At 67.5% G+C, this 55,346-nt stretch carries 53 protein-coding genes (2 of these 53 only partly in view); 25 read left to right on the forward strand and 28 right to left on the reverse strand.

The window, feature by feature from the left end; translation table 11 throughout:
• A protein-coding gene (locus tag AAC067_RS11935; RefSeq protein WP_339932791.1) for a prolyl oligopeptidase family serine peptidase crosses the window boundary here: on the forward strand, window positions 1–1,524 show its 3' portion. 669 nt of this gene lie to the left of the window's left edge; only the last 1,524 of its 2,193 coding nucleotides appear in the window; its start codon lies off the left edge, out of view; it ends in the stop codon at window positions 1,522–1,524.
• Between the two features lie 131 nt (window positions 1,525–1,655).
• Complete coding sequence (locus AAC067_RS11940; RefSeq protein WP_339932793.1) at window positions 1,656–2,453, forward strand: DUF1223 domain-containing protein; 798 nt, start codon at window positions 1,656–1,658, stop codon at window positions 2,451–2,453.
• Here the strand turns inward: AAC067_RS11940 and AAC067_RS11945 are convergent.
• Both AAC067_RS11945 and glpK read right to left on the reverse strand, forming a co-directional pair.
• Window positions 2,450–3,529, reverse strand: a complete 1,080-nt coding sequence (locus AAC067_RS11945; RefSeq protein ID WP_339932795.1) for a phosphotransferase — start codon at window positions 3,527–3,529, stop codon at window positions 2,450–2,452. The genes AAC067_RS11940 and AAC067_RS11945 overlap by 4 nt on opposite strands.
• A complete protein-coding gene (gene glpK, locus AAC067_RS11950) occupies window positions 3,526–5,019 on the reverse strand; it encodes a glycerol kinase GlpK (RefSeq protein WP_339932797.1) in 1,494 nt (497 codons plus the stop codon). Before glpK ends, AAC067_RS11945 begins: the two co-directional genes overlap by 4 nt.
• Before the next feature lie 67 nt (window positions 5,020–5,086).
• On the opposite strand from glpK, the gene AAC067_RS11955 reads away from it, so the two are divergent.
• The 3 genes from AAC067_RS11955 to AAC067_RS11965 all read left to right on the forward strand — a co-directional run bounded on the left by AAC067_RS11955 (window position 5,087) and on the right by AAC067_RS11965 (window position 6,952).
• Window positions 5,087–6,097, forward strand: a complete 1,011-nt coding sequence (locus AAC067_RS11955) for a threonine/serine dehydratase (protein ID WP_339932799.1) — start codon at window positions 5,087–5,089, stop codon at window positions 6,095–6,097.
• Entirely contained in the window at window positions 6,094–6,576 is a 483-nt protein-coding gene (locus AAC067_RS11960; protein WP_339932801.1) for a MaoC family dehydratase, read from the forward strand. Before AAC067_RS11955 ends, AAC067_RS11960 begins: the two co-directional genes overlap by 4 nt.
• A 91-nt stretch (window positions 6,577–6,667) precedes the next feature.
• A complete protein-coding gene (locus AAC067_RS11965; RefSeq protein ID WP_339932803.1) occupies window positions 6,668–6,952 on the forward strand; it encodes a GIY-YIG nuclease family protein in 285 nt (94 codons plus the stop codon).
• A 71-nt stretch (window positions 6,953–7,023) separates the two neighbouring features.
• Here the strand turns inward: AAC067_RS11965 and AAC067_RS11970 are convergent, their stop codons facing one another.
• Entirely contained in the window at window positions 7,024–7,962 is a 939-nt protein-coding gene (locus AAC067_RS11970; RefSeq protein WP_339932805.1) for a Gfo/Idh/MocA family oxidoreductase, read from the reverse strand.
• Between the two features lie 5 nt (window positions 7,963–7,967).
• On the reverse strand, window positions 7,968–9,128 hold the full coding sequence (locus AAC067_RS11975) for a DegT/DnrJ/EryC1/StrS aminotransferase family protein (RefSeq protein ID WP_339932807.1): 1,161 nt from the start codon (window positions 9,126–9,128) through the stop codon (window positions 7,968–7,970).
• A 186-nt stretch (window positions 9,129–9,314) separates the two neighbouring features.
• On the opposite strand from AAC067_RS11975, the gene AAC067_RS11980 reads away from it, so the two are divergent.
• Together AAC067_RS11980 and AAC067_RS11985 are read left to right on the forward strand one after the other, a co-directional pair.
• Window positions 9,315–9,863, forward strand: coding sequence for an HAD family hydrolase (locus AAC067_RS11980; protein ID WP_339932809.1), 549 nt, complete (start codon window positions 9,315–9,317; stop codon window positions 9,861–9,863).
• Window positions 9,864–9,919: 56 nt separating this feature from the next.
• Entirely contained in the window at window positions 9,920–10,792 is an 873-nt protein-coding gene (locus tag AAC067_RS11985) for an alpha/beta hydrolase (protein ID WP_339932811.1), read from the forward strand.
• Between the two features lie 12 nt (window positions 10,793–10,804).
• Here the strand turns inward: AAC067_RS11985 and AAC067_RS11990 are convergent, their stop codons facing one another.
• The gene (locus AAC067_RS11990; RefSeq protein WP_339932813.1) at window positions 10,805–11,029 is read right to left on the reverse strand and encodes an alkylphosphonate utilization protein; all 225 of its coding nucleotides are present in this window, start codon (window positions 11,027–11,029) and stop codon (window positions 10,805–10,807) included.
• 64 nt (window positions 11,030–11,093) lie between these two features.
• Window positions 11,094–13,142 carry an NAD(+) synthase gene (locus AAC067_RS11995; RefSeq protein WP_339932815.1) on the reverse strand — a complete coding sequence of 683 codons (2,049 nt, stop codon included), beginning with the start codon at window positions 13,140–13,142 and terminating at the stop codon, window positions 11,094–11,096.
• Window positions 13,143–13,586: 444 nt separating this feature from the next.
• On the opposite strand from AAC067_RS11995, the gene ftsY reads away from it, so the two are divergent.
• From ftsY to AAC067_RS12010, 3 genes are all read left to right on the forward strand, one after another.
• A complete protein-coding gene (gene ftsY / locus AAC067_RS12000) occupies window positions 13,587–14,522 on the forward strand; it encodes a signal recognition particle-docking protein FtsY (protein ID WP_339932817.1) in 936 nt (311 codons plus the stop codon).
• Between the two features lie 2 nt (window positions 14,523–14,524).
• Window positions 14,525–15,133 carry an inner membrane-spanning protein YciB gene (locus AAC067_RS12005; RefSeq protein ID WP_339932819.1) on the forward strand — a complete coding sequence of 203 codons (609 nt, stop codon included), beginning with the start codon at window positions 14,525–14,527 and terminating at the stop codon, window positions 15,131–15,133.
• An 80-nt stretch (window positions 15,134–15,213) separates the two neighbouring features.
• Window positions 15,214–15,813 carry a MarR family transcriptional regulator gene (locus tag AAC067_RS12010; protein ID WP_339932821.1) on the forward strand — a complete coding sequence of 200 codons (600 nt, stop codon included), beginning with the start codon at window positions 15,214–15,216 and terminating at the stop codon, window positions 15,811–15,813.
• Between the two features lie 19 nt (window positions 15,814–15,832).
• On the opposite strand, the gene AAC067_RS12015 is transcribed toward AAC067_RS12010, so the two are convergent.
• From AAC067_RS12015 to ccmA, 6 genes are all read right to left on the reverse strand, one after another.
• Window positions 15,833–16,099: a hypothetical protein gene (locus AAC067_RS12015; protein WP_339932823.1), complete on the reverse strand. Its 267-nt coding sequence runs from the start codon at window positions 16,097–16,099 to the stop codon at window positions 15,833–15,835.
• Window positions 16,100–16,159: 60 nt separating this feature from the next.
• Window positions 16,160–16,726 carry a DsbE family thiol:disulfide interchange protein gene (locus tag AAC067_RS12020; RefSeq protein ID WP_339932825.1) on the reverse strand — a complete coding sequence of 189 codons (567 nt, stop codon included), beginning with the start codon at window positions 16,724–16,726 and terminating at the stop codon, window positions 16,160–16,162.
• The gene (gene ccmD, locus AAC067_RS12025; protein WP_339932827.1) at window positions 16,723–16,899 is read right to left on the reverse strand and encodes a heme exporter protein CcmD; all 177 of its coding nucleotides are present in this window, start codon (window positions 16,897–16,899) and stop codon (window positions 16,723–16,725) included. The genes AAC067_RS12020 and ccmD overlap by 4 nt, the downstream gene beginning before the upstream one ends.
• 1 nt (window position 16,900) lies before the next feature.
• A complete protein-coding gene (locus AAC067_RS12030; RefSeq protein ID WP_339932829.1) occupies window positions 16,901–17,623 on the reverse strand; it encodes a heme ABC transporter permease in 723 nt (240 codons plus the stop codon).
• Between the two features lie 76 nt (window positions 17,624–17,699).
• Window positions 17,700–18,377, reverse strand: coding sequence for a heme exporter protein CcmB (gene ccmB / locus AAC067_RS12035; RefSeq protein ID WP_339932831.1), 678 nt, complete (start codon window positions 18,375–18,377; stop codon window positions 17,700–17,702).
• On the reverse strand, window positions 18,374–18,997 hold the full coding sequence (ccmA, locus tag AAC067_RS12040; protein WP_339932833.1) for a heme ABC exporter ATP-binding protein CcmA: 624 nt from the start codon (window positions 18,995–18,997) through the stop codon (window positions 18,374–18,376). Before ccmA ends, ccmB begins: the two co-directional genes overlap by 4 nt.
• A 221-nt stretch (window positions 18,998–19,218) precedes the next feature.
• Here ccmA and acnA point away from each other — a divergent pair, with 221 nt between their 5' ends.
• Window positions 19,219–21,915 (forward strand): aconitate hydratase AcnA, encoded by a 2,697-nt coding sequence (gene acnA, locus AAC067_RS12045; RefSeq protein ID WP_339932835.1) that lies wholly within the window; start codon window positions 19,219–19,221, stop codon window positions 21,913–21,915.
• A gap of 71 nt (window positions 21,916–21,986) precedes the next feature.
• Here acnA and AAC067_RS12050 read toward each other — a convergent pair whose 3' ends face one another.
• Together AAC067_RS12050 and katG are read right to left on the reverse strand one after the other, a co-directional pair.
• Window positions 21,987–22,886, reverse strand: a complete 900-nt coding sequence (locus AAC067_RS12050; RefSeq protein ID WP_339933193.1) for a LysR substrate-binding domain-containing protein — start codon at window positions 22,884–22,886, stop codon at window positions 21,987–21,989.
• A gap of 107 nt (window positions 22,887–22,993) precedes the next feature.
• Window positions 22,994–25,228 carry a catalase/peroxidase HPI gene (gene katG / locus AAC067_RS12055; protein ID WP_339932837.1) on the reverse strand — a complete coding sequence of 745 codons (2,235 nt, stop codon included), beginning with the start codon at window positions 25,226–25,228 and terminating at the stop codon, window positions 22,994–22,996.
• Between the two features lie 145 nt (window positions 25,229–25,373).
• Here katG and AAC067_RS12060 point away from each other — a divergent pair, with 145 nt between their 5' ends.
• Both AAC067_RS12060 and AAC067_RS12065 read left to right on the forward strand, forming a co-directional pair.
• Complete coding sequence (locus AAC067_RS12060; RefSeq protein ID WP_339932839.1) at window positions 25,374–26,033, forward strand: peroxiredoxin; 660 nt, start codon at window positions 25,374–25,376, stop codon at window positions 26,031–26,033.
• A 196-nt stretch (window positions 26,034–26,229) separates the two neighbouring features.
• On the forward strand, window positions 26,230–26,763 hold the full coding sequence (locus AAC067_RS12065; protein ID WP_339932841.1) for a carboxymuconolactone decarboxylase family protein: 534 nt from the start codon (window positions 26,230–26,232) through the stop codon (window positions 26,761–26,763).
• On the opposite strand, the gene AAC067_RS12070 is transcribed toward AAC067_RS12065, so the two are convergent.
• Window positions 26,760–27,533, reverse strand: a complete 774-nt coding sequence (locus AAC067_RS12070; protein ID WP_339932843.1) for a LytTR family DNA-binding domain-containing protein — start codon at window positions 27,531–27,533, stop codon at window positions 26,760–26,762. The genes AAC067_RS12065 and AAC067_RS12070 overlap by 4 nt on opposite strands.
• Window positions 27,534–27,652: 119 nt before the next feature.
• Between AAC067_RS12070 and AAC067_RS12075 the strand changes: the two genes are divergently transcribed.
• Window positions 27,653–28,285: a DUF2306 domain-containing protein gene (locus AAC067_RS12075; RefSeq protein ID WP_339932845.1), complete on the forward strand. Its 633-nt coding sequence runs from the start codon at window positions 27,653–27,655 to the stop codon at window positions 28,283–28,285.
• 30 nt (window positions 28,286–28,315) lie between these two features.
• Here AAC067_RS12075 and AAC067_RS12080 read toward each other — a convergent pair whose 3' ends face one another.
• Complete coding sequence (locus AAC067_RS12080) at window positions 28,316–29,179, reverse strand: aspartate/glutamate racemase family protein (protein ID WP_339932847.1); 864 nt, start codon at window positions 29,177–29,179, stop codon at window positions 28,316–28,318.
• Between the two features lie 125 nt (window positions 29,180–29,304).
• Between AAC067_RS12080 and AAC067_RS12085 the strand changes: the two genes are divergently transcribed.
• The gene (locus AAC067_RS12085; RefSeq protein ID WP_339932849.1) at window positions 29,305–31,473 is read left to right on the forward strand and encodes a M3 family metallopeptidase; all 2,169 of its coding nucleotides are present in this window, start codon (window positions 29,305–29,307) and stop codon (window positions 31,471–31,473) included.
• 83 nt (window positions 31,474–31,556) lie between these two features.
• On the opposite strand, the gene ppc is transcribed toward AAC067_RS12085, so the two are convergent.
• Window positions 31,557–34,253 carry a phosphoenolpyruvate carboxylase gene (gene ppc / locus AAC067_RS12090; RefSeq protein ID WP_339932851.1) on the reverse strand — a complete coding sequence of 899 codons (2,697 nt, stop codon included), beginning with the start codon at window positions 34,251–34,253 and terminating at the stop codon, window positions 31,557–31,559.
• 343 nt (window positions 34,254–34,596) lie between these two features.
• Between ppc and ffh the strand changes: the two genes are divergently transcribed.
• The 3 genes from ffh (at window position 34,597) to rimM (ending at window position 37,422) form a co-directional block, all read left to right on the forward strand.
• Complete coding sequence (ffh, locus tag AAC067_RS12095) at window positions 34,597–36,120, forward strand: signal recognition particle protein (RefSeq protein ID WP_339932853.1); 1,524 nt, start codon at window positions 34,597–34,599, stop codon at window positions 36,118–36,120.
• 27 nt (window positions 36,121–36,147) lie between these two features.
• A complete protein-coding gene (gene rpsP, locus AAC067_RS12100; RefSeq protein ID WP_339932855.1) occupies window positions 36,148–36,783 on the forward strand; it encodes a 30S ribosomal protein S16 in 636 nt (211 codons plus the stop codon).
• A 111-nt stretch (window positions 36,784–36,894) separates the two neighbouring features.
• Window positions 36,895–37,422 (forward strand): ribosome maturation factor RimM, encoded by a 528-nt coding sequence (rimM, locus tag AAC067_RS12105; RefSeq protein WP_339932857.1) that lies wholly within the window; start codon window positions 36,895–36,897, stop codon window positions 37,420–37,422.
• Here rimM and AAC067_RS12110 read toward each other — a convergent pair.
• The 6 genes from AAC067_RS12110 to AAC067_RS12135 form a co-directional block, all read right to left on the reverse strand.
• A complete protein-coding gene (locus AAC067_RS12110; RefSeq protein WP_339932859.1) occupies window positions 37,419–38,351 on the reverse strand; it encodes a YHYH protein in 933 nt (310 codons plus the stop codon). The genes rimM and AAC067_RS12110 overlap by 4 nt on opposite strands.
• A gap of 78 nt (window positions 38,352–38,429) precedes the next feature.
• Window positions 38,430–39,227, reverse strand: a complete 798-nt coding sequence (locus AAC067_RS12115; RefSeq protein WP_339933195.1) for an enoyl-ACP reductase — start codon at window positions 39,225–39,227, stop codon at window positions 38,430–38,432.
• A gap of 83 nt (window positions 39,228–39,310) precedes the next feature.
• Window positions 39,311–40,573 carry a cation:proton antiporter gene (locus AAC067_RS12120; RefSeq protein WP_339932861.1) on the reverse strand — a complete coding sequence of 421 codons (1,263 nt, stop codon included), beginning with the start codon at window positions 40,571–40,573 and terminating at the stop codon, window positions 39,311–39,313.
• 51 nt (window positions 40,574–40,624) lie between these two features.
• Window positions 40,625–41,854 (reverse strand): beta-ketoacyl-ACP synthase I, encoded by a 1,230-nt coding sequence (gene fabB, locus AAC067_RS12125; RefSeq protein ID WP_339932863.1) that lies wholly within the window; start codon window positions 41,852–41,854, stop codon window positions 40,625–40,627.
• 58 nt (window positions 41,855–41,912) lie between these two features.
• Window positions 41,913–42,455, reverse strand: coding sequence for a 3-hydroxyacyl-[acyl-carrier-protein] dehydratase FabA (gene fabA, locus AAC067_RS12130; RefSeq protein ID WP_339932865.1), 543 nt, complete (start codon window positions 42,453–42,455; stop codon window positions 41,913–41,915).
• Between the two features lie 88 nt (window positions 42,456–42,543).
• Window positions 42,544–43,131 carry an SH3 domain-containing protein gene (locus tag AAC067_RS12135; RefSeq protein WP_339932867.1) on the reverse strand — a complete coding sequence of 196 codons (588 nt, stop codon included), beginning with the start codon at window positions 43,129–43,131 and terminating at the stop codon, window positions 42,544–42,546.
• A gap of 75 nt (window positions 43,132–43,206) precedes the next feature.
• Here AAC067_RS12135 and AAC067_RS12140 point away from each other — a divergent pair, with 75 nt between their 5' ends.
• Window positions 43,207–44,193, forward strand: a complete 987-nt coding sequence (locus tag AAC067_RS12140; protein WP_339932869.1) for a D-glycerate dehydrogenase — start codon at window positions 43,207–43,209, stop codon at window positions 44,191–44,193.
• Window positions 44,194–44,250: 57 nt separating this feature from the next.
• On the opposite strand, the gene moeB is transcribed toward AAC067_RS12140, so the two are convergent.
• A complete protein-coding gene (gene moeB, locus AAC067_RS12145; protein WP_339932871.1) occupies window positions 44,251–44,991 on the reverse strand; it encodes a molybdopterin-synthase adenylyltransferase MoeB in 741 nt (246 codons plus the stop codon).
• A 39-nt stretch (window positions 44,992–45,030) separates the two neighbouring features.
• Window positions 45,031–45,420, reverse strand: coding sequence for a BLUF domain-containing protein (locus AAC067_RS12150; RefSeq protein ID WP_339932873.1), 390 nt, complete (start codon window positions 45,418–45,420; stop codon window positions 45,031–45,033).
• Between the two features lie 142 nt (window positions 45,421–45,562).
• Between AAC067_RS12150 and hslV the strand changes: the two genes are divergently transcribed.
• Both hslV and hslU read left to right on the forward strand, forming a co-directional pair.
• A complete protein-coding gene (hslV, locus tag AAC067_RS12155) occupies window positions 45,563–46,135 on the forward strand; it encodes an ATP-dependent protease subunit HslV (RefSeq protein WP_339933197.1) in 573 nt (190 codons plus the stop codon).
• A complete protein-coding gene (hslU, locus tag AAC067_RS12160; protein ID WP_339932875.1) occupies window positions 46,132–47,433 on the forward strand; it encodes an ATP-dependent protease ATPase subunit HslU in 1,302 nt (433 codons plus the stop codon). The genes hslV and hslU overlap by 4 nt, the downstream gene beginning before the upstream one ends.
• A gap of 4 nt (window positions 47,434–47,437) precedes the next feature.
• Here the strand turns inward: hslU and AAC067_RS12165 are convergent, their stop codons facing one another.
• Window positions 47,438–48,022 (reverse strand): manganese efflux pump MntP family protein, encoded by a 585-nt coding sequence (locus AAC067_RS12165; protein ID WP_339932876.1) that lies wholly within the window; start codon window positions 48,020–48,022, stop codon window positions 47,438–47,440.
• A gap of 285 nt (window positions 48,023–48,307) precedes the next feature.
• On the opposite strand from AAC067_RS12165, the gene rlmN reads away from it, so the two are divergent.
• The 3 genes from rlmN (at window position 48,308) to AAC067_RS12180 (ending at window position 50,888) form a co-directional block, all read left to right on the forward strand.
• Window positions 48,308–49,492, forward strand: coding sequence for a 23S rRNA (adenine(2503)-C(2))-methyltransferase RlmN (gene rlmN / locus AAC067_RS12170; RefSeq protein ID WP_339932878.1), 1,185 nt, complete (start codon window positions 48,308–48,310; stop codon window positions 49,490–49,492).
• Window positions 49,493–49,606: 114 nt separating this feature from the next.
• Window positions 49,607–50,050 (forward strand): DUF350 domain-containing protein, encoded by a 444-nt coding sequence (locus tag AAC067_RS12175; RefSeq protein WP_339932880.1) that lies wholly within the window; start codon window positions 49,607–49,609, stop codon window positions 50,048–50,050.
• A 7-nt stretch (window positions 50,051–50,057) separates the two neighbouring features.
• Window positions 50,058–50,888 (forward strand): serine protease, encoded by an 831-nt coding sequence (locus tag AAC067_RS12180; protein WP_339932882.1) that lies wholly within the window; start codon window positions 50,058–50,060, stop codon window positions 50,886–50,888.
• Between the two features lie 45 nt (window positions 50,889–50,933).
• Here the strand turns inward: AAC067_RS12180 and AAC067_RS12185 are convergent, their stop codons facing one another.
• Window positions 50,934–53,786 carry a pitrilysin family protein gene (locus AAC067_RS12185; RefSeq protein WP_339932884.1) on the reverse strand — a complete coding sequence of 951 codons (2,853 nt, stop codon included), beginning with the start codon at window positions 53,784–53,786 and terminating at the stop codon, window positions 50,934–50,936.
• Window positions 53,787–53,884: 98 nt separating this feature from the next.
• Window positions 53,885–54,781 (reverse strand): isoaspartyl peptidase/L-asparaginase, encoded by an 897-nt coding sequence (locus AAC067_RS12190; RefSeq protein ID WP_339932886.1) that lies wholly within the window; start codon window positions 54,779–54,781, stop codon window positions 53,885–53,887.
• 192 nt (window positions 54,782–54,973) lie between these two features.
• On the opposite strand from AAC067_RS12190, the gene AAC067_RS12195 reads away from it, so the two are divergent.
• On the forward strand, window positions 54,974–55,346 hold the start of the coding sequence (locus AAC067_RS12195; protein WP_339932888.1) for an NADPH:quinone oxidoreductase family protein. Its footprint extends 629 nt past the window's final position; the window shows 373 of its 1,002 coding nt (coding positions 1–373); its start codon is at window positions 54,974–54,976; the stop codon falls past the right edge of the window.

Raw genomic sequence — 55,346 nt, forward strand, 5'->3', positions numbered from 1 at the left:
GTGGCCACCGATTTCGGGCCCGGCACCCTGACCGAGAGCGGCTATCCCTTCATCATCAAGACGCTGACGCGCGGTCAGGCGTTGGCCCAGGCGACCGAGGTCTATCGCGGCGAACAGGGTGACGGCGGCTATGGCGTCAGCGCCAGCGTTCTGCGGGACGGCCGGGGCGCGGTCCTGGCGGTGTTGTTCAACCGGCCGCTCGACACCTTCAGCAGCGAGACCGTTCAGTGGCTGGACGGCCGCGCGGTCAGGCTGAGCCTGCCGGCCAAGGTCAATGTGCAAGGCGCGATCCGCGATCAACTGATCTTCAGCGTCGACCAGACCTGGTCCCAGGCCGGTGAGACCTTCAACGCCGGCAGCCTGCTGTCTGCGCCGCTGGCCGGGCTGCGCGACGGACAGGGGCGTGCCGAGGCCATCTTCGTGCCGGGCAATCGTCAGTCAGTCGAGGAGGTGGCAGTGTTCGATAACCGCGTCGTCGCCACCGTCTATGACAACGTCCGGGGACGGATGATGCGGTTTCTCGATACCCGGGGTCGGGGCTGGCTGAAGGCCGACCTCGAGGTGCCGGACAATGTCGCGGTACATCTGGGCGACTCCAGCCGGGGATCGGATCGTCAGTTCTACAGCTTTGAAGGCTTCCTGACGCCGGCCACCCTGAACCTGCTGGACATGCGCGTCGGCACCGCCGGCCGGAGCGAACAGATCGCCGCGGCCCCCGCCCGCTTCGATGCATCGCGTGACGTGGTCGAACAGTTCGAGGCCACGTCATCCGACGGCACGAAGATCCCCTATTTCGTCGTCCGTCCGCGTGATCTGGTCATGGACGGCCACGCCCCGACGATCATGTACGGCTATGGCGGCTTCCAAGTGTCCAAGCCGCCGGCCTATATCCCGGAAATGGGCAAGCTGTGGCTCGAAAAGGGCGGGGTCTATGTCAACGCCAACATCCGCGGCGGCGGCGAGTTCGGACCCGACTGGCATCAGGCGGCACTGAACGAGAACCGCCAGCTGGCCTTTGACGACTTCGCCGCCGTGGCCCGTGATCTGGAAACCCGCGGCATCACCTCGCCGCGCCGTCTGGGCATCTATGGCCGCTCGAACGGCGGGGTCCTGACCTCGGTGATGGTCACCCAGCATCCGGAGCTGATCAATGCGGCGGTGATCGAGAGCCCGCTGATCGACATGCTGCGCTATCACGAGCTTCCGGCCGGGGCCTCGTGGATCGGCGAATACGGCGATCCCCGCATCCCGGAGGAGGCCGCCTGGATCGCCGGATATTCAGCCTATCAGCAGCTGCGTCCGGAGATGGACTATCCCCGCGTCTACATCACCACCAACACCCGCGACGACCGGGTCCATCCGGGTCATGCGCGCAAATTCGCCGCGCGTCTGGGCGATCAGGGCCACGACCACCTCTATTATGAGGAAACCTCGGGCGGCCACTCCAACGACGCCGACCCGGTGGCCAACGCCCGGCGCTGGGCCCGCCACTATGTCTATCTGGCGCAACAGCTGATGGACTAGAGCGAAATCGGTTGGGTTGGACGCAGTCCAGCCCGGCTCAGATTTCGCTCCAGTTTAACGCTGGACCATTTTTTGGATTCGGGTCGATTCGACCCGAAACAAAAATGGTCTAGCCCGCCCCTCACGGGAAAATGAGCGGCGGGATCGTGCCAGCGGTGGTTAAGCTGTCGGCCATGAACCTGAGGGGCTTTATCTTTGGTATGGCGACGGCGGTCGCGGGGCTGATGGCGGCGGGCGCAACCCTGCCGCCCGACCCCCAGCCGACCGATGCCCGGCCGGTGTCGCGGGCGGTTCGGACCACACCCGTGGTGCTGGAGCTGTTCACGGCCCAGGGCTGCGCCGGCTGTTCCGACGCCGACCGGATGGTCGAGGATGCCGCCGACACCCCGGGGGTGATCGTCCTGACCTATGGCGTCGACTACTGGGACTATCTGGGTTGGGCCGACACCTTTGCCCGGCCCGAGTTTGCCGCGCGCCAGCATGCCTATCGCCAGGCCCTGCGGCTGCGGTCGGTGTCGACTCCCCAGGTGGTGATCGACGGCTATCGTCAGGTGTCGGGGGCCCGTTCACCCGAATTGCAGACCGCCATCGACGAGGAATCGGTTCGTCGCGACTTCCCGCCCGAGATCGAATTCCGCGCCGCCGGTGATCGGGTCGGCATCGGCTCGGGTCGTCCGCCCGAGGGCGGAGCCGAGGTCGTGGTCGTGACCTATACCCCCGGCCTGCAGAGCGTGCAGATCGATCGTGGCGACAACCGCGGCCAGACCGTGCGTCAGCTCAATGTCGTGCGCGGCGTGACCCGTCTGGGTAACTGGACCGGGCGCTCGACCCTGTTCGCCCTGCCGCCGAAGCTGGACGACGGCGATGAGGTGGTGGTCTTGCTGCAGGCGCGCGCCGACCATCGCATCCTGACCGCCGCGCAGCGCTAGGCTCCGGCCTTTTTCGCAAACCCCCAGGCCGCGTCGGCCAGAGGCTGGACCTGGGCTGCCATGGTGCGGGCATGGCTGCTGGCGGCGGTGCCGTCGCGCACCCGCCCGGCAATGCCCTGACAGATGGCCGCCAGACGGAACAGATTATAGGCGAACAGCCAGTCCAGGTTCTTCGGTCCGGCCACCCCGGCGGCGGCGGCATAGCGTTCGACGGTTTCCTCGATCGAGGGAATGCCCAGCGCCTCCAGATCGGCCCCGCCTAGACCGTTGCGCAGGGTGGCGGGAATGACCCAGCCGATCAGCAGATAGGAGAAGTCGGCCATCGGATCGCCCAGCGTCGACAACTCCCAGTCCAGCACGGCCCGGACCTCGGATTTTTTCGCATCGAGGATCAGGTTGTCGAGACGGAAGTCGCCGTGGACGATGCGGGTTGGGCCGTCGGCGGGCAGGCTTTCCGGCAGGAAGGCGATCAGCCGGTCCATGGCCGGGTTGGGTTCGGTCTCGGAGGCCCGGTACTGTTTGGTCCAGCGCCCGACCTGACGCATGAAATAATTGCCCGGCTTGCCGTAGTTGCCCAGGCTGATCGATGCCGGATCGAACCGGTGCAGGGCGGCCAGGGTGTCGGTCTGGGCCTCATAGATGGCGCGGCGTTCGACCGGCTGCAGACCCGGCAGTTTCAGGTCCCAGAATACCCGGCCCTCGACCTTGTCCATCACATAGAACATCGAGCCGATCACCGCGTCGTCGGTGCACAGGGCATGGGGCCGGGCTACCGGATAGCCGTGCTTGTGCAGGGCCGAGATCACGGTGAACTCGCGATCCACGGCATGGGCCGACTGCAGCAGCACACCGGGCGGCTTGCGGCGCAGCACATAGGTGGCCGAGGGGGTGGCCAGCTCATAGGTCGGATTGGACTGGCCGCCTTTGAACTGGCGGATGGTCAGGGGGCCGGCATAGCCGTCGATATTCCTGACCAGCCAGGCCCCCAGCGCGGCTTCGTCGAGCGCGTGGCGCGGATCGACCGCGCGGGTGCCCGAAAAGGCGGTCTGGGGGTCGTTCAGGTCGGTGTCGGTCATTGTGCGGCGATGATGGCGGCCCGGACCGCGCTTTGCCAGCCTTTGATCAGCCGCGTCCGTTCGTCGGGGTCCATCGTCGGGGTCCAGACGGTCGGGGCCTCGGTCGCCGAGGGGTTCAGGTCGTCGATCAGACCGATGCCGAGCGCCGCCAGTCGGGCCGCACCGACGGCGGTCATCTCCTGAAAGGCCGGGCGCTCGACGATGACATCGCAGATGTCGGCGACGAACTGCATGGCGAAGCCGTTGGCGGTGACGCCGCCGTCGACCCGCAGCACGGCCAGCGGTGGGGCCCCGTCGGCGGCCAGCGCATCGAGCAGGTCGCGGGTCTGGTAGGCCAGGGCCTCCAGCGCCGCGCGGACGAAATGGGCCGGGCCGGAGTCGCGGGTCAGGCCGGTGATCGTGCCGCGGGCGTCGGGTTCCCACCACGGGGCCCCCAGGCCGGTGAAGCCGGGCACCAGATAGACGCCGCCGTTGTCGGGCAACGACCGGGCCATGGCCTCGGACTGGGCCGAGTCGGACAGCAGGCCGACCCCGTCGCGCAGCCACTGGATCGCCGACCCGGCCGAGAAGATTGACCCCTCCAGCGCCCAGGCGGCGGTGTCGCCGATCTGATAGCCGAGCGTGCCCAGCAGGCGCCGGGTCGAGATCACCGGCGCGGCCCCGACATTGGCGACCAGAAAGGCCCCGGTGCCATAGGTGATCTTGGCGTCGCCCGGGTTCATCGCGCCATGGGCCACCAGCGCCGCCTGCTGATCCCCGGCTGCACCATGAATGGGCAGGGCCACGCCCAGCAGGGCCGGATCGCAGTCGCCGAAATGATCGCTGCAGCCGAGGATCTGCGGCAGGGCCTGACGGGGGACGTCGAACAGGGCGCACAGGTCATCGCGCCATTGGCGCGTCTCGAGATCCATCAGGCTGGTGCGGCTGGCATTGGTGGCGTCGGTGACGTGGCGGGCTCCGCCGGTCAGTTTCCAGATCAGCCAACTCTCGATCGTGCCCAGCTTGACCTCACCCCGCGCCGCTCGCTCGCGCGCGCCCGGCACGGTATCCAGCAGCCAGGCGAATTTGGTGGCCGAGAAATAGGGATCGAGGATCAGGCCGGTCGCCGCCTGGACCATCGGCTCATGACCTTCGGCCGTCAGCCGGGCGGTGACGTCGGCGGTGCGGCGGTCCTGCCAGACGATGGCCCTGTGCAGCGGCTCCCCGGTGGCCGTGTCCCACAGCACCGAGGTCTCGCGCTGGTTGGTGATGCCGATGGCGGCGAAGCGGTCGATGCCGCCGGCCTCGGCGATGACGGCACGACAGGTCCGCAGGGTCGCGTGCCAGATCTCGGCCGCATCATGCTCAACCCAGCCCGAGTGCGGGAAATGCTGGGCCAGCTCGATCTGGCTGACGGCCACGGGGCTGAACCCGCCCTGCGGCGAGACGGCGAAGGCGATGGCGCGGGTCGAGGTCGTGCCCTGGTCGATGGCGAGGATCAGGCGGTCCATGAATTCCCTTCGCGGTGGTTCAGCATTCCACCTTACGCAGAGCCGGCGTCTCGGGTTAAGTGGCCGGATGCGTATCGCCTCCTTTGCCGGCGTCCAAGACGCCGCCCGCCAGATCGCCCGCGTCGCGGTCCGCACGCCGCTGATCGAGAGCGCTGCGCTGAACGCCCGGCTGGGCGGGCGGGTGCTGATCAAGGCCGAGACCCTGCAGGTCACCGGCGCCTTCAAATTCCGCGGGGCGTATAATCGCATCAGCCGGCTGACCGACGAGGAGCGGAAGCACGGCGTCGTCGCCTTCTCGTCCGGCAACCATGCCCAGGCGGTGGCCGCGGCGGCGCGGATGATGGGCACCCATGCGATCATCGTCATGCCTGCCGACAGTCCGAAGGTGAAGCTCGACGGGGTTATCGCCCACGGCGGCGAGGTGCGGACCTATGATCGCTACACCGAAAGCCGCGAAGCCATCGGTGAGGCCATCGCCGCCGAACACGGCAGTGTGCTGGTGCCGCCGTTCGACGATCCGCTGATCATCGAGGGCCAGGGCACGGTGGCGCTGGAACTGCTGGAGCAGGCCAAGGCCATCGGGGCGGCACCGATCGATCATCTGCTGTGCGGGATGTCGGGCGGGGGGCTGATGGCCGGCATCAACCTGACCCTGGCGGCGACCGCGTCCCATACCCAGGTCTTCGGCGTCGAGCCGCAGGCCTATGACGATACCCGGCGGTCCTTGATCGCGGGCGAGCGGCGTGGCCACCCGCCGGTGACCCGGCCGTCGATCTGCGATGCCCTGATGTCGCCGCAGCCGGGGGTGCTGACCTTTCCGATCAATCGCCGGATGACCGACGTGCTGACGGTCAGCGATGCCGAGGTGGCGGCGGCGGTCGCGTATGCCTTCCGGGTGCTGAAGCTGGTGGTCGAGCCGGGCGGGGCGGTATCGCTGGCGGCGCTGCTGGCCGGGAAACTGCTGGCCAAGGACCGGATCACGGCCATCATTCTGTCGGGGGGCAATGTCGATCCGGCCCTGTTCAGCGCCATCATTGAAGACCGCTACGCACCGGAAACCTGGGGGACCGCATCATGAGCCGCACCGAACGCAAGGGCGTGCCGACGCCGCCCGCCGCCCTCGCAGACCTGGTCGGGAGCGAGGTCGGGGTCAGCCGCTGGATCACCGTCGACCAGGCCCGCATTGATGCCTTCGCCGAGATTACCGAAGACCGGCAATTCATCCATATCGACCCGGTCGCGGCCGCCAAGACCCCGTTCGGCGGTACCATCGCCCACGGCTTCCTGACCCTGAGCCTGCTGTCGGCCATGACTTTCGACGCCGTGCCGCCGCTGGAAAACGTGACCATGGGCATCAACTACGGCTTCGACAAATTGCGCTTCCTCGCCCCGGTCCCGGCCGGATCGCAGGTGCGGGGACGATTCAAGCTGCTGTCCGCCGAGGACAGGGGCGGCGGCCGCTGGCTGCTGAAACACGAGGTCACGGTCGAGATCGACGGCAGCGACAAGCCGGCCCTGGTCGCGGAGTGGCTGGGGATGCAGGTGGTGGGGGGCTAGGCTTGAATGCAACCCTGATTTGTGTGAAATAACTCCGCTCATCCCGGCGAAAGCCGGGACCCAGTGCTTTCGTTACGAACGGAGGTTCCGGTTGGCCTTCTTCACCTACATCATCGCTAGCCGCCGGAACGGGACCCTCTACACGGGTTCAACCGATTGCCTGATCAAGCGCCTCATCGAGCATCGTGAGAAGCGCCGGGACGGGTTTTCCGCCAAGTATGGCGTGGCCGTCCTGGTCTGGTTCGAGGTCCATGACTCTCGCCATGCCGCCTTCCGCCGCGAGCGCCAGATCAAGGAATGGAAGCGCGCGTGGAAGCTGGAACTGATCGAGCGTCAGAATCCGGGCTGGGATGATCTGTTCGACACACTAACCTGACAGGTCTGCGCTTCAGCGAAAGAACTGGGTCCCGGCTTTCGCCGGGATGAGCGGATGGATTGGGGGTAACGTCACCCCTCCCCCAGACACCTCAGCGCCACTTCCAGATTGCGCAGCCCGTCCTCGCCGGTCACTGCCGGGGCCTCGCCGGTGCGGATGGCGTGGGCGAAGGCTTCGAGCTCCTTCTTCAGCGGCTCGGCGGGCCAGCTGTTGACGGCGCGGGTCTGGTAGGAGCCGTCGGCCTGCTGGCCGAAATATTCGGTGACCTGACGGGTGATCAGGTCGGCGACCACGAATTTGTTGGCCGTGGCGACCTGCAGGGTGCGCACCTTGTAGGGGGTGACCCAGTTGGTGGTGATGTGGGCGATGGTCCCGTTCTCGAGCCGGAACTGCAGCAGGGCCGTGTCTTCGCGATCAGCCTTGGTGCGGGCCAGTTGCGGCTGGACCTCGGTGATCTCGGAATCCGTCAGATGGCGGATGATGTCGATGTCGTGCACCGCCAGGTCGATGACCACCCCGACCTCGCCCATGCGCGGGGGGAAGGGGCCGACGCGGGTGATCTGGATCGAGATGATGTCGTCACCGTCGATGGCGCGCTTGACCGCGTCGACCGCCGGATTGAAGCGTTCGACCTGTCCGACCATCAGCACCCGGTCGTTCGCCTTGGCCGCATCGATCATGCGCTGGGCGTCGGCGACGGTGGCGGCGATCGGCTTTTCGACCAGCACATGCACCCCGGCTTCCAGCAGCGCCACGCCCAGCTCGGCATGGTGCCGGTTCGGCGTGGCGACGACAGCGGCGTCGAGCCCGGCGGCGACGAAGTCTTCGGCGGTGGTGAAGGCGCGGGCCTCATACAGCTTGGCGACACCCTCGGCCGTGGCCGCGTCCGGATCGAACACGGCGGTCAGGTCGAAGTCGCGGACATCTGACAGCACACGGGCGTGGTTGCGCCCCATGACACCGGCACCGGCGACGCCGGCCTTGAGCGGGGGGAGCGAGGAGAAGGTCATGTGGTTCAGCCCTTGTAGCTGGCGACGGCGGCGATGATCCGGTCCTGGGTCGCTTCGTCGAGGTCGGCGTGCATCGGCAGGCTGATGACCCGCTCCTTGAGCCGTTCGGTGACCGGCAAACCCTGGGGGCCGCGCGGATACATGTCATAGGCCGGCTGCAGGTGCAGCGGGATCGGATAGTAGACGGCGGTGGGCACGCCCTGGGTCTTGAGGTGGGCCGCCAGACCGTCACGGTCGTCATGCTCGATCGTGTACTGGGCCCAGTTCGAAACATTGCCTTTCGGCACGTCGGGCACGGCCGCGACATGGGCACGCAGCCCGTCGTTGTAACGGGCGGCGACGCGGTTGCGCATGCCGATTTCGTCGCCGAACACCTTGAGCTTCTCGATCAGAACCGCGGCCTGGATGGTGTCGAGACGAGAGTTCAGCCCGACACGCATGTTCAGATATTTGGGGTCGTGCTCGAAGGTCTTGCCCTCCAGATCGCGGGCGACGGCCTTGCCGTGCACGCGCAGGGAATCGATCAGCTGGGCCAGATCGTCGTCATTGGTCAGCACCGCCCCGCCGTCGCCGTAGCAGCCCAGCGGCTTGGCCGGGAAGAAGCTGGTGGTGGTGATGTCGGCCCACTTCAGCGGATGGTCGCCGTCGATCGTGCAGCCGAAGCCCTGGGCCGAGTCGGCGATCAGCTTGAGGCCGTATTTGTCGCAGACCGCCTTGATGGCCGGATAGTCGGCGGGCTGGCCGAACAGGTCGACGGCGATGACCACGCGCGGCTTCAGCCGGCCTTCCTTGATCGTGGCCTCGATAGCGGCCTCGAGGTGGCCGGGGTCCATATTGTAGGTCGTCGCGTCAACATCGACGAAGACCGGCTCGGCGTCGAACCACGGCACCACTTCGGCGGTGGCGGCGAAGGTGAAGCTGGGCACGAACACCGCGTCGCCGCGGCCCACGCCCCAGGCCATCAGCGGCAGGGCCAGGGCGTCGGTACCGTTGGCGCAGCCCAGCGCGTGTTTCGCGCCGCCGAAGGCCGCGAGATCAGCCTCGAACTGACGCACCTGCGGCCCCATGACCCAGGCCCCGCCGACCACGGCCTCCTGAACGGCGGCCTCGATCCGGCCGTCGAGACGAAGGCGTTGGGCCTGCAGGTCGATGAAGGCGATGGTCATGACTGAAATTCTCTCATCAGGCGGCGGCGTGCTCCGGCTTGTAGCGGCACGGGTCGGGGGGCCAAGGTTGGGCGCCTCCTACCAAACCGTCCCCACCGGGGACAAACGCTACAGGGTCACTTCACGTTGCGGGTTGCAACGCGACCATGCCGTGGCCTAAGCGACGGGGTAAGGGTGGAATGCATAGTGACGACCAGAACGACCAGCGCAACCGGCCAGACAGCGGGCGGCAGCGTACCTGCCGTGTTTCTCGATCGCGACGGCGTGTTGATCGAGGACACCGGCTATCCGCATCTCGAATCCGATCTCATCCCGATCCCCGGGGCGGACGGGGCCGTGCGACGGCTGAACGCACTCGGTTATCTGGTGGTGGTGGTGACCAACCAGTCCGGCGTGGCGCGCGGTATGTTCACCGAGGCCCAGATGCACGCCTTTAATGATCTGATCGTGCGGCGGCTGGCGGCCAAGGGAGCCCGGATCGGTGCGGTCTATGCCTGCCCCTTTCACAAGGAGGCGCGTGACGAACGCTATTTCCACGCCGATCATCCCGATCGCAAACCCAACCCCGGCATGATCACCCGCGCCATCGCCGAACACGGCATCGACCCGGCGCGCTCGTTTCTGATCGGCGATCGGCCGTCCGACCTCGAAGCGGCCAAGCGCGCCGGCCTGCCCGGCTTCCTGTTCGAGGGCGGTGATCTGGACGAATTTGTCCACGACCTTCTCGGCGGTTGATCGCAATTCCGGTGGCGATGAAATAGGCTGGACAGCCCCGACCCGGAGAATTTGTCATGGCGGAATACGCTGAACGTCGCTGGACCTCGTCGGACGGGCTGACCCTGTTCGCGCGCGACTACGGCGGTGCCGCCGGCGCGGCGCGGCTGCCGGTGATCGCCATCCACGGCCTGACCCGCAACAGTGCTGATTTCGACACCATCGCCCCGCTGATCGCTCAGAGCGGTCGACGCGTGCTGGCCGTCGATGTGCGCGGCCGGGGACGGTCGGACCGGGCCCCGGACCCGATGACCTATTCGCCCGAGGTCTATGCGCGGGATATTCTGGCCCTGATGGATCAGGCCGGAATCGACAGGGCGGTCTTCCTCGGCACCTCGATGGGCGGGTTGATCACCATGGCGATCGCCGCCATCCGTGCGCGGACGATCGCGGCGGCCATCATCAATGACGTCGGGCCCGAGGTGTCGCCTGTCGGCCTCGCCCGGATCGCCGCCTATATGGGCCAGGCGGTCGAGATTTCGACCTGGGCCGAGGCGGCCGACTATGTGAAGGGGCTGAACGCCGCGGCCCTGCCCCACTATACGGACGCCGACTGGGCCGCCTTCGCCCGGCGCACCTTCCGGGACGGCACGGAAGGCACGCCGGTGCCGGACTATGATCCCGATATCGCCGTGCCGATCCGGGCTGCCGGGGCCAAGGCCATGGTGCCCAATCTGTGGCCCTTCTTCCGCCGGCTGACCCGCGGGCGGCCGATCCTGCTGGTGCATGGCGAGACCTCGGACCTGCTCAGTCCCGAGATCGTCGACAAGATGCGCAAGGCCGCGCGCAAGATGGCCTATGTCCAGGTGCCGGGCGTCGGTCACGCGCCGATGCTGGATGAGCCCGAGGCCCGGGCGGCGATCTTCGAATTCCTCGCGGGCGTCAAATAGACCGTCGTACCATCATGCCTTCTTGACGAATTCGGTGCGCAGGACGAGGCCGCGAACCTTGTCGACATTGGCCTCGATCTCGTCCTCGTCACCGGTCAGCCGGATGTTCTTGACCAGGGTGCCGCGCTTCAGCGTGACCCCGCCCGAACCCTTGACCTTGAGGTCCTTGATCAGGGTGACGCTGTCCCCGTCGGCGAGGATGTTGCCGTTGGAATCCCGGGTCGGGGTGTCGGTCATGGCGGGTCTCGGTGTGCAGCGGTGAAGGAAGGGAACGGGGTCGGGTCGCGCCGGGGTGGTTGTCTCAGGACTCCGGCACATTGGCCTCGAGGTCGTCCAGCCAGACGCGGGCATTGCCGTCGGACGGGGCGCGCCAGTCGCCGCGCGGCGACAGGGAGCCGCCGGTCACCACCTTGGGCCCGTTCGGCAGGGCCGAACGTTTGAACTGGCTGGTCTGGAAGAAGCGCACGAGGAATTTGCGCAGCCAGCCCTTGATGGTGGTCAGGTCATAGGCGACGCGCTCGGCCTCGGGCGTATGCACGGGCCAGTCGCCGGTCGACGTATCCTTCCAGGCCTGATGCGCCAGCCAGGCGACCTTGGACGGCCGGAAGCCGTAGCGGGTCACGTGAAACAGGAAGAAGTCGTTCAGCGCATAGGGGCCGACCGTGTCCTCGGTCGACTGGATCTTGCCGTCGGCTCCGGCCGGCACCAGTTCAGGCGAGATCACGGTGGCCAGCACGGAATGCAGGGCGGGCGTCGCGTCAGCGCCGACCAGATCGCCGTCGGCAACCCAGCGGATCAGGTGGCGGATCAGCGTCTTCGCCACCCCGCCGTTGACGTTGTAGTGGCTCATATGATCGCCGACGCCATAGGTGCACCAGCCCAGCGCCAGTTCCGACAGGTCGCCGGTGCCGAGCACGAAGGCCGCGTGGCGATTGGCCAGTCGGAACAGATAATCGGTGCGCAGCCCGGCCTGGACGTTCTCGAAAGTGATGTCGTGCACGGGCTGACCGTCCGCATACGGATGACCGATGTCGGCCAGCATCCGCTCGGCGGCCGGGCGGATGTCGATCTCCTCGCCGGTGACGCCCAGCGCCCGCATCAGGGCCCAGGCGCTGGCCTTCGTCCCGTCCGAGGTCGCGAAGCCGGGCAGGGTGAAGGCGAGGATGCCGGTGCGCGGCAGGTCCAGCCGGTCGAAGGCGCGACAGGCGACCAGCAGGGCCTGGGTCGAATCCAGCCCGCCCGAGACCCCGATCACCAGCCGCTCGGCCCCGGTGGCGGTCATCCGCCGCATCAGGCCCTGCACCTGGATGTTGAAGGCCTCGTAGCAGTCGCGGTCCAGCCGGGCCGGGTCGTCCGGCACGAACGGGAAGCGGTCGAGCGGCCGCAACAGGGTGTCGACCCCGTCATGACCCGGGGCGCTGAACGGCACGACGGTGGCGGCCTCGCCCTCCAGCCGGGCACAGTCGGCGAAGGTGCCGTTGCGCAGCCGGTCCAGACCGATCCGTTCGACGTCGACATCGGCCACCGTCAGATGGGATTCCAGCGAAAAACGCGGTCCCTCTGCCAGTTTCGCGCCCAGTTCGTGGATGGTCGCCTGGCCGTCCCAGGCCAGGTCGGTGGTGCTCTCGCCCCAGCCCGAGGCGGCGAAGACATAGGCCGACAGGGTGCGCACCGACTGGCTGGCGCACAGGACCGCGCGCTCGTCGGCCTTGCCGATGACGATGTTGGAGGCCGACAGGTTGCAGAGGATGCGCGCCCCGGCGAGGGCGGCCCGGGTCGAGGGCGGCAGCGGGGCCCAGAAATCCTCGCAGATCTCGACCGCGAAGACGAAGCCGGGACGGTCGTCGGCCTCAAAGATCAGCCCGGGCGCGAAATCGACACTCTCGCCGTTCAGGACCAACACATCCTCGGCCCGACCGGCGGCCGGCGAGAACCAGCGTTTCTCATAATATTCGCGGTAGTTGGGCAGGTAGGATTTCGGCACCACGCCCAGCACCTGACCATTGGCCAGCACCGCGGCGCAGTTGAACAGGGCGTCGCCGTTGCGCAGCGGAGCCCCGACGACCGCGACCACGCCGGCCTCTCCCGCGACCTCGGCCAGATGTCCGATCTGGCGTTCGACCTCGACCAGCAGGGCGTCCTGCATCAGCAGGTCGTCGATCGCATAGCCGCTGAGCGACAGTTCGGGGAAGACCAGCAGATCGACGCCCTCGGCCCCGGCCTGACGGATCAGGGCGGCATGTTCGGCGGCGTTGGCGACCGGATCGGCGATATGGACCACCGGCGTGGCGGCGGCGACGCGGACGAAGCCGTGGGTGGCGGCAGAGTGGAAGGCGTGGGCTTCAGGCATCGATGGTTCCGCCGACAGGTCAGCCCCTTCTATCAGCCGGAAGCTAACGACCGCAAAACCCGTTCTCTGCTTTCGTCATCCCGGACAAGCGCAGCGCGATCCGGGACCCAGCGGCGCGCGAGAGCGCGACCCTGTCGCGGACACGACCCCGCGCCGCATCGCGCCAGACCGGCAAAACCTCGCACAGATCTTCCCGATCCGCGAAAAAACCTCCAACGAAAACCAGTCGCTACAAAAAAGTCGGGCCAATCGACCGACCCCCCGTCCCAGACCCCTTACAATGCCGCCCGATCATCAACCGGGGTCCGACGCTCCGGGTCAGCCCCCGGTCAATGTGGACTCAGTGGACTCAGTGGACTGTGTTTTTTTCGAAGGGACACCCCGCCCCCCCTCAATTGTCCGCGTTCGCGTGACGCGGCCCCCGGTGTCGGCTAAGCGGACAGGATGACTGACACGCCGAAAAAGGGCTGGCTCTCGCGGCTGAGCGAGGGGCTGGGCCGATCCTCGAAACAGATGACCGAACAGGTCGTCGCGACCTTCATCCGCGAGCCGCTCAGTGAGGCGGCGCTGGAGCAGCTGGAAGAGCATCTGATCGAGAGCGATCTGGGCCCCGCCGCCTCGGCGCGGATCGTCGAGCGCTTTCGCGACCTGCGCTTCGGCAAGGGCTCCGACGAACGCGAGGTCAAGGAGGCCCTGGCCGAGGCGGTCGCCGCCGAACTGTTGCCGCGTCAGGCCGCCTATGAGCCGCTGAACGGTCCCAAGCCCTTCGTCACCCTGTTCGTCGGGGTCAACGGCTCGGGCAAGACCACCACCCTGGGCAAGATCGCCGCCGATCTGACCGGTCAGGGGGCCAAGGTCATGATCGTCGCCTGCGACACCTTCCGTGCCGCTGCCCGCGAGCAGCTCAAGGTCTGGGCCGATCGCGCCGGGGCCGATTTCGAGAGCCGCCGCGACGGGGCCGATCCCGCCGGTCTGGCCTTCGACGCCTATACCAGGGCCAAGGCCGAGGGCTATGACGTGGTCCTGATCGACACCGCCGGGCGGCTGCAGAACAAGTCGGCCCTGATGGACGAACTGCTCAAGATCGTGCGGGTGCTGAAGAAGATCGATGCCGACGCCCCGCATGAGACCCTGCTGGTGCTGGACGCCACCGTGGGACGCAATGCCCTGGCCCAGGAACAGATCTTCGGCCGAACCGCTTATGTGTCGGGTCTGGTGATGACCAAGCTGGACGGCACCGCCCGCGGCGGCGTGCTGGTGCCCGTGGCCCAGGCGTCGGACGCGCCGATCAAGCTGATCGGGGTCGGCGAGGGCATCGAGGATTTGCAGCCGTTCGACGCCCGCGCCTTTTCGCGCTCGCTTGTCGGGCTTGAGGACTGAGAATGACTGACACGACCACCCCCGCGCCGAAATCCGGCCAGTGGATCCGCCAGGCCGTCGACTTCGGGGCCCTGCTGGCCTTTGCCGTCGCCTATTTCGTCACCCGCGACATGATCAAGGCCACCTGGGTGCTGGTCATCGCCTCGACCCTCGCGCTGGCGACCGGCTATTTCGTCGAGAAGCGTTTCGCGCCGCTGCCGTTGATCACCGGCCTGTTCGCCCTGGTGTTTGGCACCATGACGATCGTCTTCCACGACGAGAGCCTGATCAAGATCAAGCTGACGGTCCAGAACGCCCTGCTGGCGGTGGTGCTGTTGGGCTCGCTGCCGTTGAACAAGTCGCCGTTCAAATATCTGCTGGGTGACGCCATCCGGGTGACCGACAAGGCCTGGCGGACGCTGACCCTGCGCTATGGCCTGTATTTCGCGACGGTGGCGGTGACCAATGAGGTCATCTGGCGCACCCAGTCCGACGGCACCTGGGTGCAGTTCCGGGTCGGGCTGTTTATACTCGCGATCGTGTTCGGCCTGCTGCAGGTCCCCTTCATCATGAAGAATCTGCTGCCGACGGGCGAGGAGCCGGGACCCATCTCGCCCGATCCGGGTATCTGAGGCGAATCCACCGGCGATCCGTCGTCAAACCGTAAAGCGCGGCTGATAGCGCTACGGAACAGGCTGAAAGGATGCGGTTGATGGTCAAGTCCGGAAAACAGACGCGACGCAACGGGCAGCTGGCGGTTTCACCCAGCCATCTGATCCACCGTGCGCTGCAGCTGGCACTCGACCTCTATGCCGCCGAGACCGGTGCCGACGGCCTGACCCAGCGCCAGTTCGCGGTGCTGGAGGCGGTGTCGCAGAAGTCGGGTCTGACCCAGACCGATCTGGTGCGGGCGACCGGAATCGATCGGTCGACCCTGGCCGATCTGGTGGCGCGGATGACGACCAAGGGCCTGCTGGAGCGCGAGCGTTCGGCGATCGATGCCCGGGCCATGGCCGTGCGGCTGTCAGAAGCGGGTGCGGCGGCCCTGGACGCGGCCCGACCCCGGGTCGAGGCGGCCGACAAACGCATCATGGCCCTGCTGCCCAAGGGCAAGCGCGACGGCTTCCTTGCCCTGCTGTCGGATCTGGCCTCGGCCGCCGACGCGGTCCCGGACAAGGCCCAGGCCGAGGCGCGCGCCGCCAAGAAGGCCCTGAAAGAGGCCCGCAAGGCCGAACGGGCGGCGAAAAAGGCGGCCAAGCCAGCCAGGTCGGACAAGCCGGCCAAGGGCAAGAAGGCCTCGGTCGCGGCCTGACGGGCCGACGGAGTCGGGCCTAGACGCGAATATCCAGCAGGGAACCGGGCCGGCTCGGCCGATCGGGCGATGGCTCGGAACGGGTGGCGCTGGCCGTGACGGTCGGCGCGATGGTCGAAGCGGCCGGGGCTGCGGCAGCGGTTCGCGCCGGAGCGGCCGTCGCCTGCACCTGACCCATGGCCGCGCGGAAGAAGGCGGCGCGGGCCGCATCCGCAGCGGCTCCGCCCGCAGGGGTCAGGCCGGTGCCGGGCATGGCGGCGGGCATGTCGGGTCGAATCGCGGTCATGCGAGGACGGTTAACCAATCCTGTCGAAAAAGGGTTAACGCGGCCGTCGGGTGCGGTGGATCAGCGGCGCGTGGCTGTGGGCAGGGGGCGCGGCGGGGCCTGCATCGCGCCGACCAGACGGTCGACGTCGGCCTGATCGATCAGCGGCCCGGAATGTTTGGCCACGACCGTGCCCATGGCGTCGACGGCGAAGGTCTCGGGCACGCCGGAGACGCCCAGGTCCAGACCAGCCCGCCCGTCGCGGTCGACCAGCACCTTGGCGAAGGGATCGCCGAACTGATCGAGGAATTGGCGCGTCTTTACCGGGTCGTCCTTGTAAGCGACGCCGACCAAGGCCACGCCCCGCGCCTTCAGCGCCAGCAGCGTCGGGTTCTCGACCTGACACGGGGCGCACCACGAGGCGAAGACATTGACGATCATCGGCCGACCGACCCCGGCCGTCTTCAGATCGAGATAGCCTGGTCCGGCGCTGTCGCCGGTCAGTATCGGCAGGACGGTCTCGGGAATCGGCTGGCCGACCAGGGCGTCGGGCTTGAAGGCCGGGTCCCGCTTCAGCGACCAGCCGATGAACAGGGCGGCCAGGGCGGCGACCACCGCCAGCGGGATCAGCGACAGCCAGCGGTTCATGCGGCGGGCCCGGTCGGGTCGGTGGAGGCGGCCGCCTCCAGCGCCGCCAGATCCCGCGACCAGCGCCGCGCAGCGCGTATGGCGCGGACCACCAGCCCGCCCAGCACCAGGGCGCTGAGGCCCCAGGCGGGCCAGACGAAGGCGGCATAGGCACCCATGTCGAGGTCAAGCATCTCAGGCCTCCACGGCGGCGCGGGCGCGCAGGGTCAGGACCCGGCGGCGCGTGACTTCGGTGCGGATGGCGGTCAGCCACAGGGCCCCGAACAGGGCGGCATAGGCGGCCATCATCGTCAGCAGCGGCACCAGAAACACCTCGCTCAGCGATGGTCCGCCCATGCGCAGCAGCGAGGCCGGCTGGTGCAGGGTGTTCCACCAGTCGACCGAGAATTTGACGATCGGCAGGTTGATCAGCCCGACCAGACCCAGCACGGCGGCGGCGCGACCGGCCTTCACCTCGTCGTCGATCGAGGCCCGCAGGGCGATATAACCGAGGTAGAACAGGAACAGGATCAGCACCGACATCAGCCGGGCGTCGCCCCAGGCCCACCAGGCCCCCCACATCGGCTTGCCCCACAGCGAACCGGTGACCAGCGCGAGGGCGGTGAAGGCCGCGCCCGGCACGGCGGCGGCGCGGGCGGCGGCGTCGGCCAGCGGATGGCGGAACACCAGGGCGAAGAAGCTGGAGATGCCCAGCGCCGCATAGGCCATCAGGCCGAGGGTGGCGGCCGGAACATGGACGAACATGATCCGAACGGTGTCGCCCTGCTGATAGTCTTCGGGCGCGGCGAAGGACAGCCATGTGCCGACGGCCAGCAGCACGGCGGCCAGCGCCCACAGACCCGGCGTCAACGGGCGGGTGAAGCGCATGAAGCGCTCGGGATTGGCGAGACCGAACATGGGGCCTCCTTAGCGACCAAACGCGGCGCGCGCCACATGGCCGGGCGCGACGGACTGTGCCGGGCCGTTCCGCACGTCAGCTCTGCGCGTTGCGGATGGCGGCGGCCCCGGCAATGGGGCCGATGACCATGGCGAACAGGGCATAGGCGGCCAGCAGGGCCAGGGCCGGAGCCGGGTCCATGCCGCTGGCGGCCCGCTCCAGCGCCCCGGCTCCGAACACCACCGGCGGGATGAACAGCGGCAGCACGACGATGGCAATCAGCAGACCGCCGCGCCGGGTGCCCAGCGCCAGGGCGGCCCCCAGCGCGCCGGTGAAGGCGAAGCCCAGACCGCCGATCGCCGCGGCCAGGGCCGTTATCGGCATGAGTTCGGACGACAGGCCCAGGGTCAGGGCCGCGACCGGGGCGGTCAGGGCCAGCGGCAGGCCGGTCGCCAGCCACTGGCTGAAGGCCTTGACCGCGAACACCGCTTCCAGCGGCAGCGGGCCGGTGGTCAGCAGATCCAACGCCCCGTCCTCGAGATCGCGTTCGAACAGCCGCTCCAGCGACAGCATCGAGGCCAGGGCCAGGGCCAGCCAGGCGATGGCGGAAGCGATCGGCTTCAGCCCGACCGGATCGCCGCCGGCGGCCAGCGGCACCAGCACGGTCAAACAGGCAAAGAAGCCGCAGGCCAGCAACGGTCCGCCGCCACCACCCCAGGCCAGGGACAGTTCGCGCCGGAACAGTACGGCCATGGCGGTGCGGAACGGGCTCATCGTCCCGCTCCCAGATCGAGGGCGCGGGCCGGGATCGGCAGGGGGTCGTGGACGGCGGCCACGATCAGGCCACCCCCCTGAAGGTGGCGCGCCATCATCGCGCCGACGGTGGCGCGCCAGCGGGCGTCGAGCGGGCTGAGCGGCTCGTCCAGCAGCCACAGCGACCGCGGCGAGCCGATCAGTCGGGCCAGCGCCAGCCGCCGACGCTGTCCGGCGGAGAGCTTGCGCACCTCCAGATCGAGCAGGGGGGCGAGGCCCAGGGTCTCGATCGCCTCGGCGATGCCCCTGTGGCTGTGGCCCAGCCACTGCGACTGGAACATCAGTTCATCCCGGGCGGTGCGCGCGGTCTTGAGTCCGTCGAGATGGCCCAGCAGATGCAGGCCATGGGCGCGGGCCTCGGGCGGGTCGATGGGGTCGCCGTCTGCGTTGAGGAAGACCACGGCACCGGCTTCGGGGCGGATGAAACCGGCGACGGCGCGCAGCAGGCTGGTCTTGCCCGCGCCATTGGCTCCGGTCAGGGCCACGGCCTCGCCGGCGGCCAGGTTCAGGTCGAGGCTGCGGAACAGTATCCGCTCGCCGCGCGCCAGGGTCAGGCCGGTGGCCGTCAGGGTGTTGATCATGCGGCCTCCCTTCGCGGACGCCGCGACACGGGCAGATTGAGACCCATTCTCAATCTCCACAACGCCGTCATGGGTACATGGACGACGGCGTCGCCACGCACTATATCCGGCTTTGCCGCAGCAGGCTTTCGCCGCGCGCGGCGGGGACCTGTGTGCCCCGTCGTCTGTCGCGCGATCGCGCAACCGGATGTCCGGGCGGCTTTGACCAGAGGAAGCTCTCCATGCCGTCAGTTGACAGCCTAACCACCCGCCGGGACATGACCGTCGGGCGCAAGAAATACGCCTATTACAGCCTTCCGGCCGCCGAGGAAGCCGGCCTGACCGGGATTTCCCGCCTGCCGCGCTCGATGAAGGTGCTGCTCGAGAACCTGTTGCGCAACGAGGACGGGGTTTCCGTCACCGAGGCCGACCTCAAGGCCGTGGCCGCCTGGATCGACAACAAGGGCTCGGTCGAGCACGAGATCGCCTTCCGTCCGGCGCGCGTGCTGATGCAGGACTTCACCGGCGTTCCTGCCGTGGTCGACCTGGCCGCCATGCGCGACGCCATGACCGCCCTCGCCGCCGATCCGTCGCGGATCAACCCGCTGACGCCGGTCGATCTGGTCATCGACCATTCGGTCATGGTCGATCATTTCGGCACCGCCGGTGCCTTCGCCAAGAACGTCGAGCGTGAATACGAGCGCAACATCGAGCGTTACAAGTTCCTGCGCTGGGGCTCTTCGGCCTTCAACAATTTCCGCGTCGTGCCTCCCGGCACCGGCATCTGCCACCAGGTCAATCTTGAGCATCTGGCCCAGACCGTCTGGACCGTGGCCGAGGGCAAGGCGACCGTCGCCTATCCCGACACGGTAGTCGGCACCGACAGCCACACGACCATGATCAACGGTCTGGCTGTTCTGGGCTGGGGCGTCGGCGGCATCGAGGCCGAGGCGGCTATGCTGGGCCAGCCGATCCCGATGCTGATCCCCGAGGTCATCGGCTTCCGTCTCGACGGTCGTCTGCCCGAGGGGGCTACGGCCACCGACCTGGTGCTGACCGTGACCCAGATGCTGCGCAAGAAGGGCGTGGTCGGTAAATTCGTCGAGTTCTTCGGCCCGGGCGTCACCGCCCTGACCATCGAGGACCAGGCCACCATCGCCAACATGTCCCCGGAATACGGGGCCACCTGCGGCTTCTTCCCGGTGTCCCAGGCGACCATCGACTATCTGACCGCCACCGGCCGGGACAAGGCCCGCGTCGCCCTGGTCAAGGCCTATGCCGAGGCCCAGGGACTGTGGATCGACGAGAATTCGGAGGACCCGGTCTTCACCGACATCCTGTCGCTCGACATGGCCGAGGTCGTGCCGTCGCTGGCCGGTCCGAAACGCCCGCAGGACAAGGTCGCCCTGACCGAGGCCGCCCCGGCCTTCGAAACCGCCATGGCCGAGGTCTTCTCGCGTCCCGACGCGACCGCCCGCTTCCCGGTCAAGGGCCAGAAGTTCGACATCGGGGACGGTGACGTGGTCATCGCCGCCATCACCAGCTGCACCAACACCTCCAACCCGTCGGTGATGATCGCCGCCGGCCTGGTGGCGCGCAAGGCCCACAAGCTGGGCCTGAAGGTCAAGCCGTGGGTCAAGACCTCGCTGGCCCCCGGTTCGCAGGTCGTCACCGACTATCTGACCGCCGCCGGCCTGCAGACCGACCTCGACGCCCTGGGCTTCGACCTGGTCGGCTACGGCTGCACCACCTGTATCGGCAACTCGGGCCCGCTGGACCCGGCCATCTCGCAGACCATCAACGACAACGGCCTCGTCGCCACCTCGGTTCTGTCGGGCAACCGGAACTTTGAGGGTCGGGTGAACCCCGACGTTCAGGCCAACTATTTGGCCTCGCCGCCGCTGGTCGTCGCCTACGCCCTGGCCGGTTCGATGCGGATCGACATCTCCAAGGATCCGATCGGTCAGGACAAGAAGGGCAAGGATGTCTTCCTGAAGGACATCTGGCCGACCTCGAAAGAGATCGCCGACATCCAGAAGAAGTCGGTCACTCCGGCCATGTTCGCCAAACGCTATGCCGACGTGTTCAAGGGCGACAAGCACTGGCAGGGCATCGCTGTCGAGGGCGGCCAGACCTACGCTTGGGACGACGCCTCGACCTATGTGCAGAACCCGCCCTATTTCGACGGCATGACGATGGAGCCGGCCCCGGTCGCCGACATCGTCGAGGCCCGTGTGCTGGGCATCTTCGGTGACTCGATCACCACCGACCACATCAGCCCGGCCGGTTCGATCAAGAAGACCTCGCCCGCCGGGGTCTATCTTACCGATCATGGGGTCGAAACTCTCGACTTCAACAGCTACGGCGCGCGCCGCGGCAACCATGAAGTGATGATGCGCGGTACCTTCGCCAACATCCGGATTCGCAACAAGATCACGCCCGACATCGAAGGCGGCGTGACCAAGCATTTCCCGTCGCAGGACACGATGTCCATCTATGACGCCGCGATGCGCTACCAGGCCGAAGGCCGCCCCCTCGTCGTCTTCGCCGGCAAGGAATATGGCACCGGCTCGTCGCGCGACTGGGCGGCCAAGGGCACCCGGCTGCTGGGCGTTCGCGCCGTCGTCGCCGAGAGCTATGAGCGGATCCACCGTTCGAACCTGATCGGCATGGGCGTGGTGCCGCTGCAGTTCAAACAGGACGGCTGGACCAAGCTGGGTTTGACCGGTGAAGAGATCGTCACCATCCGCGGCCTGTCCGACGTCAACACCGGCAAGCTGCGTCCGCGTCAGGACCTGTGGGTCGAGCTGTTCCGCCCGTCGGACGGCAAGATGGCCCGCTTCCCGGTCCGCTGCCGCATCGATAACGCCACCGAGATGGACTACTTCAAGGCCGGCGGCGTGATGCCCTACGTTCTGCGGAACCTCGCCCGCGACTAGGTGATGCAGGCCCTGTCGGGCCGAAGACAATCAGGGGCCGGCGGAGACATCCGCCGGCCCCTTTTTGTATTTCAGGCCGTGGGCGGGTCCAGTTGCATGGCTTCGGCCAGCAGGCGGGCTTCGGCAGCGCGGCTGGAGCCCCGACGCCAGGCGACCACGATCTCGCGACTGGGGGCCTTGGCCGAGATCGGGCGGATGACCACCCCGGGCATGTCGGCCAGACCGGCGTCGACAGCCATGCGCGGCAGGAAACTGACCCCGAGTCCGGACGAGACCATCTGCACCAGGGTGTGCAGGGAGGTGGCGGCGAAGACGTCGTCACCGCGCGACGGTTCGATGTCGAAGGCGGCCAGGGCCTGGTCGCGAAGGCAGTGGCCGTCTTCCAGCAGGATCAGGTCCTCGGCCTTCAGCGCGCCGGGGTGGATGGCCCCGGGCACGGCCAGCCGGTGGCCGACCGGGGCGGCGGCCAGGATCTCGTCGTCGCCGATGCGGGCGTGGTCGATGCCGGGGGCCGAATAGGGCAGGGCGATCACCGCCGCGTCCAGATGCCCGGCCTTCAGCCCGGCGATCAGGCGCGGCGTCAGATCCTCGCGGATGAACAGGCGTAGGGCCGGATAGGCAGCGTTGAGCCCAGGCAATTTAGTGGGCAGCAGAAAGGGGGCGATGGTCGGAATGATGCCCAGTCGAAAGCGGCCGGACAGCGGGCGGCCCGCATTACGAGCGGCCTCGACCAGGTCCTCTGTCCGGGCCAGCACATCTTCGGCCCGGCGCACGGCCTCGGCCCCGACGGCGGTTAACTGGACATTGCCGCGCGTGCGTTCGACCACCGGGGCACCGAGAATCTTCTCCAGCTCCTGCACGCCCGAAGACAGCGCCGGTTGGCTGACGTGGGCGGCCTCGGCGGCGCGGCTGAACGAGGCATGTTCGGCCAGGAGCTTGAGATACTGGAGCTGTCGCAGGGTCGGGAGCATGAGAGCGATATAAGGGTTCGCTATCATCAGATCAAAATCTATCGGCTGACTTCATCGAAGGCCGAAGCCCCCGGTCTCTGACGCATCAGAGACCGGGGGTTAGGTGATCAGGCCTCGGCCCGGCGCGCGGATCGGGGCAGGTCGAACCGGTCGGCGTTCATGACCCGGGTCCAGGCGGTGACGAAGTCGCGCACGAATTTCCCGTCCGCGTCGGCGGCGGCATAGACCTCTGACACAGCCCGCAGCTGGGCGTTGGAGCCGAACACCAGATCCGTGCGGGTGGCCGTCCATTTTTGCCGATCGGTCGCGCGATCGGTGCCGATGAACGTATCATCGCCTTCGCCGTCGACCTGTTTCCATGCCGTGCCCATGTCGAGCAGATTGACGAAGAAGTCGTTGGTCAGCACGCCCGGCCGGTCGGTGAAGACGCCGTGCTTCGAGCCGCCGTGGTTGGCCCCGAGGACCCGCAGCCCGGCGACCAGCACCGTCATCTGCGGTGCGCTGAGCCCCAGCAGCTGGGCCCGGTCGATCAGCAGTTCCTCGGTCGGGACGCTGAATTTGACCTGCAGATAGTTACGGAAGCCGTCAGCCCGCGGTTCGAGCACATCGAAGCCCTCGGCGTCGGTCTGGTCCTGCGTCGCATCCGTCCGGCCCGGAGTGAAGGGAACCTCGACCGCATGGCCACCGTCCCTCGCCGCCTTCTCGATGGCCACGGAACCGCCGAGCACGATCAGGTCAGCGATCGAGACCGTCTTGCCGCCCGCCTTGTCGAAGTCGGCCTTGATGCCGTCCAGCACCTTCAGCACCCGGGCCAGCTGTTTCGGCTGGTTGACGTCCCAGTCCTTTTGCGGCGTCAGGCGGATGCGGCCGCCATTGGCCCCGCCGCGATGGTCGGAGCCGCGATAGGTCGAGGCCGCGGCCCAGGCCGTCTGCACCAGTTCGGATACCGTCAGGTCCGAAGCGAGGATCGTCTTCTTCAGTCCGGCGATGTCGGCGGCGTCGATGACGGGGCCAGTCGGGGCCGGGATCGGATCCTGCCACAGCAGGTCTTCAGCCGGCACCTCCGGGCCGAGGTAGCGGGCCCTTGGCCCCATGTCGCGATGGCACAGCTTGAACCAGGCGCGGGCGAAGGCATCGGCGAACTGGTCCGGATGGTCGCGGAACCGCTCGGAAATCTTGCGATAGGCGGGGTCCATCTTCATCGCCATGTCGGCGGTGGTCATCATCGTCGGCAGGCGGCGCTGGGGGCTGTGGGCACCCGGGGCTAGGTCTTCCGGCTTCTGGTTGATCGGTTGCCACTGTTTGGCCCCGGCGGGGCTGGTCACCAGCTCATAGTCATAGTCGAGCAGCATGTGGAAATAGCTGCCGTCCCACTGGATCGGCGTCGGGGTCCAGGCCCCCTCGAGGCCGCTGGTGATGGTGTGGTCGCCGATGCCGCTTTCGTGGCTGCTGTGCCAGCCCAAACCCTGCTGGGCGATGTCGGACCCTTCGGGCTCCGCCCCGATCTTGGAGGCGTCCCCCGCGCCGTGGCATTTGCCGAAGGTGTGGCCGCCGGCGGTCAGGGCGACGGTCTCCTCGTCGTTCATGCCCATGCGGGCGAAGGTCTCACGGATGTCGCGACCCGAACCGATCGGATCAGGATTGCCGCCGGGGCCTTCCGGGTTGACGTAGATCAGGCCCATCTGGATCGCGGCGAGCGGGTTTTCGAGCACCGCTTCTTTTTCCGGGTCGATGCGGGTATCGCCCAGCCACTCTTCTTCCGTGCCCCAGTAGATGTCCTTTTCGGGTTCCCAGACGTCGGCGCGGCCACCGCCGAAGCCGAACACCGGCCCGCCCATCGACTCGATGGCGACATTGCCGGCCATGATCATCAGGTCAGCCCAGGACAGCCGGGCCCCGTATTTCTGCTTGATCGGCCACAGCAGGCGACGCGCCTTGTCGAGGTTGGCATTGTCCGGCCAGCTGTTGAGCGGCGCAAATCGCTGCGAGCCCGACGAGGCTCCGCCGCGGCCGTCACCGCTGCGATAGGTGCCGGCGCTGTGCCAGGCCATGCGGATGAAGAAGGGGCCGTAGTGACCATAGTCCGCGGGCCACCACGACTGACTGTCGGTCATCAGGGCGGTGAGGTCGCGTTTGACGGCCGGATAATCGAGCGTCCGGAACGCCTCGGCATAGTGGAAGTCCGGCCCCATCGGGTCGCCGTTGATGCCGTGCTGATGCAGGATGTCGAGCGAAAGCTGGTTAGGCCACCAGTCGCGGTTGGTGCGGCCCAGCAGGGACCTGAGCGCCGCAGGCCCCCTTGCAGGGCACTGAAGGGGATCGCCGCCTGAGTTGCCGTCCATGACTGGCCTCTTTCTGTCCTGAGTGTCCGGACAGCCTAGGTCGTACGGCATGCAAAGACCAATCGATAAAGATTGTTACGACGAATGGGAAAATCTATGCTGCGGTCGGGGCGGCTTATAATATAAATCTATTCGCACTTGCGAAATGATCGATTTGACTTCGCAGTCGCGAAGCCCCATCTCACCGTCATCGGCGCAGAGCCTCCCCTCTCCGCCGCCTTCTTTGTCCCTAGTCTGTCAGGAAAAGCATATGCTCGGTGTTGGTGAAAAGCTGCCGGAATTCAAAGTCATTGGCGTTAAGCCGGGCTTCAACGACCATGAGGAAAACGGCGTCTCCGCCTTCGAGCCGATCAATGGCGACAGCTTCGAGGGCAAGTGGAAGGTCATCTTCTTCTACCCGAAGGATTTCACCTTCGTTTGCCCGACCGAGATCGCCGAGTTCGCCTCTCTGGCACGTGAATTCGACGACCGCGACACCGTGGTGATGGGCGGTTCGACCGACAACGAATTCGTCAAACTGGCCTGGCGTCGCGACCACGCCGATCTGAGCAAGCTGCCGATCTGGCAGTTCGCCGACAACGGCGGTAAATTCGCCCGCCAGCTGGGCATCCTCAACGAAGAAGAGGGCGTCGCCCTGCGCGCCACCTTCGTCGTGGATCCGCACAATGTCGTGCAGCACGTCTATGTCACCAACCTGAATGTCGGCCGCGCCCCGGCGGATACGCTGCGCGTTGTTGATGCCCTGCAGACCGACGAACTGTGTGCCTGCAACCGCCCGGTGGGCGGTGAGACGCTCGCCGCCTGAAGCGACTGACAAAATGGTGGAAGGCGGCGGCGTTCGCGTCGCCGCCTTCTCGCCGCGCGCTTCATTTTTGGGCGCTACGCTCGACTCGCGGAGCCTCGCGACATGAGCGCGGTCGCGCCCGGTAACCAGACCAACCCCGATTCGGCTCAAGCAGCGAGCGACCGCGTCGCGCGCGATAGCCGACCAAGGAATCAAAATGTCGATCGACGCCCTGCGCGACCTGATGCCCGCCTATGCCAAGGACATCTCGCTTAACCTGTCGTCACTGGCCAGTGAAACGGTGCTCAGCGACCAGCAGAAATGGGGCTGTTTCCTCGCCTGCGCCCATGCGGTGGGCGTGGCTCCGGTGGTGCGGCTGATCACGGCAGCGGCGGGCGAGGTCCTGACTCCGGAGGCCGCCTCGGCGGCGAAGTCGGCGGCGGCCATCATGGGTATGAACAACATCTATTATCGCGGCCTGCACCTGATGCAGAACACCGAATACACGACCCTGCCGGCCCGGTTGCGCATGAACGTCCTGGCCAATCCGGGTGTCGACAAGGCCGATTTCGAACTGTGGGAGCTGGCGGTCAGTACGCTGAACGGCTGCGGCTCCTGCATGGACGCGCACGAGGCAGCGCTGAAGACCCACGGCGTGCCCAATACCCACGTTCAGGCCGCCATGCGTATCGCGGCCGTGGTCCATGCTGCCAGTCGCATTGCTGCCTCGGAAGCCGCCCTGGCCGATTAGCCGACGGGCGCGGCCCAGTCCGTGCCCTTAAGGGCGGCGGCGTAGGTCCGGCTGACCGGGGCGGCCGAGCCGTCCGACAGGACCAGTCGCCCCCGGCCCGCCTTCCAGCGCGCGCTCTCGACGGCGGTGCGCGCCACCCACCACGAGCGATGGGTGCGAAAGCCGTCCGCCGTGTCCAGCGCGGCCAGCGCATCCGCGAACCGCATCAGGATCAGGTCCGAGCCGGCCTCGGTGCGAATGCGCAGATAGTGGTCCTCGGCCTCGACCGCGATCAGACGTGCCCGGGCCAGACGCGGCGACAGTCTGGCGCGCAGGGCCGGCGGGGCGACGCCGGCCGCGGTAAGGGCGCGCGGCTCGTGACGGCGCAGCGCCCGGCGTGTCAGCCAGGCCAGTATCACCACCGCGACGTTGATGGTCAGCACATCCGGCATGATCGAGAGGGCGTGCGCGACGGAGGCGGGCATGCCGAAGAAGAGCAACGGCACCAGTGTCACCCACACGGCGATGGGCGGGGTCATGGCCAGCAGCTGGGCCAGGGCGAACAGACGGGGCCGGCCCGCCAGCCGCCGGGCGATCATCGGTTCGATCACGGCGGCGATCAGGCCGCCGCCGACGATGGCCAGTTGCCAGTACAGATAGCGAGGGACCGTCGGAATCCCGTCGGTGCTGAAGGGGCCGACTGCGCCGAGAAACAGGCCGAACAGCACCAGGGCCGCCAGTTCGGCCACCCCGGACCGGCCCAGTCTGAACGCCGCCAGCGTCCTGATCATCTGTCCTGCCCGCACGTGCCGCCCCGTTGGCGAAAGGACACGCTCCGTTCGCGAAGGCGAGGCTGACACGCTGCCGCGCTCCGGTTCAAGCCGGATCGGCCAATGTGGGAGAGATCGACGTGGCAAGAGTGATCGGGCCGGTGATGTTCGGGGTGATGGCGCTGATGGCGTTGGGCGTGGCGCTGGTCAGTGCGCGCTATCTGCTACCCGGGTCTCCGTTCGCCGCGCCGCTGATGCTGCAGCAGATCGCCAACTGGCCGGTTGCGGTGATGGCCCATGTCGGCGGCGGTGTTACGGCCCTGGCGCTGGGCTCGTTCCAGCTGGTTACCCGGCGCGGTGCGCGCCGCGTCTGGCACCGGTGGGCCGGGCGGACCTATGTCATCGCCTGTCTGGTCGGGGCGGTGTCGGGGTTCTGGTTGGCGCTGCACGCTTCGGCCGGGCCGATCGCGACGGCCGGGTTCGGGGGGCTGGCCATCGCCTGGTTCGGCACCACGACGATGGGCTGGCGGCTGGCCGTCGCCGGCCAGTATGCCGCGCACCGGCGCTGGATGATCCGCAGTCTGGCGTTGACCTTTGCGGCGGTGACGTTGCGGCTGATGCTGCCGATGATCCCCCTGACCGGACTGGCGTTCGTCGAGGGCTATCGCGCGATATCGTTCTTGTGCTGGATCCCCAACCTGGTGCTGGCCGAGCTCTGGATCCAGACCGGCGGTCGGGACGTCGGTCCTCAGGGTTCGCCGGTTTCGGCTTAGCGAAGGCGCCGCGCAACGGCCCCCATCAGGTCAGGCCGGGTCGAAGGTCAAGGGTTCGCCCCAGAACTGGGCGACCAGGTTCGACTGCGAACCCGCCTTGCCGGAGGTGAGAAAGTCGCGCCGGCCGTCCGACCCCAGATCATAATCCGGATGGCGCAGGAAATAGCGTTCGAGGGCGTCAGCCACCGCGGTCGGCTGGTGGATCACCGGCGTGCCGGGCGGCAGGGCCGCGGCGAACAGGTCGGCGACGATCTCATAGTGGGTGCAGCCGAGAATGGCCTTGTCCGGATGGCGGCCGATGCGGCGACGCAGGGCGTCGACATGGTCATCGACGACCAGCTTCAGCTCTTCGGCCGGCGCGCCCAGTTCGATCAGGCCGGCCAGGCCGGGGCACGGTTCGGAAAACACCGCCAGGTCCTCGCGGCGCTTGTCGATCTCGATCTCATAGACTCGGCTCATGGCCGTGGCGGCGGTGCAGAACACGCCGGTGACGTCGATGGCCTCGATCTTCTCGCCCCCGAACCGCTCCGAACGTTCGGCCTCGAAAGCCCAGGGTAGGCCGGTGGCGGCCTCGATGGTCGGGACAATGATACCAAGCACATTGATCGGGCGGCCATGGCGCGCGCGCGCCTCGGGCACCCAGGTCTGCTGCAGCCGGCGCAGGGCGATGGCGCTGGCGGTGTTGCAGGCCAGAACGATGACGCTGGCCCCGGCCTCGAACAGCCGCTCGCAGCCGACGCGGGTCAGATCGACGATGTCCTCGCCGTCGCGGCCGCCGTATGGGGCATTGGCCTGATCGGCCAGATAGATGAAGTCCCGCCGGGGAAACCGTCGGGTCAGTTCGCGGTGAACCGTCAGTCCACCCACGCCGGAGTCGAATACGCCAATCGCCATGGTGCGGCCTTTAGCCGCCCGGCCCGGCCGCGTCCAATATTCAAGATAACGCTCCGTTCATGTGACGGTCAGGCGCAATAGGCCTAGGGTGGCCCATCAGACACAATCCAGATTACGGAGCGACCATGCATAGACGTCATGTCCTCATCGGGGGCGCGAGCCTCTTCGCCCTAACCGGTTGCGCTACAGCGGGAGCCATGACGGCCGTCGGCTCCTCGCCGACTTCGCTCGCCGCGGACGCGGCCATCGCCCGCGCGGTTCTTCCGGACCAGACGCCGCGGGCTGAACTGCTGCAACCATGGGCCGGGCCGTTCGGCGGGGTGCCGCCCTGGGACAAGGTGACGGCGGCCAAGCTGCGCGCGGCTGTTCTGGAAGCTATCGAGCTGCGCCGTGCCGAGATCCTGGCCATCGCCAACAATCCGGCCGCCCCAACCTTCACCAACACCCTGGTTGCCATGCAGATGGCCGGTGCGCCGATGGATCGGGCAGACGCGGTTTATGGTGTCATGATCCAGAATATCGGATCGGATGATTATCAGGCGGTTGATACCGAGGTGTCGCCGCTGTTGTCGGCCGCCGGTGACGAAATTACCTTCAACGAGAAACTGTTTCAGCGCGTCAGGGCCGTGGCGGACGGTGCCGCCGCCGCTGGTCTGACGACCGAACAGACCCGGATCGCGACCCGGTCCCGCGACGCCTTTGTGCGGAACGGTGCTGCCCTCGACGCGGCCGGCAAGGCCGAGCTTGGCCGGATCAACACGGCTCTGTCGAACGCCTTCACCAGCTTCAGCCAGAAGGTTGTGGCGGATGAGCGCACCTGGACCGTGATTCCGACCGAGGCCGGAATGGCCGGCATGTCGGCGTCCAACAAGGCCGCCGCTGCTGCGGCTGCGCGCTCGCGGGATTTGCAGGGCTGGGTCATCGTAAACAGTCGCTCCAGCGTCGACCCCTTCCTCAGCTTCGCCGACAACCGCGCCCTGCGTGAGGTCGTCTGGAAGAAATTCGTCAATCGCGGTGACAACGGCGACGCCAATGACACCAATGCGACCATCGCCGAGATCGTGAAGCTGCGGGCCGAGCGCGCAGCCCTGCTCGGCTTCGGCAACCATGCCGAATGGCGCATGCAGGACACGATGGCCAAGACCCCGGCCGCGGCCATGAACCTGATGAACCGGGTCTGGGCCCCGGCCAAGGCGCGGGTCGTCGAGGAGGTCGCGGACATGCGCGCGATCGCCGGCCACGACATCGAGCCGTGGGACTATCTGTACTATGCGGAGAAAGTCCGGAAGGCGAAATACGATCTCGACCAGAATGAGCTGAAGCCCTATTTCGAGCTGAACAATGTCCGCGCCGGCTCCTTTGCCATGGCCGAGCGTCTTTACGGCTTCACCTTCACCAAACTGCCGACGGGAACGGTGCCGGTCTTCCATCCGGATGTGACCGTCTATGAGGTCAAGGACCACGGTCGTCCGGTCGGTCTGTACTACACGGACGACTATGCCCGCCCGGGCAAGCGGTCGGGGGCGTGGATGACGACCTACCGGTCGCATTCTACCTATGCCGGCGACGACAATGTGCTGGCCTCGAACAACAACAATTTCACCAAGGCCGAGGGTGGCCAGCCGGTCCTGATCTCACTCGACGACGCCGAGACCATGTTCCACGAGTTCGGTCACGCCCTGCACTACCTGTCGTCGAACGTGACCTATCCGGCGCTGGGTGGTACGCCGCGCGACTTCGTCGAGTACCCATCGCAGGTGCACGAACACTGGGTGCTGAGCCGGCCGATCCTCGACGGCTATCTGAAGCATGTCGAGACCGGTCAATCGATGCCGCAGGCGCTGGTCGACAAGATCGAATCCGCGGCCACCTTCAACCAGGGTTATGCCACGGTCAGCTATCTGTCTTCGGCGCTGGTCGACATGGACCTGCATACCCGGGCCACGCCGCCGACCGACATCGACGCCTTCGAACGCGAGAGCCTGGCCCGCTACGGCATGCCCAAGGAGATCGTGATGCGGCACCGCCTGCCGCAGTTCAATCACCTGTTCACGTCCGATGCCTATTCGGCCGGGTACTATTCCTACCTGTGGTCGGAGACGATGGACGCCGACACTTGGGCCTATTTCGAGGAGTCGGGAGACGTGTTCAATCCGGACATCGCCAGCCGGTTCAAGTCGATCATCCTGGCCCCGGGCAACACCACCGATCGCGGCGAGGCCTATCGCCAGTTCCGCGGCCGTGACCCGGACGTGGCGGCCCTGCTGAAGGTGCGGGGCTTCCCGGTCAACTAGGACCGCGGCGATCCTGATGAATATCGGCCCGGTGGAGCGATCCACCGGGCCGTTCTCATGTCGGGCACCGTGTCGCCGGGGACTCAGCCGCTGTTGCGCAGGCCCGCCGCGACGCCGTTGATGGTAAGCAATATGCCCTCGCGGACGCGGGGGTCGGTGTCCCCGGCGCGACGGCGGCGGATCAGCTCGACCTGCAGATGGTTCAGCGGCTCGATATAGGGCAGGCGCAGCCGGATCAGCCGGTCCAGCTCGGGCTGATCGCCGAGCAATTCGTCCTGGCCCGTGATGGCGAGGACCGCGTCGCGGGTGCGGTTCCATTCCGACATCAGGGCTCCGTAGATGCGGTCGGCCAGGGCGGCGTCTGGTACCAGATCGGCATAACGGCGGGCGATGCTCATGTCGGCCTTGGCCATGATCATCTCCATGTTCTGCACCAGGGTGCGGAAGAAGGGCCATTCGGCGGCCATGGTTTTCAACTCGGCCATGTCGGCCCCCTGGACGGCCGAGCCGAACCCGTACCAGCCGGGCAGCATGACCCGTGACAGCGACCAGCTGAACACCCAGGGAATGGCGCGCAGATCCTCGATGGCGGTCGACGAACTGCGTGAGGCCGGGCGCGAGCCAATCTTCAACTCGGCGATTTCGGCAATCGGGGTGGCGGCGCGGAAATAGTCGACGAAGCCGTCGGTCTCATAGACCAACGCGCGGTAGGCGGCCATTGACGCGGTCGACAGGCCCGCCACGGTCGCGCCGTGGCGGGCCGTGAAGGATTCGTCGGCGACGGGGCGCAGCGAGGCCAGCAGAACCCCGCAGGTCAGGGCGTCGAGGTTGCGTTTGGCGATGTCGGGCGCGCCGTATTTGTTGGCGATGACCTCGCCCTGTTCCGTGATGCGGATGCGACCGTCTACCGTGCCCTGGGGCTGAGCCATGACGCCGGCGAAGCTGGAGCCCCCGCCGCGACCGACGGCCCCGCCACGACCGTGGAACAGCTGCAGCCGGACGCCGGCCTCACGGGTGACGTCGAGCAGGGCGCGCGAAGCCTCGTGCAGCTCCCAGGTCGAGGTCAGATATGAGCCATCCTTGTTGGAGTCGGAATAGCCGATCATCACCTCCTGAACGCCACGGGCGCGGGCCACAGCCAGGGCCGAGGGCTCGGTCATCAGCCGGGACAGGGTCGCCTTGGAGGCTCGCAGGTCGTCGATGGTCTCGAACAGGGGGGCCGCCTGGATCGGACAGGCTCCGGGCTCGGACGGGCGGTACAGGCCGACCTCCTTGAGCAGCAGATAGACCTCCAGCAGGTCGGACGCGGCGTCGGTCTTGGAAACGATATGGGTCCGCAGGGCCCGCGGGCCGAACCGGGCCAGAGCCCCGGCGGCGACTTCGAGGATGGCGCGTTCCTTCAGAGTCTCGGGATCATAGTCGGCATAGGGACTGAACAGCGGGCGTTCGGACTCCAGCTCCGACGCCAGCAGGGTCATGCGCGCCTCCTCGCCCAGCGCCAGATAGTCCGGGCAGACACCCGCCGCGCGGAACAGGTCGGCGACCACCCGTTCATGGACGTCGGCATTCTGGCGCAGGTCCATCGTCGCCATGTGGAAGCCAAACACCTCGGCGGCAGTGATCAGATGGGTCAGGCGGTCGTCGGCAAACGCATCGCCGTGGTGGGCGATCAGGCTGTCGCGCAGCACCCGCAGATCGGTGCGGAAGGCGCCCGGGCCGCTGTAGGCCTCGGCCGCGAACGGCGCGGGACGAGCAGCGGCCAGACCGGTCAGAACCGGATGGGTCGCCGACAGCCGGGCATAGATTTCGGACAGGGCGCGGCGGTAGGGTTCACCAGCGCGATGGGGCGAGGTGTCGCCCGAGGCCTCGGACAGGGTGCGCAGGTCGTCGCTGATCCCGGCCAGGGAGCCTGACAGACTGAGCTCGGCACCGAGGGCATTCACCTCGTCCATATAGAAGCGCAGCACCGCCCGCGCCTGGGTGCGGAAGGCGGCCTCGAGCACGGTCGCGTCGACATTGGGATTGCCGTCCCGGTCACCGCCGACCCAGGATCCGATATGGATGAAGGGCGGCAGGTCCGGCGCGTTCAGGCGACGACGCCACTCGGCCAACTGGGCCGGGGCAGCCAGCAGGAAGACCCGCTCGAGGAAGGAGACGACGGTGTCGATCTCGTCCTGGACCACCAAGCCGGTCGTGCGCACCAGCCGGGTCGCCCACAGGATCACCGTCTGGCGACGCAGCCCCCGGGTCAGGGTGTCGGGCGCACAGGCCAGATCGTCCTGGTCACAGGCATCCAGCAGGTCGCTGACGGCCGTGATGCGGTCGAGAACGCTCTTGCGACGCACCTCGGAGGGATGGGCGGTCAGGACCGGGGAGATCAAGGCACCAGCCAGCAGATCGCGAGCGTCTTCGGGCGTACGATCGACCTCGGCCAGACGCGCCAGCGCGCCCTCAGGCGTATCGGCGCGGGCTCCGTCGTCGGACAGGGCGCGGGCATGACGTTTGCCGGCCCGGTCCTCGGCGACATTGGCCAGCAAGGAGAAGGTGGCAAAGCCGTGGGCCAGGCCGACCGCCTGATCCAGCGACAGCTCGGCCAGCAGCGCCTCCAGCGGCTTGGTGTCATGGGCGTCCGGGTCGCGGTGATAGGCCACGGAGGCCTGGCGCACCGCCTCGATCCGGTCGAACAGGGCCAGTCCGCCCTCATCCCGGATCACATCGCCGAGCAGGCTGCCCAGCAGTCGGACTTCTTCGCGCAGACGGTCGTCGGAGGGGGGAGGCATGGGAGAGTCTTTCGGTAGGGGGCCCTGACAATCCTATCAGGATGCCGCCGGTCGGGCAGCGTCTATGGTAACGCTGAAACCCGATGTGTGCTCCGTCAGCCGGTCAGCTTGTCTTTGCCCGGGTTTTCGCGCATAAGCCCGGGCTTCCGGCGCAAGTGAACCTCGCGTCTCCACCCACACGACCCCCGATCCATCGGGACGAGGTGGGCGAGAACCCCCTGCCGACGTGATCGTCGCCAGGGGATATTTCTCTATGGGGACCGAACCAACTCGCCGGAGCTGAGCGCTTATTTTCTGGATTCAGGTCATTCCGGCCGGAAGCGAAAATGAGCATGAGGTTTGTATGTTCGAGGCCCTGAACGAGCGACTGACAGGCGTTTTCGACCGGATTACCGGGCGTGGCGCGCTGTCCGAAAAGGACGTGGCAGAAGCCATGCGCGAAGTGCGCGTGGCCCTGCTGGAGGCCGATGTCGCCCTGCCGGTGGTCAAGGACTTCATCACCTTCGCCACCGAACGCGCCACAGGCGAGGATGTGATCCGCTCGGTCAAGCCGGCCGATCAGGTGGTCAAGATCGTCTATGACGGGCTGGTCGAGATGCTGGGCGGCGAAGAGCCGACCCCGCTGAATATCAATGCCACGCCGCCCGCCGTGATTCTGATGGCCGGCCTGCAGGGCTCGGGCAAGACCACGACCTCGGCCAAGCTGGCGCTGCGCCTGACCAAGTTCGACCGCAAGAAGGTCATGATGGCCTCGCTGGACACGCGCCGTCCGGCGGCGATGGAACAGCTGGCCACCCTCGGCAAGCAGATCGAGGTCGCGACCCTGCCGATCGTCGAGGGTCAGTCGGCCGTCGAGATCGCCAAACGGGCGCTGCAATCCGCCAAACTCCAGGGCTTCGACGTCCTGATCCTCGACACCGCCGGGCGGATCACGCTCGACGAGGCCCTGATGAACGAGGTGGCCGAGGTCGCCCGGGTCTCGAACCCGGTCGAGACCCTGCTGGTCGCCGACAGCCTGACCGGCCAGGATGCGGTGCGCACCGCCGCCGCATTCCACGAGCGTCTGCCGCTGACCGGCCTGGTCCTGACCCGCGCCGACGGCGACGGTCGCGGCGGGGCCATGCTGTCGATGCGGGCCGTAACCGGCCTGCCGATCAAATATCTGGGCTCGGGTGAGAAGGTCGACGCGCTCGACGTGTTCGACGCCCGCCGCGTCGCCGGTCGGATACTTGGTCACGGCGATATCGTCGCCCTGGTCGAGAAGGCCAGCCAGGAGCTGGACCAGTCCAAGGCCGAGGCCATGGCCCGCAAACTGGCCAAGGGCCAGTTCGATCTCAACGACCTGTCGGCCCAGCTGCAGCAGATGTCCAAGATGGGCGGGCTGCAGGGCATCATGGGCATGCTGCCGGGCGTGGCCAAGATGAAGGCCCAGATGGCCGACAACAACATCAACGACAAGATGATCGCGCGCCAGATCGCCATCATCAGCTCGATGACCAAGACCGAGCGCAAGAAGCCCGACCTGCTGAACGCCAGCCGCAAGAAGCGGGTCGCGGCCGGCTCCGGCGTCGAGGTCCAGGACATCAACCGCCTGCTGAAACAGCATCGACAGATGGCTGACATGGTCAAGTCGCTGTCGCGTGGCGGCGGCAAGAACCTGCAGAAGATGGCCGCCATGATGGGCGGCTTGCCCGGCATGGGTGGCGGCGGGGCCGATATGGCCCGGCTCAAGGCCATGGGCGGCGGCAAGATGCCGGAACCCTCTGCTGACGAAATGAAAGCCATTCAGGACCGGCTCTCCGGCCTGGGCGGCGGACAACTGCCGGGAGGCCTTCCCGGCCTGCCGGGCCTCCCTGCCAAGAAATAGAATTAGAACCCTGGAAAGAGACTGAAAATGCTGAAGATTCGTCTGGCCCGTGGTGGTGCCAAGAAGCGCCCCTACTACTATATCGTCGTCGCTGACTCCCATTCGCCGCGCGATGGCAAATTCATCGAGCGCGTCGGTACCTACAACCCGATGCTGCCCAAGGACGGTGAAAAGCCGCGCGTCACGCTCAAGGTCGAGCGTATCGCTGAATGGCTCGGCAAGGGGGCCCAGCCCACCGACCGCGTCGCCCGCTTCCTGAGCCAGGACGAGACCCTGGGCCAGACGGTCAAGTGGACCCAGTCCAACAACCCGAACAAGGCACAGCCCGGCAAGAAGGCCCAGGAACGCACCGCCGAACGCGCCCAGCGCGAGGCCGATCGCGCCGAGGCCGAGGCCGCTGCCAAGATCGAAGCCGCCGAAGCCGCCGTGAAGGCCAAGGAAGAAGCGGCCGCTGCCGCTGAAGCCGCCAAGAACGCGCCGCCGGCTCCGGAGCCGGAAGCCGCCGCCGAGGAGGCCCCGGCCGCCGAAGGCGCTGCTGAAGAGGCTCCGGCTGCTGAAGCGGCCGCTGAAGCTCCCGCCGCTGAAGAGGCTCCGGCCGCTGACGCCGCTGCCGAGGAAGCCCCGGCTGCCGAAGCCGCTGCTGAAGAAAAGACCGAGGCCTAAACCTCGACCGCCCGCCCCCGGCCTGTGTCGGGGATCAGGTGACAGAAGGCAGCGCCCGACGCCCGGGCGCTGCTTTTCTGTTATCCGGGGGCGAAAGCGGGAACGAACGTCATGACGGCATCAGACACTCTCATCCTCGTCGGCCATGTGGCGGGCGGCTTCGGCGTGCGCGGCGAGGTCAAGATCACCGCCTATACGGCCGACCCGCTGGCCCTGACCGCCTATGGACCGCTGCTGCGGGCCGACGGCACCCATGCCCTGACCGTGCTAACGGCCCGCCCGACCAAGGACGGCATCGTCGGCCGGGTGAAGGAGGTCGAGACCAAGGAACAGGCCGACGCCCTGCGCAATCTGAAACTTTATGTGCCGCGCGACCGCTTCCCCGCCCCGGAAGAAGACGAATTCTACCTGGCCGACCTGGTCGGTCTGGAGGCACGCGATCCGGCTGACGCGGTCCTCGGCACGGTGCGGACGGTGCAGAATTTCGGAGCCGGCGACATGCTGGAGATCACTCCGGCGACCGGCGGCCCGACCTGGTTCGTGCCCTTCACCCGCGAAGCGGTGCCGGATCTGCACATCGCCGACGGCTGGCTGCTGGTTGTGCGCCCCGAAGAGGTCGGCGAGCGCGAACCGGACTAGCGGCCGCGCTGGCGGCCGCGGTTGGCGCGGCCGCCGTTCTGGCGCGGTGCCATGCCGTCGCGGATGTCTGTGCGGGTTTCGGCCAGCATCTGTCCGGTGAAACAACCCATCACATAGGGATATTCGGCGGTCAGCCGGTAGGCATAGTCATAGGTCCGTCCGTCGATGACCACAGTCTCCGACCGGCCATGACAATCATCCAGATCGGCATTGCGCAGCTGAACGCCGTCGGCGTCGATCATGCCCATGATCGGGTAGCCATCCAGCGCCCAGCCGGCCAGGACGTTGTCCCGGGCCCCGGGGATGCAGGACGAGGCGCTGTGGTAGTGGTACTGGCCGCGCCCCTGGGGGTGGCCGTCGCACAGGTCCTGGATCTCATGGGCGGCGGCGTCGCGTCCGGCGTCGTCCAGCGCATTGTAGAAGGCCACGCCGGTCACCGAAAAGCCGATCATTCCCATCGGCAGGCACTGGGGTGTCGCGCTGCGCACCGGGTGGGCGGGAATGGCGAAGTCCAGCGCCTGTTCAGTGATCCGGTTGGGGTTGGTGTCGTATTGATAGGCGGGCTGGTCGGGCGTGATCGGGAACTGCCCCGTCGGCGTTCCGACCGGAAGGCTGTTGCCCTCGACCCGCTGAACCTCGCCCCGGTGGGTCACGGTCAGTTCCGCCTGCGGCCACAGGATTTCGCCCGCGACGCGCGGTTTCTCCAATGGGTTCCAGGTAACGCCATGGAACCACGGCCCGTCGTGGCGCGCGCCGTTGCGGAACTCGGTCTGGCAGGCAAAGACATTGCCCGCGGCCGGATATTGGGTCACGTGGCCGTCGCCGAGCGGCAGGCTCTGCGGCGGGTCATGACGCGCGGCGGCCTGGACAGTGCCGGCCGACAGGGACAGCGCCAACACGACGGCGAGGTTTCGGGCGGCGGTTGTCATTGGCACTCTCCGGGACGACCGTCGTTATACGCGGGCCGGCACGGGTTCCGTCGCTCTGTCCGCGACGCAAAGACCCGCTCAGCCCTCCTCGTCGCCGGCCAGGCCCATCATGTGGAAGCCGGCGTCGACGTGGATGATCTCGCCCGTGGTCGACAGGCCCAGGTCCGAGCACAGCCACAGGGCGCAGCCGGCGACCCCCTCCATCGAGGTGTCCTCCTTCATCGCGCTCATGGCCCGGCCCTGGCTGATCATGCCGCGCCCGCCCGAGATGCCGGCCAGCGACAGGGTGCGCATGGCCCCGGCCGAGATGGCGTTGACGCGGATGCCCCTGGGCCCCAGGTCGCGGGCGATGTAGCGGGTCGCGGCCTCCAGCGCCGCCTTGGCCACGCCCATGGTATTGTAGTTGGGGATGGCCCGTTCGGACCCGAGATAGGTCATGGTGATCATCGACCCGCCGTTGGGCATGATCCGCGCGGCGCGTTTGGCCACATCGACGAAGCTGAAGGCCGAGATGTTCATCGCCAGCAGGAAGCTGTCGCGGCTGGTGTTCTCGACGAAAGAACCCTTGAGCTCGTCCTTGTTGGCGAAGGCGACCGAGTGCACGACGAAGTCGAGGGTGCCGAATTGCTTTTCCAGCTCGGCGAAGGCGGCGTCCATCGAGGCGTCGTCGGTGACGTCGGCCTGCAGCAGCAGTTTCGCGCCGACGCTTTCGGCCAGCGGCCGCACGCGACGCTCCAGCCCCTCGCCCATATAGGTAAAGGCCAGCTCGGCCCCCTGGGCGGCCAGTTGCGAGGCGATGCCCCAGGCGATGGAGTTGCTGTTCGCGACTCCCATGATCAGGCCCTTCTTGCCCTTCATGAGGTCACCCTTGGGCATGTTCCAGCCGCTCTCGCTCGCCATGGTCTGTCTCCTGATCTGTTGGGCCGAGCGTTAGCAGGGGGCCGCGCGCGGGGAAAGCGTCAGCTGATGGTCGTCCGGTCCTGGCGGTCCCGACGGCGAGCCAGCCGCATCAGCATCGGGCTGGCGCTGACCCCGTGGATCACGATCGAGGCGAGGATGATGAAGCCGACGATGGCCCACAGCCGCTCGCTGCTGCCGAAATCGCCGTGGTTGATGGCATAGGCCACATAGTAGATCGAGCCGATGCCGCGAATGCCGAGGAACGACATCAGCAGCCGCTCGCGCCACGGCTGGGGCGAGCCGATCATGGCGATCAGGCCGGCGACGGGTCGCACCACCAGCAGGATGGCCAGGCCGATGGCGGCGTCGGTCCAGGTCAGGGCGTCCAGCAGCCCGTTGGCCAGGGCCCCGCCGAACAGCACCAGCAGCAGCATCATCAGCAGCCGTTCGAACTGGTCCGAGAAGTCGTGCATCTCTTTGTGGAAGTCGTGATCGCGTTCCCAGGCCCGGATGGTCAGGCCGCAGATGAAGACGGCGAGGAAGCCGTAGCCGTGCGCCAGCTCCGCCAGCGCATAGGCGAGGAAGGTGGCGGCCAGGGCGACCAGGCCGTCGCCGAGGCGTGACAGGCCGGCCTTGCGGCTGTGAAAGATCAGAAAGCCGAGACCGCGCCCCGCCAGATAGCCGACCCCCGCCCCGGCCAGCAGCTTCCACACCACCTTGATCGTGAACCAATCGGTCAGGCCGGCGGTCGTGGCCAGGCCACCGGCTGCGGCGAGGATGGCCAGATGGACGAAGGGGAAGGCGAGGGCATCGTTGAGTCCGGCTTCTGAGGTCAGGCCGAAGCGGACCTCGTCGTCGTCGCCGGACTTGGGCGGCCCGACCTGGACGTCGGCGGCCAGCACCGGGTCGGTCGGGGCCATGGCGGCTCCCAGCAGCAGCGACATGGCCAGGCTGAAGCCGAGCCCCATGAAGCCCAGCCAGGCGGTGGCGATGATGGTCAGGGGCATGGCCACGGCCAGCAGCCGCCAGGTCGAGCCCCAGCGCCGCCAACCCAGCGGCCGGTCCAGCTTCAGCCCGGCCCCCATCAGGCTGATAAGCACAACCAGCTCGGCCAGCCGTTCTGTCAGTGTGTCCCAGGTGCGCGGGTCAGGATTGAACGACAGCACCCCGGTGCTGAATACCACTACGCCGATGCCGACGCACAGGATGGCGAGGGTCAGCGGCCAGCGCTTAAGCCCGACGGGGGCCCAGGACACCATCAGGATCACGGCCCCGAGGCCGAGCAGAAACAGGACGTAGGGATCGGCGGTCAGGGTCGTCACCTTCTACAGAGAGACAAGCCTAGCGCGCCGGAGCCGGTTTGGCTCCTGTCCTCAGACCTTGCTGAGGATCAGGGTGCCATTGGTGCCGCCGAATCCGAAACTGTTGGACATGACGTGGGTCAGCGGCCCGTCGTGACGCTGGCGCAGGATCGGCATACCCTCGAACTCGGGGTCGAGGGTCTCGATGTGGGCGCTCTCGGCGGCGAAGTCGTGCTTCATCATCAGCAGGCAGTAGATCGCCTCCTGCGCCCCGGCCGCACCCAGCGAATGGCCGGTCAGGGATTTGGTCGAGGAGATCATCGGCATCTGGTCGCCGAACACGTTGCGGACCGCGCCCATCTCCTTGGAGTCGCCGACCGGGGTCGAGGTGCCGTGCGGGTTCAGATAGTCGATCTTCGGATTGCCGGCCATGTCGAGGGCGATCTTCATGCAGCGCTCGGCCCCCTCGCCCGAGGGGGCAACCATGTCGTAACCGTCCGAATTGGCACCGTAACCGGTGACCTCGGCATAGATGGTGGCACCGCGGGCCACGGCCCGCTCGTATTCTTCCAACACGACGATGCCGGCCCCACCGGCGATGACGAAGCCGTCGCGGGTGGTGTCATAGGCGCGCGACGCCCTCGATGGCGTGTCGTTGAAGTTCGACGACATCGCGCCCATCGCGTCGAACATGTTGGACATCGACCAGTCGATATCCTCGCAGCCACCGGCGAAGACCACGTCCTGCTTGCCCCAGGCGATCTGCTCGGCACCCGCGCCGATGCAGTGGGCGCTGGTCGCGCAGGCCGAGCTGATCGAATAGTTGATACCCTTGAGCTGGAACCAGGTGGCCAGCACCGCGGACGGGCCCGAGGCCATGGCTTTGGGCACGGCGAACGGGCCGATGCGCTTGGGCGAGCCCTTTTCGATGGTGGTGGCCGCCGCCTGCAGGATGATCTGGGTCGAGGGGCCGCCCTCACCGACGATCAGGCCGATGCGGTCCGACCGGATCTCCTCGGCGGACATGCCGGAATCCTTCAGCGCCTCCTCGAAGGCGATATGGCCCCAGGCGGTGCCGTTGGCGAGAAAGCGGGCGGCGCGGCGATCCACCAGCGGGGCCCAGTCCTCGGCCGTCGCGCCCAGCGAGGGCGGGGCCCAGACCTGGGAACGGAAGCCATGCTTGATGTGGTCCGGGGCCGCAACCACACCCGAGCGCGCCACGCGCAAAGAGGCGGTGACCTCATCCTGGCCCGTGCCGATGGAAGAGACGATACCCAGACCGGTGACGACCACACGCCGCATGCTGACTTCCTTACCTAAATCCGTATCCGCGTTGACCGCGAATGTTGTCTGCCGCGGATCAGCCGCCGGCGGGTGCATCTGACGCCGGGGTCGCGCCGAACAGGCCGACCCGCATGTCCGAGGCAGTATAGATGGGGACGCCGTCGGCTTCGAGCACCCCGTCGGCGATTCCCATCACCAATCTGCGATTGATGACCCGCTTGAGATTGATCTTGTAGACCACCTTTTTCACGTCCGGCTGGACCTGGCCGGTGAATTTGACCTCACCGACCCCGAGGGCGCGGCCACGACCGGGGCCGCCGATCCAGCCCAGGTAGAAGCCGACCAGCTGCCACATGGCGTCGAGGCCGAGGCAGCCGGGCATGACCGGGTCGCCGATGAAATGGCACTGGAAGAACCAGAGGTCCGGATGGATATCGAGTTCGGCCTCGACATAGCCCTTGCCGTGTTCGCCACCGTCGGCGCTGATATTCACAATCCGGTCAAACATCAGCATGGGCGGAGCCGGCAACTGGGCGTTGCCCGGGCCAAACAGTTCGCCGCGGCCCGAGGCCAGCAGGGCCTCGTGATCGAACGACGACGGGAATTTCGGCTGGGTCACTCAGGCGCTCCGGATGTCTTTCGACCCGTAGCGCGTCGCGCTGCATGAGGCCGGTGTTGCGCCGGGTTACACGAGGCGGGCGGGCGGCTCAACTGGCGGGGAGACGGTCCGGTCCCTGTCCCGCCGGGCGGGACGCGTCGCACAGGGGATTGCCCTGGGTCCCGAACACGGCGTCGGCGCGAACCCAGCCGCGCAGCTTGCGGGCGCGGATACGGCACCAACCGGACTCGCACGCATCGAGCGGAACGGTGGCCCGGGGGGACAGACGGGCCCGCAGCGGCGACTCGTCCGACTGCCCGGCGTGGACCGGAACCTCCACGGCGGTGGGATTGAACACGGTGCGGCGACCGGAGGCGACGGTGCGATGGATCCAGGCGATCGACCCCTCGGGGTCGCAGACCTTGCGCCATTCCCGGGTCTCGGCGATCACCTGGACCGGCAGGCCCGCGGCCCGGTATTCCCACAGAATGCGATAATCGAGACCCGGGCCCTGGCGGGCGCGCACGCGCGACGATTTCAGCGTCACCCAGCGCGGCACATCGAAACCGGTCGGGGTCGGGCGTCCGTCGGGCATGGTGGCCCCGGCGCTGACCATCAGGCCCAGGCCGATGGCGACCGCCCCGAGGGCGAACCGCCTCGACAGGCTTTGGCGGCGGGGGGCAGCTTTGCTAGACACCGGTATGAATTCCGTCGCGGGCGGGCGCTCCGGGCGTTATCGCCCCTTGGTCACCCGTCAATCCGAAGGCACCGAATGTCCGTCCGCAAGCTTAAGGTCGTATTAACCAGACGCCTTCCCGACGCGGTCGAGACGCGGATGCGCGAACTGTTCGACGCCGAGCTGAACCTGACCGACCGGCCGATGGACCGGGCAGCGCTGGAGGCCGCCGTGCAGCGCGCGGACGTGCTGGTGCCGACCATCACCGACGAAATCGACGCCAGTCTGATCGCCGGGGCCGGTGACCAGCTGAAGATGATCGCCAATTTCGGGGCGGGGGTCGATCATATCGACATCGAGGCCGCGGTCGGACGCGGGCTGATCGTCACCAATACGCCGGGTGTTCTGACCGAGGACACGGCCGATCTCGCGATGGGGCTGGTCCTGGCAGTGTCGCGTCGCATCGTCGAGGGGGCTCAGGTGGTCGCCGCCGGGGAGTTCGAGGGCTGGTCCCCGACCTGGATGACCGGACGCAAGCTGTGGGGCAAGCGGCTGGGTATCGTCGGCATGGGCCGGATCGGCCAGGCCCTGGCGCGGCGGGCCAGGGCCTTCGGCATGCAGGTCCACTATCACAATCGCAAGCCGGTCCCGGCGATGATTGCCGAGGAGCTGGGGGCCACCTACTGGGACGATCTGGACCAGATGCTGGCGCGGATGGACCTGATCTCGCTGAACTGCCCGGCAACGAAGGAGACCTACCATCTGATCTCGGCCGAGCGACTGGCGAAGCTGCAGCCGCATGTGATCCTGATCAACACGGCGCGTGGCGAGCTGATCGACGAGGCGGCCCTGGCCGAGGCGGTCCGGGACCGGGCCATCGCCGGCGTCGGTCTGGACGTGTTCGAACAGGAACCGCTGGTCCATCCGGGCCTGCTGGGCCACGCCAATGTGGTGTTGCTGCCGCATCTGGGCTCGGCCACGATTGAAGCGCGGCAGGACATGGGCGACCGCGTCATTGGCAATATCCTGACCTTCCAGAACGGCCACCGGCCGCCGGATCGCGTCATTCCCGCGATGCTCTGAATTCCGCACGGGCGCAGGGGTGTCGGTGTTTCGATCCGGGCGTTGGATCAAGACTGATCAGTCGCCGCCGCACACCGGACAGGACGGGTCGGCCGGCAGGGCCACGGTTCGCGCTGTTCCGGCCAGACCGTCGTAGAGCAAAAGGCGGCCGGACAGCGGCGTGCCCGCGCCGGTGATCCATTTGATCGCCTCCAGTGCGGCCATCGAACCGATGACACCGGCCACGGCCCCGACCACGCCGACCCGGGCGCAGGTCTCGGCGTCCGGTGGGGCTTCAGGCACGAGGCAGCGGTAACAGGGGCGGCCTTCGAAGACCGCGACCTGACCGCCCCAGCGGCCCAGCGCACCGGAAACCAGCGGAATTCCGGCGGCGACGCAGGCTGCGTTGACGGCAAAGCGGGTGGCGAAATCGTCGGTGCCGTCGAGCACCAGATCGCAGCCGGCGATCAGCGCATCGGCATTGGCATCGGTCAGGCGTTCGGTGACCGGCTCGACCCGGACGTGGGGGTTGAGCGCGCCCAGGGCGGTCGTCGCGGCCTCGACCTTGTGTCGATCCGTATCGGCCTCGGTGAAGATGATCTGGCGCTGGAGGTTGGACAGGGCGACCGTGTCATCGTCGATGAGGCGCAGGGTCCCCACGCCACCGGCGGCCAGATAGAGGGCGGCCGGGGCCCCGATGCCGCCCATACCGATCAGGCCGACAAGCGCGGCCTTCAGCCGTTGCTGGCCGGGGCCGCCCAGTTCGGCCAGCACCAGGTGGCGGGCATAGCGTTCGATTTCGTCATCTGAGAATGTCACCCGTCCCAGTTAGGGCCAGACGCCGTCCAGGTCACGCGTTCAGGCGGCCTGACTCATCTTCAGCATGGTTTCAGCCTGCGGGGCCGAGAGTCCGGAGAGGCAGGGTATGCCGATGCGATCCAACAGGGTCGCGGGGTCGGGACACAGGGTTATCGGCGACTCGAGCCGCCGCGTCGGAACCCCTGTATCGGACAGGATGCGCAGGTCGGTATGGCGAGGATCGAGCATCAACCGCCGCATCAGCCGGTCGACGTCGTTCCGCCCGCCTTCGATCACCTGCAGGATGTGGCCGCGACAGAGCATTACGGCGCTGGTCAGGTGGTCGCGACGGTTGTTGGGTTCAGAGACGCCGAGAATTTGGGCGATCGAGAGCGTCGAGGCACCCATGGTGCCAACCGCTTCACTTGCGTAAATCACGCGATGAAGCATTACCGTTCCCGCTTATTGCTAATTTCGAGGTACATTTTGGCACCATACCCCGCCGGGTGGGCAATATTATGACTAACGCGGCCGTTGTTTTTGCGCCCCTTTCCGCTTGCCTGACCGCAATTGCATCGCCATCTGCCCTGCCATGACCCAGCCCAATCCGAACTTCCCCGACTGGCACGGCACCACCATTCTGGCGGTGCGCAGAAATGGTCTCACGGTGATCGCCGGCGACGGTCAGGTCTCGATGGGGCCGACGATCGTCAAGGGGGCCGCACGCAAGGTCCGCACCCTGGCCGACGGCCGGGTGCTGGCGGGCTTCGCCGGGGCCACCGCGGACGCCTTCACCCTGATCGAGCGGCTGGAGGCCAAGCTGGAACAGTATCCGGACCAGCTGGCCCGGGCGTGTGTCGACCTGGCCAAGGACTGGCGCACCGACCGCTATCTGCGCCGCCTTGAAGCCATGCTGCTGGTCGCCGACGCCAATTCCATCTTCACCGTCACCGGTGTCGGTGATGTGCTGGAGCCCGAGCATGGGGTGGCGGCGGTCGGATCGGGCGGCAATTTCGCCCTGTCAGCGGCTCGCGCCCTGATCGACCACACGGACCTCGACGCCGAACAGGTGGCGCGCAAGGCCATGGAGATCGCCTCCCAGATCTGCGTCTACACCAATGGCAATCTGACGGTGGAAACGCTCGGCAAGGGGAGCGCCCGATGACTGACCTTTCCCCCCGCGAAATCGTTTCCGAACTTGATCGTTTCATTGTCGGCCAGAACGACGCCAAACGCGCCGTGGCCGTGGCCCTTCGCAATCGCTGGCGGCGCAAGCGGGTGCCCGAGGACCTGCGCGACGAGGTTACGCCCAAGAACATCCTGATGATCGGCCCCACCGGGGTCGGCAAGACCGAGATTGCCCGGCGGCTGGCCAAGCTGGGCGGCTCGCCCTTCCTCAAGGTCGAGGCGACCAAATTTACCGAGGTCGGCTATGTCGGCCGCGACGTCGACCAGATCATGCGCGATCTGGTCGAGAGCGCCCTGGTGATCGTGCGCGACAAACGTCGCACCGGGGTCAAGGCCCAGGCCGAAGGGCGGGCGGAAGATCGTATTCTCGACGCCCTCGTCGGGTCGGGCTCGCAGCCGGTGACGCGCGACAGTTTTCGCAAGAAGCTCCGCGCCGGAGAGCTGGACGACAAGGAGATCGAGATTGCCCTGACCGATACGGCCTCGCCGATACCCGGCTTCGACATGCCCGGCGGCGGCAATGTCGGCATGATCAATCTCGGTGAAATGCTGGGCAAGATGGGCGGGCCGCGCAGCAAGACGGTCAAGCTGACCGTGCGCGACGCCGTGGGCCCGCTGGTCGCCGAAGAGAGCGACAACCTGCTGGACCAGGACAGCCTGACCAAGGAGGCGCTGCTGCTGGCCGAGAACGAGGGCATCGTCTTCCTCGACGAGATCGACAAGGTGGCCGCCCGTCAGGGAGCCTCGGGGGCCGATGTGTCGCGCGAGGGCGTGCAGCGCGACCTGCTACCGCTGATCGAGGGCACCACCGTTTCGACCAAATACGGTCCGGTGCGGTCGGACCATGTGTTGTTCATCGCCTCCGGGGCCTTCCATGTGGCCAAGCCCAGCGACCTGCTGCCGGAACTGCAGGGCCGTCTGCCGATCCGGGTCGAGCTGAAGGCGCTGACGCGCGATGACCTGAAACGTATCCTGATCGAGCCGGAGGCCAATCTGATCCGCCAGAACCAGGCGTTGCTCGCTACCGAGGGGGTGACGCTGGTGTTCACGGACGATGCGGTCGAGGCCATGGCCGATGCGGCGGTCGCGGCCAATGGCGCGGTCGAGAACATCGGGGCGCGCCGGCTGCAGACGGTTCTGGAAAAGGTGCTGGAGGAAACCAGCTTCAAGGCAGCCGATCTGTCCGGCCAGACCATCACCTTCGACGGCAAGGCGGTGAACGATCTGGTCGGTGATCTGGCGAAGAATGCGGACCTGAGTCGCTTTATTCTGTAACGCCTCACCCGGCGATCAGGCCGAGATGTTCCAGCAAGATCCGGGTGCCCATGCCGATCAGCAGGAGGCCGCCGATCAGCTCGGCGGCGGGCCCCAGTCGGGCACCGGCGACACGGCCGATGAGCATGCCCAGCGTCGCCAGCACGAAGGTGGTCAGGCCGATCGATACGGCAATGATGCCGATGTTGACGCCGAGAAAGGCCAGCGAGACGCCGACGGCGGCGGCGTCCAGACTGGTGCCGACGGCGGTGGCGACCAGCGCCAGATGGCCCCGGCCCCGGCGTTGTGGTTCGGCGACCGCGGCGGTTTCAGGCGGGACCTGCCGGGTCGCTTCCCAGATCATCTTGCCGCCCACCGCACACAGCAGGCCGAAAGCGATCCAGTGGTCAACCGACTGGATGACTCCGGCTGCCGCCAGGCCGAGGGCCCAGCCGATCACCGGCGTGACGGCCTCGATCACCCCGAACACTAGTCCGGCGCGGACAGCGGCGGACAGGGTGGGGCGATGAACGGCTCCGCGCCCGATGGCGGCGGCGAAGGCATCGGCGGACAGGCTGAGGGACAGCAGCAGAATGGTGATCGCGGACATGGTTCAGGGGCTCCACCGGATGCGTGACAGCACACCGCCGTTCCGGCCGGTGCCGGACAGGCGGTGCGCTGGTCTCGCAAGGCGGATGGCCCGCTGGTCGCACCACGCGCCACGCAGGCGCGAGTGTGTTGATACGACCCCGGCTGGACGATGCCGGCTGCTACTCCCCAACATTGCGGGTTCTAGAGACGGGGGCGGCCGGGATCAAGCGTCACCCTCGCGCCTTAAATACCGGTCGATCTGTGTTATAAGGCCCGTCTTCCCCGTTTTCGCAGGATCATCGCCTTGAGCGTCACGCTCGATCTTTCGCGTGTCTCCACGCCCGCCACCCCCGCGCCCGTCACCCTGTCCGGGATGACGCGAACGGCCCTGCGCGAGGCCCTGATCGCCGCCGACATCTGCCCGCCCGAAAAGGCGAAGATGCGGGCCACCCAAGTGTGGCGCTGGATCCATTTCTACGGGGTCACCGATTTCGCCCTGATGACCGACATCGGCAAGGAGACGCGGGCGAAGCTGGCCAAGGTCTTCACCGTGGCCCGACCCGAGATCGTCGAGCGTCAGGTGTCAAAGGACGGCACCCGCAAATGGTTGATCCGCACCGCGCCGGGCATCGAGGTCGAGGCCGTCTACATCCCCGACGTCGGCCGGGCCGGAGCCCTGTGCGTCTCGTCCCAGGTCGGCTGCACCCTGAACTGCACCTTCTGCCACACCGGCACCCAGAAGCTGGTGCGCAACCTGACGGCGGCCGAGATCGTGGCCCAGGTCCAGGTCTGCCGCGACGACCTAGAGGAATGGCCCAAATTCGGCGAGGACGTCACCGATCAGGATGAGCGGCGCCTGTCCAACATCGTCTTCATGGGCATGGGCGAACCGCTCTACAATATGGACCATGTCGCCGACGCCATCGAGATTATCTCCGACGGCGAGGGCATCGCCCTGTCGCGCCGCCGCATCACCGTCTCGACCTCGGGCGTGGTGCCGCAGCTGGAGCCGCTGGGCACCAAAACCCAGGCCATGCTGGCGATCAGCCTGCACGCCACCAACGACGCCCTGCGCGACGTGTTGGTGCCGGTGAACAAGAAGTACAATCTCGAAGCGCTGATGGCCGGCATCCGCGCCTATCCGGGCATCTCCAACGCCCGCCGGGTGACCTTCGAATACGTCATGCTGAAGGGCATCAACGACAGTCCGGAAGAGGCCCGCGCCCTGATCAAATTGATCGAAGGCATTCCGGCCAAGATCAATCTGATCCCGTTCAACCCGTGGCCCGGCACCGACTATGAATGCTCGGACTGGAAGACCATCGAGCGGTTCGCGGCCATCATCAACAAGGCGGGTTACGCTTCGCCGATCCGCACCCCGCGCGGTCGCGACATCCTCGCCGCCTGTGGCCAGCTCAAGTCCGAGAGCGAGAAGGTGCGGGCCTCGACCCTGCGCAAGGCCGGGCCGGCGGCGGTCGCGGCCGCCTGAGACCCGGCTCCGAAACGCACCGTCACCTTTCTTGACCGGGTGTGGCCCGGGGGCGCTTGCGGATCGGGGCCCCGATCGGGCAAGGATGTTTTGCTTTCGTTCGCCGGATTATCCATGGACCCCTCGTCGTTCACCAATGTTCTGTCCAGCCCGGAGGTGCAGGCGTTTGCCAGCGGCTTCCCGGTCATGGTCATGCATCTCGCCCTGACCCTGGCGCTGCTGGTCGTCGGTGCGGCGGTCTATGCGATGCTGTCGCCATGGAAAGAGATCGCTCTGATCCGCGACGGCAACTCCGCGGCGGCCGTGGCCTTCGCCGGAATCCTGGTGGGTCTGGCCGTGCCCCTGGCCGTGTCCCTGTCCGTCTCGACCTCAGTACGCGATATCGCCATCTGGGGCGTGGCGACGGTGGTGCTGCAGCTGTTCGCCTTTCGCGTCGTCGACACCCTGCTGACCGGTCTGCCCCAGCGTATCCGCGAGGGTGAGATCGCGGCCGCCGTGCTGCTGGTCGGGGCCAAGCTGGCTACGGCCCTGATCCTGGCAGCGGCCCTGACGGGCTGACGCGCCTATGTATTTTCCTCGCCTGCCCGACTGGGTCATCTACGCAGCGGTCATCGGCGTGCTTGTGGTGGTCTCGCTGGGCCGGCGCGAAAATGCCGATGCGCCGCCCGCACCGCCTCCACCTGACCAGATCGAGGACGCCCTGCTGGGGCCGGTGACCCCGTTCGATCCTGCCGTTACCGTTGATGCCCCCAACTCGCCGTTCCGGCCGACCGCCGGCACCGCCTTTTCCATTGCCGCCGACGGGCGCTGGGTCACCGCGCGCCATGTGGTCGAGGGCTGCCGCAAGCCTGCCCTGGTGGTCGGTGGCGGGCGCGCCGTGGCTGCCGCCGTGCGGCTGGCCCCGTGGGCCGATGTCGCGGTCCTGCTCACCGAGGGTGGCCCGCCGGCGGTGCCAGTGGCCCTGAACCGGCCGCTGCGGTCGGGCCAGCGCGCCTTCCATCCCGGTTTCCCGCAGGGCGGAGCCGGTGAGGTCACCACCCGGTTGCTGGGTCGCGAAACGTTGAAGGGTCGTGCCCGCGGGCATCGCGAGGAAGAGGTCCTGGCCTGGGCCGAGGTCGGGCGTACGGCCGGGCTGGAGGGTACCCTGTCCGGTCTGTCGGGCGCACCGGTGCTGGACCGGCAGGGCCGGGCGCTGGGCGTGACCATCGCCGAGGCCCCGCGCCGTGGGCGGATCTATACGACGGTGCCGGAAGGCTTCAGTGCCGCCCTGCGCGGCCTGCAGGAGGCCGATGAGCCGCTGCAGGGTGAGCCGGTCACGATCGACAACTACGGCCGGGTCGCCGATGCCATGCGTCGGGACCTGCGGGTCGCCCAGGTGGTCTGCCTCGGCCGCTGATGGTGATCGTCCGCGCCCGCGGGCGGACGAGGACGATCAGGACTCCTAACGCAGGGTCGCCGAATCCAGATTCAGGTCGGTCAGCGGGATGACCTCGACGTCCGGATGTTTGGCGCGCAGGGCGTCGATGAACTGGGCGGCGTCGCCGACGATCACCAGACTGGCCTCATTGACCGGCAGATGGTGGGCAAAGGCGGCCTCCAGTTGTTCCGGCGTGACCGCCCGAACCTTGCCGGCATAGGCAGCCAGTTCGCTCATCGGCAGGTCGTACAGGGCCAGGTTGGCGACCAGACCGCCGAGACCGTCGACCGTCTCCAACGAGCGCCCGAAACCGCCGATCAGGGTGGCCCGACGCGGGGCCAGATCGGCCTCGGTGGCGGGGGTGTCGCCCAGGTTGGCGATCTCGGCCATGATCAGGTCCGAGACCTCGACCGCGGCATCGTTGCGGGTCTGGGCCGAGGCGGTGAAGACGCCGGCGTCCTGACGGGCGCCGAGCGACGATCCGGCCCCGTAGGACAGGCCGCGCTTGATGCGGATCTCCTGATTGAGCCGCGACGAGAAGCCGCCGCCCAGCAGGGTATTGCCGACGGTCAGCGGGAAATAATCGGCGCTGGTGCGCGAGACGCCGCGGATGGCGGCCACGACGGCGGCCTGGCCGGCCCCGGGCTGGTCGATGACAATGACCCGCGGGCTCAGCGCCGTACCGGCCGGATGGGCGACGAGGGTCGCTGCGTCGGCCGGATTGCGCCAGTCGCCGAAGGCCTGCTGGGCCAGCGCCCGGGCCTCGGCCGGGGTGATCTTGCCCGAAAACACCAGGGTCGCGCCCGATGGCCTGTAGTGGGCCCGGTGGAAGGTGGCCACATCGGCGCGATCGATGACGGGGATGCTGTTGACCGTGCCGCCGGACGGAGCCCCGTAGGGCGCGCCGCCATAGATGACCCGGGCCACGGTCTGCGAAGCGATGGTGCCCGGCTGGCTTAGGGCTACGCGCAGGCCGTCTAGGGTCTGGGCCTGCTGACGCTCCAGTTCTTCGTCTGCGAAGGCCGGGTTGCGGACCAGGTCGGCCATCAGGGCGACGGCCTGGGGAAACACGTCAGCCGGAGCATTGGCATAGACGTTGGAGAAATCGACGCCGGATCCGGCCCCGACGACGGCCCCCAGCTGTTCGATCTCGGTGGCGATCTCGGGGGCCGACTTGTCGGCCGTGCCCTGGGTCAGCAGGGCTGCGGTCAGGGACGCGACCCCGGCCTTGCCCGCAGGATCCTCGGCTGAACCGGCATCGAAGCTGAGCCGGGCCGAAACGAGCGGCAGGCTGTCGGTGGCGGCGACCAGGACGCGCAGGCCGTTCGACAGGCGGAAGTCCGATACCACGGGCGTGACCGGCGCGACCTCGGTGCCGGGCTGGGGCAGGGACAGTCGCTGGTCGGCCGGCAGCAGGGTCGCCGGAGTCCCGGCCGGGGCCAGCGTCGCCAGGGTCACCGGCGCGTCGACATTCATGTTCTGCACCGAAGTCGGATGGTCGTCGTCGGCCGACAGATAGCGCATGGTGATGCTGCGGTTCTCGGTCAGATAGTGCCGGGCCACGCGCTGCACATCGGCGACGCTGACGGCCTGGATGTCGGCGATCTCCCGGTCGGCCACGCTGGCGTCGCCGGTCATGATCAGGACATTGCCCAGGGTGGTGGCCCGGTCATCGACGGACTCCCGGCCGCGCAGGGCATTGGCGACCAGTTCGTTCTTGGCCTCGGCCAGTTCGTCGGCGGTGACCGGCGCGTCGCGCAGGCGGGCGATCTCGGCCTTCAACGCCGCGAGCCCGGCCTCGGGCGTCTGGCCCTGACTCATGATGGCATAGGCGGTCAGGTTGCCGGCCTGCTGGGCGAAGTCTGGGTTGGAGCCGGCCTGGGCGGCGATCTGCTGTTCATAGACCAGCGACCGGTACAGGCGGCTGCTCTCGCCGGTGGAGAGGATGCCGTCCAGCACCGTCAGGGCGGCGCGGTCGGCGTTGCCATAGGCGACAGTCGGCCAGGCCATGACCACGGCGGGCAGCGGCACATTGGGGGCGTAGAAGGTGGCTTCGCGCGGACCGGTCGGTTCCGGCTCGATCACATTGTTGACCGGCATCGGCGTCGACGGGCGCTTCAGCGGGCCGAAATACTGGTCGATCCAGGTGTTCATCTGGGCCGGGTCGAAATTGCCGGCGACGATCAGAATGGCGTTGTCGGGCCGGTAGTAGGTCTGATGGAAGCGCAGAACGTCATCGAGCGTGGCCGCGTCCAGCTCCTCGATCGAGCCGATGCCGGGGCGGCGGTAAGGTGAGTCCTGATAGATGGTCTGGGGCGCGAACAGGCCGAACAGCCGTCCGTAGGGGCTGGCCAGAATACGCTGGCGGTATTCTTCCTTCACCACGTCGCGTTCGGAATCGAAGGTCGGCTCATCGACGACCAACGAGCCCATCCGCTCGGCCTCGGCGAACAGCATCCGTTGCAGGTGATTGGCCGGGACGACCTCATAATAGGCGGTCATGTCGTCGGCGGTGAAGGCGTTGTTGAAGCCGCCGACATCCTCGGTCAGCCGGTCGAAGGTCTCGGGCGGCAGGTTGCGCGTGGCCTTGAACATCAGGTGTTCGAACAGGTGGGCGAAGCCCGAGCGTCCGGCCGGATCGTCCTTGGAGCCGACCCGGTACCAGACCTGGACGGTGACGTTTGAGGTGTTGGTGTCCCGGGCCGAAAAGACTTCCAGCCCGTTGGCCAGGGTGCGCCGGGTGAAGCCCAGCGGCGGCACCTCGATCCCGGCGGTGGCGGTCGCAGCGGGGTCATGGCGCGCGGACTCGAAGGCCCAGGCGGGGTTGGACGACAGCAGGGCGACCACGGCGGCGGTGGTGATCAGACGAAGTTTCATGCGCGAGATTCCCGGACGGCCCGACCAAAGGGCTTTTCGCGACCCTATCAGGGCCGCGTCCCCACGCACGTTACGGAGCTGTAATGTCGGCCGCCGATCTAGCCGAAGACCTCGACGCCAATTTCGCCGTCGGTGGTCAGCCAGGCGCGCTTCATGCCCTGGCTGTTGAAGGGATGGGCGATGCGGCCCTCGCGGTCCAGCGCGATCAGGCCGCCGTCGCCGCCCAGGTCACCGATCTCGGCGATCACGGCGCGGGTCGCGTCCTCGAGGCTGGCTCCGGCCGCCACGCGCCAGCTGACCTGGGCGCAGGCGACGGTGCGGATGAAATATTCGCCCTGGCCGGTGCCCGAGACGGCGACGTGACTGTCGGCCCAGCTGCCGGCCCCGGGGATGGGGGTGTCGCCGACCCGGCCCGGCATCTTGCCGAACACGCCCGCGGTCGAGGTAGCGGCGGCCAGCCGACCGGCGGAGTCGAGCACACAGCAGCCGACCGTGCCGTGCGACAGGGCCCCGGCCAGAACGTCGGGCGAGGTGCCGGGCGGGTGGTTGTCCTCGCCCTTGCCGGCGTGGGTGAACCAGGCGGCCTCGTCACCGATCATCTCCAGGCCCTGGTCGTGGGCGAACAGGGCCGCGCCTTCGCCGGCCAGCATCACGTGGGGGGTGCGGTCCATCACCGCCCGCGCGGCCCGGACCGGGTTGCGAAAGCCCTGCAGGGCGGCGATGGCACCGGCCTTGCGCGTCGACCCATCCATCAGGCTGGCGTCCAGCTCATAGGCCCCGGCCAGGTTGGGCGAGGCCCCACGCCCGGCCACATAGAGGCCCGAGTCCTCCAGCATGACCGTGGCCTCGACGGCGACGTCGAGGGCCGAGGCCCCGTCGGCCAACCGGACCTTCATAGCCTCGACCACCGCGCGCATGTTGTCGACCTCGCGGGCATAGTCGCGTTCGGGCCGGGCACCGGCTCCACCGTGAAGAATGAGGGCATGTCGGGTCATGGCTGGCTCTTCCCTGGGGCGGCGGCGACCGCTAGCGTTCTGTGGTGCGCCGTCGCCGGACGGCTGGTCTTCGATCTGTCCATGCGCGTGATCCGGCGGCGCGTGCAAGTTACAGGACCGTCCCGTGACGCCGAATTCCGGCGGATTCGGGTCCCCGGTCGCCATATCCGACTCCCGATTCAGGAAACCCCGATGCGCGCAGTGCTCTCAAAGACCCCCGGCGGCCCCGAAACCCTGGTGGTCGAGGAGGTTCTGGATCCGACGCCGATGAAGGGCGAGGTGATCATCGAAGTGAAGGCCGTGGGGATCAATTTCCCTGACACCCTGATCATCGAGGACCGTTACCAGTTCAAGCCGTCGCGGCCGTTCGCACCCGGGGCCGAGGTGGCCGGTGTGGTCGAGGCGGTCGGCGAGGGGGTCAAGGGCGTGCGCAAGGGCGACCGGGTCATCGCCGTCCCGGGCTGGGGCGGGCTGGTCGAGCGTCTGGCCGTGCGGGCGGACTCGGTCATCCCCATGCCCGACGGCATGGATTTCGAAACCGCCGCCGCCCTGATCATGACCTATG

Origin of the sequence: uncultured Brevundimonas sp. (assembly GCF_963977465.1) — a bacterium.
GTDB lineage: Bacteria > Pseudomonadota > Alphaproteobacteria > Caulobacterales > Caulobacteraceae > Brevundimonas.

Bases quoted from the DNA above. Each gene is read 5' to 3' on its own strand.
- AAC067_RS11940 (WP_339932793.1), top strand. From the start codon at position 1,656: ATGAGCGGCGGGATCGTGCCAGCGGTGGTTAAGCTGTCGGCCATGAAC.
- AAC067_RS11945 (WP_339932795.1), bottom strand. From the start codon at position 3,529: ATGACCGACACCGACCTGAACGACCCCCAGACCGCCTTTTCGGGCACC.
- glpK (WP_339932797.1), bottom strand. From the start codon at position 5,019: ATGGACCGCCTGATCCTCGCCATCGACCAGGGCACGACCTCGACCCGC.
- AAC067_RS11955 (WP_339932799.1), top strand. From the start codon at position 5,087: ATGCGTATCGCCTCCTTTGCCGGCGTCCAAGACGCCGCCCGCCAGATC.
- AAC067_RS11960 (WP_339932801.1), top strand. From the start codon at position 6,094: ATGAGCCGCACCGAACGCAAGGGCGTGCCGACGCCGCCCGCCGCCCTC.
- AAC067_RS11970 (WP_339932805.1), bottom strand. From the start codon at position 7,962: ATGACCTTCTCCTCGCTCCCCCCGCTCAAGGCCGGCGTCGCCGGTGCC.
- AAC067_RS11975 (WP_339932807.1), bottom strand. From the start codon at position 9,128: ATGACCATCGCCTTCATCGACCTGCAGGCCCAACGCCTTCGTCTCGAC.
- AAC067_RS11985 (WP_339932811.1), top strand. From the start codon at position 9,920: ATGGCGGAATACGCTGAACGTCGCTGGACCTCGTCGGACGGGCTGACC.
- AAC067_RS11990 (WP_339932813.1), bottom strand. From the start codon at position 11,029: ATGACCGACACCCCGACCCGGGATTCCAACGGCAACATCCTCGCCGAC.
- AAC067_RS11995 (WP_339932815.1), bottom strand. From the start codon at position 13,142: ATGCCTGAAGCCCACGCCTTCCACTCTGCCGCCACCCACGGCTTCGTC.
- ftsY (WP_339932817.1), top strand. From the start codon at position 13,587: ATGACTGACACGCCGAAAAAGGGCTGGCTCTCGCGGCTGAGCGAGGGG.
- AAC067_RS12005 (WP_339932819.1), top strand. From the start codon at position 14,525: ATGACTGACACGACCACCCCCGCGCCGAAATCCGGCCAGTGGATCCGC.
- AAC067_RS12010 (WP_339932821.1), top strand. From the start codon at position 15,214: ATGGTCAAGTCCGGAAAACAGACGCGACGCAACGGGCAGCTGGCGGTT.
- AAC067_RS12015 (WP_339932823.1), bottom strand. From the start codon at position 16,099: ATGACCGCGATTCGACCCGACATGCCCGCCGCCATGCCCGGCACCGGC.
- AAC067_RS12020 (WP_339932825.1), bottom strand. From the start codon at position 16,726: ATGAACCGCTGGCTGTCGCTGATCCCGCTGGCGGTGGTCGCCGCCCTG.
- ccmD (WP_339932827.1), bottom strand. From the start codon at position 16,899: ATGCTTGACCTCGACATGGGTGCCTATGCCGCCTTCGTCTGGCCCGCC.
- AAC067_RS12030 (WP_339932829.1), bottom strand. From the start codon at position 17,623: ATGTTCGGTCTCGCCAATCCCGAGCGCTTCATGCGCTTCACCCGCCCG.
- ccmB (WP_339932831.1), bottom strand. From the start codon at position 18,377: ATGAGCCCGTTCCGCACCGCCATGGCCGTACTGTTCCGGCGCGAACTG.
- ccmA (WP_339932833.1), bottom strand. From the start codon at position 18,997: ATGATCAACACCCTGACGGCCACCGGCCTGACCCTGGCGCGCGGCGAG.
- acnA (WP_339932835.1), top strand. From the start codon at position 19,219: ATGCCGTCAGTTGACAGCCTAACCACCCGCCGGGACATGACCGTCGGG.
- AAC067_RS12050 (WP_339933193.1), bottom strand. From the start codon at position 22,886: ATGCTCCCGACCCTGCGACAGCTCCAGTATCTCAAGCTCCTGGCCGAA.
- katG (WP_339932837.1), bottom strand. From the start codon at position 25,228: ATGGACGGCAACTCAGGCGGCGATCCCCTTCAGTGCCCTGCAAGGGGG.
- AAC067_RS12060 (WP_339932839.1), top strand. From the start codon at position 25,374: ATGATCGATTTGACTTCGCAGTCGCGAAGCCCCATCTCACCGTCATCG.
- AAC067_RS12065 (WP_339932841.1), top strand. From the start codon at position 26,230: ATGTCGATCGACGCCCTGCGCGACCTGATGCCCGCCTATGCCAAGGAC.
- AAC067_RS12070 (WP_339932843.1), bottom strand. From the start codon at position 27,533: ATGATCAGGACGCTGGCGGCGTTCAGACTGGGCCGGTCCGGGGTGGCC.
- AAC067_RS12080 (WP_339932847.1), bottom strand. From the start codon at position 29,179: ATGGCGATTGGCGTATTCGACTCCGGCGTGGGTGGACTGACGGTTCAC.
- AAC067_RS12085 (WP_339932849.1), top strand. From the start codon at position 29,305: ATGCATAGACGTCATGTCCTCATCGGGGGCGCGAGCCTCTTCGCCCTA.
- ppc (WP_339932851.1), bottom strand. From the start codon at position 34,253: ATGCCTCCCCCCTCCGACGACCGTCTGCGCGAAGAAGTCCGACTGCTG.
- ffh (WP_339932853.1), top strand. From the start codon at position 34,597: ATGTTCGAGGCCCTGAACGAGCGACTGACAGGCGTTTTCGACCGGATT.
- rpsP (WP_339932855.1), top strand. From the start codon at position 36,148: ATGCTGAAGATTCGTCTGGCCCGTGGTGGTGCCAAGAAGCGCCCCTAC.
- rimM (WP_339932857.1), top strand. From the start codon at position 36,895: ATGACGGCATCAGACACTCTCATCCTCGTCGGCCATGTGGCGGGCGGC.
- AAC067_RS12110 (WP_339932859.1), bottom strand. From the start codon at position 38,351: ATGACAACCGCCGCCCGAAACCTCGCCGTCGTGTTGGCGCTGTCCCTG.
- AAC067_RS12115 (WP_339933195.1), bottom strand. From the start codon at position 39,227: ATGCCCAAGGGTGACCTCATGAAGGGCAAGAAGGGCCTGATCATGGGA.
- fabB (WP_339932863.1), bottom strand. From the start codon at position 41,854: ATGCGGCGTGTGGTCGTCACCGGTCTGGGTATCGTCTCTTCCATCGGC.
- AAC067_RS12140 (WP_339932869.1), top strand. From the start codon at position 43,207: ATGTCCGTCCGCAAGCTTAAGGTCGTATTAACCAGACGCCTTCCCGAC.
- AAC067_RS12150 (WP_339932873.1), bottom strand. From the start codon at position 45,420: ATGCTTCATCGCGTGATTTACGCAAGTGAAGCGGTTGGCACCATGGGT.
- hslV (WP_339933197.1), top strand. From the start codon at position 45,563: ATGACCCAGCCCAATCCGAACTTCCCCGACTGGCACGGCACCACCATT.
- hslU (WP_339932875.1), top strand. From the start codon at position 46,132: ATGACTGACCTTTCCCCCCGCGAAATCGTTTCCGAACTTGATCGTTTC.
- AAC067_RS12165 (WP_339932876.1), bottom strand. From the start codon at position 48,022: ATGTCCGCGATCACCATTCTGCTGCTGTCCCTCAGCCTGTCCGCCGAT.
- AAC067_RS12175 (WP_339932880.1), top strand. From the start codon at position 49,607: ATGGACCCCTCGTCGTTCACCAATGTTCTGTCCAGCCCGGAGGTGCAG.
- AAC067_RS12180 (WP_339932882.1), top strand. From the start codon at position 50,058: ATGTATTTTCCTCGCCTGCCCGACTGGGTCATCTACGCAGCGGTCATC.
- AAC067_RS12185 (WP_339932884.1), bottom strand. From the start codon at position 53,786: ATGAAACTTCGTCTGATCACCACCGCCGCCGTGGTCGCCCTGCTGTCG.
- AAC067_RS12190 (WP_339932886.1), bottom strand. From the start codon at position 54,781: ATGACCCGACATGCCCTCATTCTTCACGGTGGAGCCGGTGCCCGGCCC.